General features: G+C 50.5%; 40 protein-coding genes, 2 tRNA genes and 1 other RNA gene (1 of these 43 only partly in view). 16 read left to right on the top strand and 27 right to left on the bottom strand.

Features of this window, described 5'->3' with window-relative positions:
* A protein-coding gene (locus tag B7988_RS15160) for a hypothetical protein (protein WP_212668293.1) crosses the window boundary here: on the top strand, positions 1 to 151 show its 3' end. It extends 938 nt beyond the left edge of the window; the window shows 151 of its 1,089 coding nt (coding positions 939–1,089); its start codon lies off the left edge, out of view; the stop codon is at positions 149 to 151.
* 113 nt (positions 152 to 264) lie between these two features.
* Here the strand turns inward: B7988_RS15160 and lexA are convergent, their stop codons facing one another.
* The 3 genes from lexA to ssrA all read right to left on the bottom strand — a co-directional run bounded on the left by lexA (position 265) and on the right by ssrA (position 3,786).
* Complete coding sequence (gene lexA / locus B7988_RS05965; RefSeq protein ID WP_088657203.1) at positions 265 to 915, bottom strand: transcriptional repressor LexA; 651 nt, start codon at positions 913 to 915, stop codon at positions 265 to 267.
* 321 nt (positions 916 to 1,236) lie between these two features.
* Positions 1,237 to 3,006, bottom strand: coding sequence for a PA14 domain-containing protein (locus B7988_RS05970; RefSeq protein ID WP_170930550.1), 1,770 nt, complete (start codon positions 3,004 to 3,006; stop codon positions 1,237 to 1,239).
* A 420-nt stretch (positions 3,007 to 3,426) separates the two neighbouring features.
* Positions 3,427 to 3,786, bottom strand: a transfer-messenger RNA (tmRNA) gene (gene ssrA, locus B7988_RS05975).
* Positions 3,787 to 4,164: 378 nt separating this feature from the next.
* Between ssrA and B7988_RS05980 the strand changes: the two genes are divergently transcribed.
* On the top strand, positions 4,165 to 7,275 hold the full coding sequence (locus B7988_RS05980) for an FISUMP domain-containing protein (RefSeq protein WP_088657205.1): 3,111 nt from the start codon (positions 4,165 to 4,167) through the stop codon (positions 7,273 to 7,275).
* 91 nt (positions 7,276 to 7,366) lie between these two features.
* Positions 7,367 to 10,744: a transcription-repair coupling factor gene (mfd, locus tag B7988_RS05985; protein WP_088657206.1), complete on the top strand. Its 3,378-nt coding sequence runs from the start codon at positions 7,367 to 7,369 to the stop codon at positions 10,742 to 10,744.
* Between the two features lie 4 nt (positions 10,745 to 10,748).
* On the opposite strand, the gene B7988_RS05990 is transcribed toward mfd, so the two are convergent.
* Positions 10,749 to 11,480: a TatD family hydrolase gene (locus B7988_RS05990; protein WP_088657207.1), complete on the bottom strand. Its 732-nt coding sequence runs from the start codon at positions 11,478 to 11,480 to the stop codon at positions 10,749 to 10,751.
* 124 nt (positions 11,481 to 11,604) lie between these two features.
* Here B7988_RS05990 and B7988_RS05995 point away from each other — a divergent pair, with 124 nt between their 5' ends.
* The gene (locus B7988_RS05995; RefSeq protein WP_073321998.1) at positions 11,605 to 11,802 is read left to right on the top strand and encodes a hypothetical protein; all 198 of its coding nucleotides are present in this window, start codon (positions 11,605 to 11,607) and stop codon (positions 11,800 to 11,802) included.
* 101 nt (positions 11,803 to 11,903) lie between these two features.
* Here the strand turns inward: B7988_RS05995 and B7988_RS06000 are convergent, their stop codons facing one another.
* Positions 11,904 to 13,457, bottom strand: coding sequence for a hypothetical protein (locus B7988_RS06000; RefSeq protein ID WP_073321995.1), 1,554 nt, complete (start codon positions 13,455 to 13,457; stop codon positions 11,904 to 11,906).
* A 169-nt stretch (positions 13,458 to 13,626) separates the two neighbouring features.
* Here B7988_RS06000 and B7988_RS06005 point away from each other — a divergent pair, with 169 nt between their 5' ends.
* Both B7988_RS06005 and B7988_RS06010 read left to right on the top strand, forming a co-directional pair.
* A complete protein-coding gene (locus tag B7988_RS06005) occupies positions 13,627 to 14,640 on the top strand; it encodes a hypothetical protein (protein WP_249268876.1) in 1,014 nt (337 codons plus the stop codon).
* Positions 14,633 to 15,067, top strand: coding sequence for a PIN domain-containing protein (locus B7988_RS06010; protein WP_073321990.1), 435 nt, complete (start codon positions 14,633 to 14,635; stop codon positions 15,065 to 15,067). Before B7988_RS06005 ends, B7988_RS06010 begins: the two co-directional genes overlap by 8 nt.
* Positions 15,068 to 15,128: 61 nt before the next feature.
* Here the strand turns inward: B7988_RS06010 and B7988_RS06015 are convergent, their stop codons facing one another.
* The 5 genes from B7988_RS06015 to B7988_RS06035 all read right to left on the bottom strand — a co-directional run bounded on the left by B7988_RS06015 (position 15,129) and on the right by B7988_RS06035 (position 22,999).
* Positions 15,129 to 15,542: a YraN family protein gene (locus B7988_RS06015; RefSeq protein ID WP_088657209.1), complete on the bottom strand. Its 414-nt coding sequence runs from the start codon at positions 15,540 to 15,542 to the stop codon at positions 15,129 to 15,131.
* 236 nt (positions 15,543 to 15,778) lie between these two features.
* Positions 15,779 to 17,281, bottom strand: a complete 1,503-nt coding sequence (locus B7988_RS06020; RefSeq protein WP_088657210.1) for a serine/threonine-protein kinase — start codon at positions 17,279 to 17,281, stop codon at positions 15,779 to 15,781.
* A complete protein-coding gene (locus B7988_RS06025) occupies positions 17,278 to 19,368 on the bottom strand; it encodes an ATP-binding cassette domain-containing protein (protein WP_088657211.1) in 2,091 nt (696 codons plus the stop codon). Before B7988_RS06025 ends, B7988_RS06020 begins: the two co-directional genes overlap by 4 nt.
* A 93-nt stretch (positions 19,369 to 19,461) precedes the next feature.
* On the bottom strand, positions 19,462 to 20,655 hold the full coding sequence (locus B7988_RS06030) for a pyridoxal phosphate-dependent aminotransferase (RefSeq protein WP_088657212.1): 1,194 nt from the start codon (positions 20,653 to 20,655) through the stop codon (positions 19,462 to 19,464).
* Positions 20,627 to 22,999: an MMPL family transporter gene (locus B7988_RS06035; protein WP_170930551.1), complete on the bottom strand. Its 2,373-nt coding sequence runs from the start codon at positions 22,997 to 22,999 to the stop codon at positions 20,627 to 20,629. Before B7988_RS06035 ends, B7988_RS06030 begins: the two co-directional genes overlap by 29 nt.
* A gap of 109 nt (positions 23,000 to 23,108) precedes the next feature.
* On the opposite strand from B7988_RS06035, the gene B7988_RS06040 reads away from it, so the two are divergent.
* The 3 genes from B7988_RS06040 (at position 23,109) to B7988_RS06050 (ending at position 26,897) form a co-directional block, all read left to right on the top strand.
* Positions 23,109 to 24,575, top strand: a complete 1,467-nt coding sequence (locus B7988_RS06040) for a BamA/TamA family outer membrane protein (protein WP_088657214.1) — start codon at positions 23,109 to 23,111, stop codon at positions 24,573 to 24,575.
* Between the two features lie 107 nt (positions 24,576 to 24,682).
* Positions 24,683 to 26,125 (top strand): adenylosuccinate lyase, encoded by a 1,443-nt coding sequence (gene purB, locus B7988_RS06045; RefSeq protein WP_073321971.1) that lies wholly within the window; start codon positions 24,683 to 24,685, stop codon positions 26,123 to 26,125.
* A gap of 223 nt (positions 26,126 to 26,348) precedes the next feature.
* Complete coding sequence (locus tag B7988_RS06050) at positions 26,349 to 26,897, top strand: fibrobacter succinogenes major paralogous domain-containing protein (RefSeq protein WP_170930552.1); 549 nt, start codon at positions 26,349 to 26,351, stop codon at positions 26,895 to 26,897.
* Between the two features lie 31 nt (positions 26,898 to 26,928).
* On the opposite strand, the gene B7988_RS06055 is transcribed toward B7988_RS06050, so the two are convergent.
* The 6 genes from B7988_RS06055 to B7988_RS06080 all read right to left on the bottom strand — a co-directional run bounded on the left by B7988_RS06055 (position 26,929) and on the right by B7988_RS06080 (position 33,755).
* Positions 26,929 to 27,561, bottom strand: coding sequence for a phosphatidylglycerophosphatase A (locus B7988_RS06055; protein WP_088657216.1), 633 nt, complete (start codon positions 27,559 to 27,561; stop codon positions 26,929 to 26,931).
* Positions 27,562 to 27,581: 20 nt separating this feature from the next.
* Positions 27,582 to 27,788, bottom strand: coding sequence for a hypothetical protein (locus tag B7988_RS06060; RefSeq protein WP_073054201.1), 207 nt, complete (start codon positions 27,786 to 27,788; stop codon positions 27,582 to 27,584).
* 169 nt (positions 27,789 to 27,957) lie between these two features.
* Positions 27,958 to 29,682 carry a GGDEF domain-containing phosphodiesterase gene (locus tag B7988_RS06065; protein WP_088657217.1) on the bottom strand — a complete coding sequence of 575 codons (1,725 nt, stop codon included), beginning with the start codon at positions 29,680 to 29,682 and terminating at the stop codon, positions 27,958 to 27,960.
* 145 nt (positions 29,683 to 29,827) lie between these two features.
* Positions 29,828 to 30,427, bottom strand: a complete 600-nt coding sequence (locus B7988_RS06070) for a TIGR01440 family protein (protein ID WP_073321963.1) — start codon at positions 30,425 to 30,427, stop codon at positions 29,828 to 29,830.
* Between the two features lie 5 nt (positions 30,428 to 30,432).
* Positions 30,433 to 32,268 (bottom strand): glutamine-hydrolyzing GMP synthase, encoded by a 1,836-nt coding sequence (guaA, locus tag B7988_RS06075; protein WP_088657218.1) that lies wholly within the window; start codon positions 32,266 to 32,268, stop codon positions 30,433 to 30,435.
* 20 nt (positions 32,269 to 32,288) lie between these two features.
* Complete coding sequence (locus B7988_RS06080) at positions 32,289 to 33,755, bottom strand: leucyl aminopeptidase family protein (protein ID WP_088657219.1); 1,467 nt, start codon at positions 33,753 to 33,755, stop codon at positions 32,289 to 32,291.
* 208 nt (positions 33,756 to 33,963) lie between these two features.
* On the opposite strand from B7988_RS06080, the gene B7988_RS06085 reads away from it, so the two are divergent.
* Together B7988_RS06085 and B7988_RS06090 are read left to right on the top strand one after the other, a co-directional pair.
* A complete protein-coding gene (locus tag B7988_RS06085) occupies positions 33,964 to 35,034 on the top strand; it encodes an outer membrane beta-barrel protein (protein ID WP_088657220.1) in 1,071 nt (356 codons plus the stop codon).
* 3 nt (positions 35,035 to 35,037) lie between these two features.
* Positions 35,038 to 36,009 (top strand): calcium/sodium antiporter, encoded by a 972-nt coding sequence (locus B7988_RS06090; RefSeq protein ID WP_073321955.1) that lies wholly within the window; start codon positions 35,038 to 35,040, stop codon positions 36,007 to 36,009.
* Between the two features lie 119 nt (positions 36,010 to 36,128).
* Here the strand turns inward: B7988_RS06090 and B7988_RS06095 are convergent, their stop codons facing one another.
* From B7988_RS06095 to serS, 4 genes are all read right to left on the bottom strand, one after another.
* A complete protein-coding gene (locus B7988_RS06095; protein WP_088657221.1) occupies positions 36,129 to 37,373 on the bottom strand; it encodes a nucleoside recognition domain-containing protein in 1,245 nt (414 codons plus the stop codon).
* Positions 37,374 to 37,450: 77 nt separating this feature from the next.
* Entirely contained in the window at positions 37,451 to 37,867 is a 417-nt protein-coding gene (locus B7988_RS06100) for a hypothetical protein (RefSeq protein ID WP_073321951.1), read from the bottom strand.
* A gap of 10 nt (positions 37,868 to 37,877) precedes the next feature.
* Positions 37,878 to 39,233, bottom strand: coding sequence for a hypothetical protein (locus tag B7988_RS06105; protein ID WP_073321948.1), 1,356 nt, complete (start codon positions 39,231 to 39,233; stop codon positions 37,878 to 37,880).
* A 245-nt stretch (positions 39,234 to 39,478) separates the two neighbouring features.
* The gene (serS, locus tag B7988_RS06110) at positions 39,479 to 40,765 is read right to left on the bottom strand and encodes a serine--tRNA ligase (protein ID WP_073321945.1); all 1,287 of its coding nucleotides are present in this window, start codon (positions 40,763 to 40,765) and stop codon (positions 39,479 to 39,481) included.
* Between the two features lie 211 nt (positions 40,766 to 40,976).
* On the opposite strand from serS, the gene B7988_RS06115 reads away from it, so the two are divergent.
* Together B7988_RS06115 and lptE are read left to right on the top strand one after the other, a co-directional pair.
* Positions 40,977 to 42,125, top strand: a complete 1,149-nt coding sequence (locus B7988_RS06115; RefSeq protein ID WP_088657222.1) for a PHB depolymerase family esterase — start codon at positions 40,977 to 40,979, stop codon at positions 42,123 to 42,125.
* 63 nt (positions 42,126 to 42,188) lie between these two features.
* The gene (lptE, locus tag B7988_RS06120; RefSeq protein ID WP_073321939.1) at positions 42,189 to 42,701 is read left to right on the top strand and encodes an LPS assembly lipoprotein LptE; all 513 of its coding nucleotides are present in this window, start codon (positions 42,189 to 42,191) and stop codon (positions 42,699 to 42,701) included.
* A gap of 169 nt (positions 42,702 to 42,870) precedes the next feature.
* Here the strand turns inward: lptE and B7988_RS06125 are convergent, their stop codons facing one another.
* Positions 42,871 to 43,374 carry an 8-oxo-dGTP diphosphatase gene (locus B7988_RS06125; RefSeq protein WP_073321936.1) on the bottom strand — a complete coding sequence of 168 codons (504 nt, stop codon included), beginning with the start codon at positions 43,372 to 43,374 and terminating at the stop codon, positions 42,871 to 42,873.
* A gap of 3 nt (positions 43,375 to 43,377) precedes the next feature.
* Positions 43,378 to 44,469, bottom strand: a complete 1,092-nt coding sequence (gene leuB, locus B7988_RS06130) for a 3-isopropylmalate dehydrogenase (protein WP_073321933.1) — start codon at positions 44,467 to 44,469, stop codon at positions 43,378 to 43,380.
* 79 nt (positions 44,470 to 44,548) lie between these two features.
* Here leuB and B7988_RS14870 point away from each other — a divergent pair, with 79 nt between their 5' ends.
* Positions 44,549 to 45,598: a hypothetical protein gene (locus B7988_RS14870; protein WP_141225578.1), complete on the top strand. Its 1,050-nt coding sequence runs from the start codon at positions 44,549 to 44,551 to the stop codon at positions 45,596 to 45,598.
* A gap of 2 nt (positions 45,599 to 45,600) precedes the next feature.
* Here B7988_RS14870 and B7988_RS06140 read toward each other — a convergent pair whose 3' ends face one another.
* From B7988_RS06140 to B7988_RS06150, 3 genes are all read right to left on the bottom strand, one after another.
* Complete coding sequence (locus B7988_RS06140) at positions 45,601 to 46,860, bottom strand: endo-1,4-beta-xylanase (protein WP_088657224.1); 1,260 nt, start codon at positions 46,858 to 46,860, stop codon at positions 45,601 to 45,603.
* 128 nt (positions 46,861 to 46,988) lie between these two features.
* Complete coding sequence (locus B7988_RS06145; RefSeq protein ID WP_088657225.1) at positions 46,989 to 48,680, bottom strand: hypothetical protein; 1,692 nt, start codon at positions 48,678 to 48,680, stop codon at positions 46,989 to 46,991.
* Between the two features lie 173 nt (positions 48,681 to 48,853).
* Positions 48,854 to 49,759, bottom strand: coding sequence for a tyrosine recombinase (locus tag B7988_RS06150; RefSeq protein WP_088657238.1), 906 nt, complete (start codon positions 49,757 to 49,759; stop codon positions 48,854 to 48,856).
* Between the two features lie 93 nt (positions 49,760 to 49,852).
* Between B7988_RS06150 and B7988_RS06155 the strand changes: the two genes are divergently transcribed.
* Both B7988_RS06155 and B7988_RS06160 read left to right on the top strand, forming a co-directional pair.
* Positions 49,853 to 49,925: transfer RNA gene (locus tag B7988_RS06155), tRNA-Lys, on the top strand.
* A 143-nt stretch (positions 49,926 to 50,068) separates the two neighbouring features.
* Positions 50,069 to 50,992, top strand: a complete 924-nt coding sequence (locus B7988_RS06160; RefSeq protein ID WP_088657226.1) for a sugar phosphate nucleotidyltransferase — start codon at positions 50,069 to 50,071, stop codon at positions 50,990 to 50,992.
* Positions 50,993 to 51,051: 59 nt separating this feature from the next.
* On the opposite strand, the gene B7988_RS06165 is transcribed toward B7988_RS06160, so the two are convergent.
* Together B7988_RS06165 and B7988_RS06170 are read right to left on the bottom strand one after the other, a co-directional pair.
* Positions 51,052 to 53,679 carry an FISUMP domain-containing protein gene (locus B7988_RS06165; protein WP_088657227.1) on the bottom strand — a complete coding sequence of 876 codons (2,628 nt, stop codon included), beginning with the start codon at positions 53,677 to 53,679 and terminating at the stop codon, positions 51,052 to 51,054.
* Positions 53,680 to 53,777: 98 nt separating this feature from the next.
* Positions 53,778 to 53,853: transfer RNA gene (locus B7988_RS06170), tRNA-Asp, on the bottom strand.
* Positions 53,854 to 54,203 lie beyond the last annotated feature (350 nt).

Here is a 54,203-nt window from a genome sequence, read left to right on the forward strand (position 1 = left end):
GCTCGGTCAGTCCAAGGAAGCCCGCAAGGTGGAATACCAGCTCGGTGCCATGGACGGCGACTCCCTGGATGAAGAAGATGACGATATTATCGGACCGGACGCAGACGACCTGAAGGAAGCTGAAGAAGATCTCGCCGAAATGGGTGAATAGTCAGTCTACGGAATATCGATTATTCGGAAATATGAAATCCGCTCCCGGTTCAAACGAGGGCGGATTTCTTTTATAAGCGAGTTTTTCGAACCCGGCGAGCGGGCTTGCTACGGCTAGTTCACCTTGCGCATGACGCCGATGAGCTTGCCGGCGATAGAGAAGTGCTTGTCCTTCTTGACGATAATCGGGCGGTAGCGCGGGTTGGCCGGGCGCAGTTCGATATGGTCTGCGGCGGGGTGGTAATACTTGACGGTCGCTTCGTTGTCGACCTGGGCCACGATGATTTCGCCGCGGTCGGCCGTCTTTTGCTGGCGCGCGAAAATGAGGTCGCCATCGAGGATGCCTGCGTTGATCATGGAGTCGCCCTTGACGCGGAGCGCAAAGACGTCAGAACGGCAAGCGAGAAAATCTCGGTCGATGGTGACGGTGCCTTCGAGGTTCTGCACGGCGAGAATCGGCGTACCGGCAGCGACGCGGCCCACGATAGGAATTTCAATGGTATTTGCCGGAGCTTCGGCACCTTCGTTGTTGCCGCTGTCGACGACTTCGATACCGCGGCTAAGTCTGGGGGAGCGGTTGATGTAGCCCTTCTTGATGAGGGCGGCGAGAATGGAACGGACGCCGTTCGTCGAAGAAATCTCGAAATGGTTGCCGATTTCGCGGACCGTAGGCGGCATGCGGTTTTCCTTGGAATACTTCTTGATGTATTCCAGGATTTCTTCTTGACGGGTGGTTAGCTCTTTGCGTTTGCTGTTGTTTTCCATGTATAAACCTCGCTTTAATAAATTACATACACAAATATAATGCACAATTGGGCAATTGTCAATAGGTTCACTGCACAAAATTTCATTATTTTACAAGACTCACTCATGCCATTTTATATGTCAACCCTGGGTTAGCAAAATTTTCCCAATCCGTCAGCCTTTCGAAACCAGCAAATTCACCCCGAAAATGCAGCTTTTAGGCTGTTTTGGCTATTCTGACCGCCGCAGCATAACCACAGCCAATTTACAGCGAATAAAAATTTTTAACGCTGCAATACGGAAAGGCTTGACAGAGCCGAAAATCTTTGTTTTATTGGTTGATTACTGGATGTTGAAAAAGCCTTTGATTCTTCCCAAAAGGTCGTACAGTTTGCCGTTTTTTTGTGGCATCCGTTGTGCTTTGACTTTATGGATGCGAATCGTTTTTTGTTCCGGCATTTCCAGTTTTTGCATCGGATCTCCGATAATCGATTCTCCATAGAACCAATCGTAAAGGTCTTCCTTGTGACTGTACTGGTTCCTTTTCACTCTTTCGTTTACCCATTCCCGGAACGATTCGCCAATGAACTTGTGCTCAAAGGCGTAGTACATGAAACCATCCATTTGGTCGCTTCCACTGGTTTTGGACGAACCGATACTTACAAAACCGCCGTTAATCGTGTTAAAGATATGCTCACTTCCAACAGAGGCACTATTGGCGTTGCCGTAGAAATCATAGCAGGTAAGTGGACCACAGCAGGCAAAGTGGAAGAATCTCGGTGAGACGCACATGTTCCTTTCCACTTGTGTTATATCCAGTCCGTTTCCAAGGCCTGTCTGGCCTCCGTGCCCACCATAAAGGGCCCAATCATACTTATCTGATTTTATGTTGTCTAGATATTCCTGTCCATCGGCGATAGACTTATCAAGGGAGTCTGGGGAATAAAGAAGGCTCAAACCATCAACGAATTTCTGGTCGAGAGGATTGTTTAGGCCTCCTTCCTCAGTTAGGAACATGGCACTACGCGTAGCTTTCTTGAACAAACCGAGATAGTAGTTGTGGATTTTCTCGAAATAGTTCAATAAAAGTGTTTTTGGGTTACCGTAGAAACCAGCCGTATTGGGGTCAATTCGAGAAACCCATATTTCAAAGGAATCAGAAACCGCGCCACTTTTGGAATAGTGCCCGTCAAAGACTCCATTGGATTTTCCAGAAATCCAAAGGTGCTTTATGTCTTCTTCGGGGAGCGAATCTATCATGAAAATATTTCCGTAAAAGGTTTGGTTGAGACCGCGTGTGCTCTTGTCATTTTGACGCCAAACGGAATCAGGGATTGGTATATAGGAGGCATTATTCCCGCATTTCCATTTTAGTGTCAGATAAGCGTCGCCAAATTCCTCTGCATAGTTTAGTTTGAATTTGTAGAGACTGTCTTTCTTGAATTGAAAAGCGCTGTAATAGGGAATGTCCCAGTTGTTGAACCATGCATCAATGAGCAGGGAATCGTTAATCCAAAGGCGCCTGTCGTTGTCCGTGGTAAGTTGCAGGGAACAAAGTGCGGTGACTGGAGATTTTATGTATCCGGAATATGCAATTGAAAAACTATCTGCCGGTACCTTCCCTGGTATCGGAGAACCGTTGATTACATTGAAGTTTAACGTTGTCGTGGTGGTGTCAAACAACTTTCCGCCATGGGCTTCGGGGCCTCCGGCAGCCGTGTCTTTCCAAACACCGTCAAGGTCCATGAAGTAAAGGTCTGTTACCCAGCGCTGGTACCGGAATCCTTCTTGTGTTTTCTGGTAGAATTCAAATTGAGCGCGCGGAATGTCTCCAACAAAGATGGCGCCCGTGATGGAATCCTTCTTGCTTACGAGTATTTCTTTTAGGTCGGTGGCTTTCCCGCCGTTCTTCTGGGATTTGAAAGACACGATAGTAGCGTTTACTTGATAAGTATTCCAGATGTCATCCGTATAGGTGTCTATGGCATTCTTGATTTCGTTGTCTTTTATCATTTCGTCGTCAACGACGATGAGGATATCAGATGCTTTGCTCCATGCGCAAACAGAAAATAGGAGAATTACCCCTAAAAAGTATTTAAGTGTATTTTTCATGAAAGCCCCCCTTGACTTCATTAAAGATAAAATGACTTTTTGAGGAAAATATATATTTTTTTTGTTCGAAAGGGCTGTTTTTAGGTTAAAATCCACTTTAAATGATGGGGAAAATGTTAATTTATTGAAGGTGAGGCTAGTATGTCAACGATAGCGTCGGGCTTTAAACTTATATACCATGGAGACAAACGATTGTCTATTAATGGTCAAAATGGGTATAGAAGAGGAATAAGAAAAAGAAAATGGATCAGAAAAAGGAATATGTCACTTCGAAAATGGATGTGCTCGAATACATGGTCCAAACATCTCTTTTGCAAGGGAGTCCGGATGCTCCTGAGCTCACTAATGGTGAATTCGACTAATCCATTCCATAAACCCGTATAAAAAAGAAAGGCTCACTTATCGTGAGTCTTTCTTTTGTTCTGGAGGTGAGGGGAGTCGAACCCCTGTCCAAAATCACGTCCATGCACGTTCCTACAAGCTTTCCCTTCGTATTTAAGGTCTCGTCTGATCTACGCCCAAGAAGGTCGGCGCGGACTTTGACCAGCCTAGTGAATCTCGGACTCTAGCCCCAGGCATGCAAGAATCCTATCCCATATTGCGTCCGGACGTACATCCCGATGGGAGCGGAATGAGGCCCGGCGTTGCCGTTAATTAGGCAGCGAGTGCGTAGTTTTCGTCAGCACTTATTTTTTTTCAGACTTTTTTACGAGTGCCCTCGTCTGAGACCTCGGCTTGCAACTAACACTTCGGTAACCCTGTCGAAACCAAAGCACCCCCGATGGTAATCGGGGGTCTTTGGGTTCGACTTGTCGACTAAATGCGAGCTAGCGAGCATTTAGGCCCTTAAGCTCACGAAGTGAGCGCAAGGCCCGTAGGGCGAGCTTAACGCGAATAGCGTTAGGCGAGGCAAACCAGAGCACCCCCGTTTGGAATAAAAACTAGGTTAAAACCTGGTTTTAACCCCGTAGGGATTATTAGTTGGTACAAATATACAAATATATCGCCCTTTTTCAAAGATTTGTCAAATTAGATAACATCAAAGCATACCCCTTTGTAAACTTTTTGACAAAGCGATTCTGTGTTTCTATCTTATTTTTACAGATAAAGGGCGGAAAAACGTTATTTAACGCTTTTCTAAATACGAACGAGGATAACATGAGAGCTATTCAAAAGACCACGGGTCTTTTTGCGCTTCTATTTGCGTGTACATGCGTTTTGGTTTCTGCTTGCGGCGGTGATTCCAGCAGCTCCGGTACACCTGAAGATCCCGAAGAAGATGTGCACCCGGCAAAAGAAGCCGGTGTCGACAACAAGGTCTCTGATTCGAAGGTTACCAAGGACAAAATTTACGATTCTAGCGTAGGAGCCTACTTGAATACGGTCCAGTTCGGCATGTACGTCTGGCTAGAAGACAATGCTACCGAAGGCTACTCTAGTAGCACCATGTGCTACAACGACGATCCCGATAACTGCTATGCGTACGGCCGTATGTACCACCCGGGTTACGCCCGTTGCCCGAGCGGATTCTCGGTTCCGACCAAGGATGACTGGTCGGGAACCATGGCTTACATTTCCAAGTACCCCGAAGTCGCTTCTTCGTTCGGATTTTCGATGGGTGGTTATTGCTATGAGGGTTTGCACGGGGTTGACTGCGCGGACTTGGACAAGGCGGGCTACTACTTGGCTGGCGACAATACGATTGCCATAGTCAAGGGACGCTCGGTTTCGTTCAGGCCGGCAGACGAAGAAAACTTTTACCAGCTACGTTGCCTAAAGTACACTTATCTTGTGGCGACTGTCGAAGACCTTCCGCATTGCGATTCTATTACCCGTAGCACGTTGCAGCCGTTCTATGTCATGAGCGAAAAGACCAATTATAAGTGCTCTGGTACGCGCTGGGTAGACGATTTCTCGAATAGCTGTGGCAGTTCCGAAAACGGCATGTCCGCAGTGTACAACGATACCATGTATATCTGCAAGTTCCGTGAATGGCAGGTTGCCGATATCTCGGATTCCAAGGACGCTTGTACCGACGAGAACGACCGCACCACTTATTTGTTCAACGGCAATCTGTACGCTTGCGAAGATGGAGCATGGCGTTCACTCAAGAATCTTGAATTGAAGTTGGGCTACTGCAGGCCCAGCATGATCGGGACACTCGATTCTCTTGAAACGACGACTTCGGCATCGCAGTCCAATTATTATTCGAACGAAGTCAGGCCTTACGATTCGTACGCATTTTATGCCTGCGATTCTACGGGATGGCGTACGGCGCTCCTGAGCGACTATATGGGCAAATGCGACAGCACCAGGGAATTCAAAGAAGGCGAACTGCATGAAGTTCGCTACGTTTGCCGAAAGGGCGTGTGGGATACCTTTACAAAGCTGGAAAGTGAAATCGGTGTTTGCTCTCCCAAGAAACAGGGCGTTATTGACACGACCGAAAGCGAGGTCGCGTACATTTGCGACGAAACGTCCTGGCGTACCGCGACCAAGTACGACTATTTGGGCGACTGTGTTCCGAAAGTCGAAAACAAGATTTTGCCTTACGGCGGCGACAAGTACATCTGTCTTGAAGACGGTTGGTACAAGATGAATAATCTTGAAGTCGACATGGGCCTTTGCACGGAGAAACGTGATGGCGAAATCGATTCGACGGAATCGGGTTACGCCTACATTTGTGATGGAGGATGGCGTGAGGTTAAGGCTGTAGATATCGGTGGCGTATGCGATAGTACCAAGAACCTCAAAATCGTCAATGTGAACTCGCGTAAGTATTATTGCTTCTCCTCATCTTGGAATACCCTTAATTCCCTGGACGAAGAAATTGGATTCTGCACCGCGAGTAATAAAGGAAAGAAAGCCTCCACCAAGAGTGGTTCGACTTATTACTGTGAAGAGAATGGCTGGAGAATAATGGACCGCTATGAAGTCTTATTGGGTATCTGCACAAGCTCAATGGAAGGATCGACCAAAAAGAATGTGGATGCAGTCTTTGTGTGTACGAGCGGAAGCTGGAAAAAGGCAGGTACTGATATCGTACTTGGTACATGCGACAGCAAGTCCTCGGGGGTGACTAAAACATATCTGGGTACCGTATATGGATGCCGCGAAAACAAGTGGGTTGTACCGGATTCCCTGGACAAACTCTTGGGATTCTGTGCAGGTAATAATTCCCGTGAGGTCGTTTTAAGTGGTGACACATATTATCGCTGCAACAGTCATAATTGGGTTGCCATCAGTGCGGTGATCGGAGCCCTGGGAACCTGTAACGAGGAAAACTACGATAAGTACAAGAAAGGCTCGGACGGAATCATGTACGCATGTCATAGTACTAGCATCTCATGGACACGAGTTGATAATATGTATTTGTTCTATGGCGAGTGCGGTGCTAGTAAAGATGGAGAAAGGGTCGTATTCAATAATGAGGAATATGTCTGTGACATCAAAACATCAAACGGATGGAAAAAACTGGATTCTCTAGATAAGGCTCATGGAACTTATTGTGGGTATTCGAGCGTTGGAGATACGGTTACTTATCATGGCGTACACTATGTCTGTAAGGCTCAATCGTACGCGTATAAATGGCAAAAGGCGACAGACCGTGAATATATGGGATACTGTACGGCCGCTCGCGAAGGACATACGATGTTCAACGGAGCAAATACCAGTAAGTGTACCGGCCAGAAGTGGGTTGGAGTTAAAAAGACATTTACCGATTCCAGAGATAGCAAGAAATACAATTACGTAACCATTGACGGGCTAGATTTCATGTCCCAGAACCTCAATTATGCCGGTGTGGATTCCACCATTTGTATTTCGAGCAGCACGGCGACAAATTGTGACGAGTGGGGACGACTCTATAGCCCTTCTACCGCGGCGAAGGCGTGTCCATCGGGTTGGCGCTTGCCTGATTCGACGGAGTTGCATGACATGCTTACAAACTTGTACAATCTCAATAAGTTCTATGCCTTCTATGGCGATGGATGGAACTTGATGCCCTATCCAACAGCTGCTTTCACCGATACAACGGGATGGCATGATGAAGACCTCTATGGCCTGAATATAACTCCGACCGGTTATGAGATTGCCTATCTTCAAAACGGGATGGATCCGATGAGGTCGAGAATGGCTGATAACATGTCGGTCTTTTACTGGACTGCGTCTGGGGATTATTGGGGACGTGGTAGACCGTTTGGATTCTATGAATCTACTCAGTATCAGAGTGTTCGTGTGATCGGTATGGCGATTCGCTGCGTCAGGTAATTGGATAAAAATCGAGGTCTCCGGTATATCCAGGAAACTGTGGACGATTCGCGCAGTTGGAGATGAGTAAAAAAAAGCTATCTTTGGTGCGATGGTAGAATCCCTTTCAGAGTTCATCACATTTGCCCGCAGTGAAACGCTAAACCTCTTCAGCAAGGCTGAAGGGGGCGCGCTTCACGTGAATGGCGCTACGGTTCCGGCGGCAGCCATGATGGTGGCCTCACGGTTCCTTAAAAAGCCGAACCCGATTCTGGTAGTGGCCAAGGATTACAAGAGCGCCGAGAATTGGGTCGAAAATCTGGAAGGGCTCTTGGGCGAAGAATTTGTCCGTTTTTTCCCGTCGATTGGCTTGAAACCTTACGAAAAGAAGGTGCCGTTCGAAGGCGTTGTCGAAGAACGCCTCAAGTTTTTCCGCGATGTAGAGGGCGCGAATCCTTTTGTAACGGTTTGTCCGCTGGATTCGTTCTTGATGCGGCTTCCGGCACCGCATACGGTGATGAAGGATTGCCTTGAACTCAAGGTGGGCGGTGTTGCCGAGCCTTCGTCGCTTCGCCCCTGGTTCCTGGATCACGGATTCGTGGAACAGCCTGTGGTTTCGGGGGTGGGGGAGTTCTCCATTCGCGGATGCATTGTCGACGTAAACTGCCTTCTGTACCCGCACCCGATCCGTATCGAATTCTTTGGCGACGAGATTGAATCGATCCGCAGCTTCGACATTTTCTCGCAGCGTTCCGTGGAGACCATGAAGTCGGTGAAACTTTTCCCGATGGGCGAATTTACGGTCAAGGAACACGAGGCGGCGTGCTACAACGGCGACCTTTCGGGGCTCTGGTGGCACCGCGGGCGTTACCAGACGCTCAATTCCAGCCTGCTCGACTACTTGCCGAAGGCTTCGTTGGTGTTTGAAGAACTTTCGCTTTTGTCTGAGAATGCGGCTAAGTATTATGTGAACTGCGAGAACACCTTCAGGGAAATCCGCGAAGTCGATACCGAGGCGGTGGACCCGGCGCATACCTGGTTCAAGATGGGCGAACTTTCGCGCCAGTTTGTGGGCCGTACCTCGATGGATGTTTCCCGCGTGCAGCTCAATGATGGCAATAGTCATGAGCTGAATTGCAAACCGCAGGATTTCTCGTCGAACGGGACCGATTCGGTCGCCAAGGAAATCGAGGAATTTGCCGCCCGCGGCGGAACCGTTTACGTGGTCGCCCCGACGGCGGGTGCGCTTGGGCGCATCAAGCAGATGCTCGAGGGCTTGCCGGTAGAAGACTACATTGTGGGCAACATGTCCGAAGGTTTCTGGCTCGAAGACGACGGAATCGCCTTCCTGACCGAAACCCGGATTTTCAATCGTCATTCGAACAAGACCCGCAAACGCAAAATCGCGGGCTCCGTTTCTAGCGCCCTGATGATAGAATCGCTGAACCGCGGCGATTTCGTTTCGCACGAAGATCACGGCGTGGGCAAGTACTTGGGGCTTGTGCGTGTGAACGTGAATGGCGGTATGGTGGACTGTGCCTTGCTGGAATACGCCGGCGGAGACAAACTCAAGTTCCCTGTGGCGGACTTGCAGAAGATTGAACGCCTCGACACGCAAGAAACCCCTCCCAAGTTGGATAAATTGGGCGGCAAGGCCTGGGAAAACCTCAAGGAACGCGTCAAGAAAAAGGTCATTCAGATTGCGCGCGAACTGGTGGAACTTTACGCCAAGCGCGAACTGGTGGAAGGCTTCGATTTCCCGCCCGATGGCAAGCTTCAGAAAGAATTTGAAGACGCCTTTGAATACGACCCGACACCCGACCAGGTGAAGGCTACCGAAGATATCAAGCGCGACATGGAATCGCGCCGCCCGATGGACCGCCTGATTTGTGGCGACGTGGGTTTTGGAAAGACCGAAGTCGCCATGCGTGCGGCGTTCAAGTGCGTGGTGAGCAAGAAGCAGGTGGTGCTCCTGGTGCCGACGACGATTTTGGCGGCCCAGCATTACGAAAACTTCATGGACCGCTTTGCAGGCTTTGGCGTGAATATCGCGCTAGTGAACCGCTACAAGAGCGCCAAGGAAAAGAAAGAAATCTTCAAGCAGGTGAGCGAAGGCAAGGTCGACATTTTGGTCGGTACGCACAGCCTGCTTTCCGAAAAGAACCAGTTCAAGGATTTGGGCCTTTTAATCATCGATGAAGAACAAAAGTTTGGCGTGAAGCAGAAGGAAAAATTGCGTGAAATGCGCCTCGCAGTCGATACGCTCAGCATGAGTGCTACACCGATTCCGCGCTCGCTGCACCTGAGCATGACGGGCGTTCGCGATATTTCACTGATTAATACGCCGCCCATGAACCGCTTGCCTGTAGAAACCAAGCTCATGAAGCGCGACGACATGGTCATCAAGCAGGCCATTGAAGATGAACTGGCTCGCGGTGGCCAGGTGTTCATTGTGAACGACCGCGTTCAAAGCATTTATGAACTGGCTGACGATATTGAACAGCTCGTGCCTGAAGCGCACATCGGTATTGCTCACGGGCAGATGAACGATCGCGATCTTGAAAATGCGATGGAAGCCTTTATTTCGCGCAAGTTCGATATCCTCGTCAGTACGAGCATTATTGAATCGGGCTTGGATGTTCCGAATGCGAATACCATTATCATCATGAACGCGCATCACTTTGGCATTAGCCAGCTTTACCAGATGCGCGGCCGCGTGGGCCGCAGTAGCGTGCTAGCGAAGGCGCTTTTGGTGATTCCCGCGAAGAACGAAATCTCGGCGGAATCCATGCGTCGCCTGAAGGCGCTGGAACAGTTTACCGACCTCGGTAGCGGTTATCAGCTGGCCATGCGCGACTTGGAAATCCGCGGGGCGGGCAACTTGCTCGGCCAGGAACAGCATGGCTTTATTGCCGAAGTCGGCTTTGAAACTTATGTTCGCCTAGTGCGCGAGGCGGTTGAACAGCTGCGCGGCGGCCCGTCCGAAAAGCCGATTCAACCCCGTGTGGAACTCGGCGTAGACGCTTACTTGCCCGAAGACTACATTCAGGATGGCCTCACTCGAATTTCGATGTACCAGCGGATTTCACGCGTAACGCATACTGACGAAATCGCGGGGCTTGCGCAGGAACTCGCGGATCGTTTCGGGCCCGTGCCCGAAGCCGCCAAGATGTTGTTGCTGGTGACCGAAATCGGGCTCTTGGCGGGGCGGCTCCGCATTCAAGGCCTGGTACAGCGCAAGGGAATGCTCGCGGCCACCTTCGTGGAATTCCCGCCGCCCGATCCGCGAATCATCAGCGAGATGTATGCGAATACGCAGTTCCCCATGCGCATCATGGGCGGCTCGCCGCTGCAAGTCGTGATTGAACTCGGTAAGGGAAATGCGGTGGAACTCGCCGAAAAGGCTCTCAAGGAGTTCCGCGCCTTTGCAGTGATCAAGGCCGATTCGACGGTCCTGAAGAGTACGAACTCGTCAGCCGCGAAAAACTAGCGGATTAGCGAACGAGTTGTTCCGTTTCTTTCAAATGCTCCATGAGGGCATCTGCAATTTTCGCGACAGATTCATTCTTCAAAAGGTTCGCCGTGCAGAAGGTTTCGTCGGCATCGGTTTCAAACCGGATTTGTTCTGCAGGAATCTGCGGAATGGCATCAAGGGTTGCCTTTTTGTGGAAGGAGTCCTGGTGCAATGAGAAAATCGGATTGAGTTCCTGGGCAGATTTTACGGTAGAAATATCGCCGCCAAAGCGGTGGAATACCGTATGCACCATGGGCTTGTTCGGATGCTTTCTGCCGGGGTAGTTGCAGTCTTTTAAAATCTTGACAATGCGGCCGTAGTCGCCGACACAGTGAATGTGCAAATCGCGATGGAGTCTTAGTGCAAGTTCCACGTGGCGCTTGAATGCGGCTTCTTGAAGCGAACTTTCTGTGGCTGAATAGCCGGGGTAGCGCTTGTCAAGACCGCATTCGCCGACGCCTGCATCGGGGTTGTCGACAAGAATCGTTTCGAGACGTTCCCAGTCGGCTTCCGTCACGTCGGCAATGGCCATCGGGTGAATGCCGTAATTGCGGGTACAGCCTTCAAAGAGCATGGCGCTCATCTTCTGGAGAATTTCCCATTCATAAGGCTCGCATGCGATTGCATTGAAGTGCACCCCCCGTTCCGTTAAGGTCCGGGCAAGCGTTGTCGGCTGCGGAAGCCGTGCCAAATGAAGGTGAAAGTCGTACATACCCTTAATATAATCCCGAAAAAGGACTTTTTATCAATGAAAAACAAAAAAAGTTCTTGTTTTTTTGTGCGAAAAAGCCTAATTTAAGAGTATTCATGTTTCTAGCGTTAAAAAGGAGTTTTTTATGCGCGATCTTTTGGAAAAAGCCTTAAACAAGGGTCTTGGCGTTTCATTTACCGTTGAAGGTGGCTTTGCTGTAATCCGTATTACTAAAGGCAACGATGTCGTTGCATCCTGCAGCCTTGGTTCGGGTGATTTCCGCACGAGCGTAGAAGATTCCTTGCAGTCTCTGTTGCTAGACCTTGACCGTAAGGGCTTGTAAAAATACAACTCCAGAATATTCCAACTTGTATTTTTTAAAAATGAAACATCCCGCGGAATTCCCGCGGGATGTTTTCATATGCGTTAGAGCCGAGCAGTCTTTTAGTTGATACGTCCAACCAAGTTACCCGAGATGGTGTAGTCCTTGGTGCAGCCGTAGCTGTGGAAACCTGCAGACAGGCTGAAGCGGCTAGTGAAGGCCTTTTCGAGATAGAGAGCAGCCAAGACATCCTTGATGTGATTGGGCTTCTTGCTCATGCCCCAGAAGTCGCGGTGTTCATGACGGTCGCCAACGTATTCGGCTTCGACAAGGATTCTGTCGACAACCGGAGTGTAGATTGCGATACCGCCGGTAACGGGAATCACGAGGTCGTCGGCCATGTCCATGAGGGCGGCTTCAGCGAAGATGTCCACCGTGTTGGAGACAATCGGCAAGTTAGCCTTCAAGGAAGCGTTGTGCTTGATGTCGGCCTTGCTGTCGTAAACGACATCGAACATGTTGCTGCGGTAAGCAAGCTGAACCTTGAGGGCGGAAATGCCGGCGAGGTTGTGGAAGTTGAATGCAGCACGCAGATCACCCTTGTTGAGGTTTTCGGACTTGCTGATCAAAGAAATGAAACCGGACATGTTGTCAGACGGAGTGAAACCGAACATCAACTGGTTTTCAGACGGCTGGGTAGAAAGGAATCCGGCCAGGTAACCGTCGATGTAACCACCGAAGTAGTCACCGCTCTTGTCGGTGTTGTCCCAACGACCGACCTTGAAGGTGAACAGGTCTGTTTCCTGCATGGCCCATGCTTCGTCCAGAGAGTAGTAGTCATCTCCATACTGGCGGGTGCCTTCGCGGAGTTCTGCCTTCTTGGTTGTCTTGTCGAGGTTGTCGTCAGACCTGAGGTCGGCGGGGTAGAAGGCTACGCCAATCTTGCCCTTGAAATCGTCTGCTTCGGCGAGTACGGCGAAGTTAGCTTCACCCTTCCAGGTTTCGAAGTTGTCGCCCATTTCGTCGTCTTCGCTAGACCAAAGAACCTTACCGGCTTCGAGTTCGAAGTCAGCGTTGATGTCGAAGTTAATCTGGTTCACCGACATCACGGCGTTCTGGATCATTTTTTTCTTTTTGCGCTTTTTCTTCTTGGCCGGTTTCTTTGCCGGTTCAGCGGCGGCGACTTCGGCTGCCGGAGCGGCTTCTTCTGCCTTTACTTCTTCGGCCTTGGCTTCTTCTTTCGGCTGTTCAGCCTTAGCTTCTGCCTTCGGGGCTTCGGCGGGCTTCACTTCTTCAGCCTTGGCTTCTTCTTTCGGTTGTTCAGCCTTAGCTTCTGCCTTCGGGGCTTCGGCGGCCTTCGTTTCTTCAGCCTTTGCATCGGCCTTCGGCTGTTCTGCCTTCGCTTCTGCAGCAGGCTTTGCTTCAGCCTTGGCGGGTTCGGCGGCCTTGGCGTCAGCCTTTGGCTGTTCTGCCTTGGCTTCGGTCTTAGCCGGAGCGGCGGCCTTGGCGTCAGCCTTCGGCTGTTCGGCCTTGGCTTCAGTCTTTGCCGGAGCGGCTGCAGGTTCAGCAGTTTTTGCCGGGGCTGCAGTGGCGGGGGCTGCTGCAGGGGCCTTTGCTGCCGGAGCAGCAAATACGGCTGCGGCCATAATGCAAGAGGCGATAAACATCTTCTTCATAAAAGGAACTCCTTTATATATTCCACATGTTAAATTTTAGCAAAATATTCCTTCTTTCAACAATAAAAAGTTAACTTTACTCCCACAAAGAGGTTAAGTTTTGAAAAAAATTCATTTTTTTACGGTTTTAATTTCGCTCTGTTGCACATTTTCGTTTGCTCAGGAAACTTTGACAGTTTATAAGAAATCCGCTAATGGCATTGATGAAAATTCTCCTGCAGGTTCGCTTGTCTTTACAGACCAAATTCGGGAACTTCCGCTTCCCATGGATTCTGTAAAAAAAGTCATGGTCGTTAGGGATACAATTCAAGTTAAAGACCGCAAGGGCAATGTCAAAAAAGACAAAAAGGGACGCCCCAAAATCAAGGTGAAAAAGCGTCGCGTTACGATTTGGGAAAAGGTCGAACCCAAGGAACCGCCCCGCTTTGTTCCTATCCAGTGCAAGCTGGGTGAAGTTTGGGTCAAACGCGCCGACCTCGCCCGGTTCCAACAGGCGTCCATGGACTTGAGCGGTGAATATGCATCCTCTACCGGTAGCGTGTTCCTCAAGAAGTCTCCGACCAATCCCCGCTACTTCTCGTTTGTCATTCAGAATGGTCCGTTCGGCTACCGTGCTGAACTCGAAGCCAGTAATTTGGAACTCCGCGAGGCAAACGGACATGCCCGCTTGACTTATTCCGAAGAAGGCTGTACGGTAGATATCGCCGTTGCAGACCGTAAGGTGAGGGTTGCCCAGCGTGGTTGCGCCGAATATAATTCCGGCAAGTACAAGCTGGAAGGCGAATACAGCAACTACAAGGGTAATCGCCGCACGGTAGAAACCTTCAATATGCCCGAACAGAGCTTCAAGTACAAGAAGTACCTGTGGTGCGGGAGCGGCTTCGACAGTTGCGAAAAAGTCAAGGACGACAACGGAGTCGTGACCATTACCTGGAGTAAGGGCGGCAATGGATTCATTGAACGCGTCGCCGGTGAAGATGTCCATACTTACCGCCCGTTCGAACACGTGATTCCGCACAAGCGCGATTTCTATAACGGCGAAAAGCCCATTGCCATCAAGACCAAGCGTACCGATATGGCGGGCGAGTGGATGATTTGGTACTTCTACCCGCAGGCAGAACGATTCAAGATGGTTCGTGCCGGCATGCGCGAAGATATCGCCTACATGGAAATCTATGAATAAGGCGCTAGAAAAGTCGAGAGTCCTCTTTCTGGATACAGGTGCCGTGGTGCGCTTGCTACAGATGCACCCGGATTATTATCCGGTGGTGTCTTCGGTTCTTGACTTTGCCTACGAAAATAACTTGACCATTTTGGTATCGAACGTTACTTTATTTGAACTTTCGAAGAAAGCCTTTGCCGCTGGCGAAGGTCTTCTGTCGCGTCAGTACCGCGAATTCTTTGAACATTCCCGCAATGTCAAGGCTTGCGAAGTCACGGGCGAGATTGCCGTGAAGGCGGCCGAACTTGCGGCGAAGAATCTTTCAACCGAAGAATCCATGCGTTTGGCAACCGCTTACGTTTGCGGTGCCGACTGCATTCTGACGGATTGTACAGCCTTCCGCGACATGACGGATATTCCTGTTGTGCTCCTCGACGAAGTAGAGTAGTGCAATGTGGAATGAGGAATGTGTGATGTGTAATTAAACATCTCACATCACACATCTCACATTATAACTGCGGGATTACCTGCGTGCCTTCAAAGGCGTTTTTGTAGTGCACGAACTGCAGGGGCTTTTGGTAGGCTCTTGCTGTCAGCACGTCAAAGCGAGAAGGCGTGTCAAAGCCTAAAGGTGCATGCTCTTTTTGTGTGGCTATAAAATGGCAGGCGGTCTTCCAGATTTTCTTTTGCTTTAGGGTGTTTACGCGGGCGGCCGGATTTCCTTGCTGGTTGTTCCACACGGACTTGACTTCAACAAAGACGAGTGTCTCTCCGTCGCGGGCGACAATGTCCAATTCTCCGCCCATGTAGGCGTAATTGCGGGCGAGAATCTGGTAGCCTTCGCGGCTTAGGTAGGCCGACGCGAGTGTTTCGATGTAGTTACCCTTGGGCCGATTGGATGCTTTAGACATGTTGTTAAACATAGAGTTCCTTTTTGAAGAGTGTCTCTATGTATATACGCCAGTTTTTAGAAAAATGTGAAAAATGAGCCCGATTTTATTCCGAATTATAATTCCAACTCCGAACTCTGAAATCTGAACTCCAAAATCTGAATTCCGAGTTCAAACTCCAACTCCGAACTCTGAAATCTGAACTCCGAAATCTGAATTCCGAGTTCAAACTCCAACTCCGAATTCCGAACTCCGAACTCTGAATTAAATTAGGGCAGTTCCATGCCCAACAGGCGAATTTCAGAAATGGCGAAGTCTTCGTTTTCTCCATCGTAGACTTCATCCAGGTAAACCTTGAGTTCGCTGGTTTCCATTGCCTGAATATTCGGGTACTGCATTCCGCGGATGTTTTCAAGCTTGATTTTCTGCTTGAATCCGTCCTTGGTTTCGAGCGTTACGATCTTCGGCTTCTTGAAAATGCGGAAACGGTCGCCGAAGGCGTCGTCTACGGATTTCTGGTAACCGATAGCGATGCCGAAATGCGTCACGATGGCGTTACCGTCGAAGTAGAGCGTGAGTACCGGATTCTGCGGCTTTTGCGGCATCGTGTGGAGCCATGCCGTCTTAAGGTCGTTGTCGTTCAAGTTCTTGAGCGGGTAGCCGTTGCTTTCGTCAATTTCGAGAGCCTTGGTTTCGTAGTTGCCAAGAGCTTCGCTCCATTCCAGTTCACGCAAGGTACTTTCGGGCTTGTGCGTCAGCATCAGCAAAATTAGGAGCATGATGATGAGCGGGAAAATGAAGATGGCAAGAGCCGTGAGCTTCTTTTGGAGCATGCGGGCGCGCGGCGTGATGATGTTTGCCATTTCGGCAATCGATGCCGTGCGGCGGCGGAGCGGCGTGTGGCCCATGGTGGGGCGCTGTACCGTCTTTTCGGTAGGGAACACCTGGTCGCAGGCGTCCAGGAATTCCTGCATGTCATGGAAACGTTCGTTCAGCTTTTTCCTTAAGCACTTGAGGATCAACTTCGAAAGTCCGGGGGGCATGTCCTTGCGGAAAAGTTCTGGTGCTGGCGGCTGTTCCTGAACGTGCTTCAAGGCGATTTCTACCGGGCGATTGCCTTCGAAGGGGAGGCGGCCGCAGGTCATTTCGAAAAGGATCACGCCCATGCTGTAAATGTCAGACTGAATGGTCACGTTGTCGCCGTGGCACTGTTCAGGGCTCATGTATTCGGGGGTACCCATGGTCATGCCCGTGCGCGTGAGTCTGTCCTTTTCCATTTCCTGGATGTAGGAAATGCCGAAGTCCATGATGTAGACTCGGTTGTCGCGGGTAAGCATGATGTTCGAGGGTTTTACGTCGCGATGAACGATGCCCTTGCTATGAGCGTAAAGAAGTCCGCGTGCAATCTGGCGGATAATGACTTCGATTGCTTCGAACGAAAGCTGTTCCTTCTTGTGCAGAATGTCGGCAAGGTTAATGCCTTCCACATAAGTCATGGCAATAAAGAGCTGGTTCTTTTCTTGACCGAAGTCGAATACGTGAACGATATTCTGGTGGTCCAGTTCCTTCATTGCCTGCGCTTCCATATAGAAACGCTTGATCGCTTCTTCATCGGAAGATGCGTCCAAAATCTTGAATGCGACTTCGCGTCCGAGCCTTTTGTCTAGGGCTTTGTAAACATTTCCCATGCCCCCCTTACCGAGGGTGCCAATGAGGTCGTAGTTTTCGTTAAAAGGACGCGGAAATACTTCAGACTTTTGCGGGGCGATCATTTTGCTTTCTTAGACCAGTTTAGTTTTATTGCAACCACAATATAAAAACATAATGTGATGCCGAGGGCAAGGATTGTGTTTTCGATAGCGTCTTTGCGCTCTAGGAGCAGGTTTAAAAGGCTTGCCTGGTTGTAGCGGGACCAAATAATGGTCGAAAGAATGCGCCCGATAGCTTGCATTTGGTCCAAGGGCACCAGGGCTCCGGCCAAGGCGACCTGCGGAATAATCAAGAGCGGGAGCATGGCGTTTGCTTGCCCGGCGTTTTTAGAAAGCGAGCTTACGGCAAGGCCTACGGCAACAGGCGGCAGAACCATCAGCAAAATCACGGCCAAAAGCGGTAGGGGAGAGGGCCAGATATGCGTACGGAATCCGACAAAGGCAAAAACGATAAAGGTCTGGATGAAGGCGACCGCTGTGGGGAGAATCGCTTTGGCCAAAATGGTCGGAAGAATCGGGACTCCCTTGCGGAATTCTGCCTGCAAGATTTCTTTTTCCTGTACGATTTCCCGGATCGAGAGTGAAAGCGAAAGCCAGTTCGCCGAGAGTATGATTGCAAACGCGACAATCCAAAGCGATGTGGCGTCCGAGAATATTTGCGAGAACAGGAATCCGATAATGAGCGGCTGCAAGAGAAGCGTGAGGAATTTGCCTTTGTCCCGGAACCATTGCCTTGCGGTGATTGCAATCTTGTACAGGAAAACGGGGGACAGTTTGGTCTTCGGGAAAAAACTGGGGACCAACGCTTCGAGAGCCGAGGTGTTTCTTACGGGACCGACACGGTTCTGTAGAATGGTTTGCCAGTTAGAAGCCGTGTCGTCGTTCAAGTTCGTGAGAATCGTTTCGGGATCTTCGCTGTCAAAATAGCGGTAAGCTTCTTTGGGGGTGCCATAGAAAGCCTGTTTGCCTTGGTGCAGCACAAGAACCTTGTCGGCGATTTCAAGCGCTTCGTAGCTGTGCGTGGTCAAGATAATTGTGTGCCCGAGAAAGGCGAGCTGCTTCAAGTGCGTGCAAAGAATCTTGGAGTTGTAAGGATCGAGGCCAGAAAGCGGTTCGTCGAGTACAATCAGGCCCGGATTTCCCATGAGTTCTTTAGCAAGGGCGACTCGGCGGCATTCGCCGCCGCTGAGCGTGCGAATGGGGTTGTCAAGCCTTGCGCTCAGCCCGAAAAGTTCGCCGAACTTTTCGAGTCGCCCAGTCGCATTGCGCTTGAAATCGATCTTGGACATTCCGACCCGCGCTCCGTCCAAGAGCGTTTCTTTAACGGTCAAGTCGCGGCGCAGTTCTGGATCTTGCTCCAAGAAGGCGATATGCTTGCGGATTTCTTCGTTGCGGTAATCGAGCTTTCCGATGCTTACAAAGGAATCGTTACCGCTCTTATGCTTGCCCTGCAGCAAGCGCAAAAGGGTCGACTTGCCTTGGCCCGAACGTCCGATGATGGCGAGGATTTCTCCTGCATGCAGCTTAAAGTCAATGCCCGAAAGCAGTTGTTTTTTTCCGGCAAAGACATCCAGGTTTTCGATTTCGACATCGAATCCGAGCGGCAAGTTCTTGCAAGTGAGTTCGCCCTGCGCGTAGCTCATGGTGCAGCCCGGCAGGCGAATCATTCGGCCTTCTTCCAACTGAATCAATCGGGTGGATTTCCCTTGCGTATTGACAATTTTGTCATTAAAGCTGATTTCGGCTTTTCCGGCATGGAGTCTTGCGCTAGTGCCTTCAGGAATATCCATGTGCAGGCTGTCGAGAGATTCCCAAGCGCTATTCAGACTCTTGGTTTGCACCAAGTCGCGCTCGACCGATTCCATCAGCAAAAGCTGCAAGTGCCCGCGTTTGAGGGTCGCACGGAGCTGCATCGGGCCAATCTGAATGGTATCACCATCTTCAAGTTCTGCCGATTCGACATCGTTTCCGTTGACTTGTGTCACGCTGTTCTGCGTGAGGTTCTTTAGGTTCCAATGCTTGCCTTCGAATTCCAGCACCGCATGGTAGCGCGAAACCATCGGGTTGTCCAGTACCAGAGAGTTATCTGGCTTGCGACCGATGGTAAACGGCTCGCCAATTTGCGGAGTGACTATTCTAAACGACTGCATTTGGTTAATGAGGAATGAGAAATGTTGAATGAGAGATGTTTGATGGATTTTTAATTACACATCACACATTTCACATTTCACATTTCACGATAGTTATTTTAGATTGCTCAGTCCCCTTATAAATCGGTCGCATGCCTTCTGCAAGGTCTCGTCGCTTGCGGCATAAGAGAATCGCACGCAGCTGTCGTCACCGAAGGCGGCTCCCGGCACAATGGCGAGACCCTGGGATTGCAACAGGTATTCGCAAAGATCGATGGATCCGTCAATTACCTTGCCTGCGGGCGTTTTTTTGCCGTAGAAACTCTTGACGGGCGCAAACAGGTAGAAGGCTCCTTCGGGGGCGCGGCACGGTTCCGGCAAAATTTCGGCGGTGCGCTTGAGCATGTAGTCGCGGCGCTTGCGGAAGGCGGCCTGCATAGCGAGAACATTGCTCTTGTCCATCTGCAAGGCACCGAGGGCGGCATACTGCGCCACATTGCTCGGGTGGTGCGTGGCCTGTCCCTGGATTTTTCCGATAATCTTTGCGATTTCTGCAGGAGCGGCGTCGTAACCGATACGCCAACCTGTCATGCAGTGCGACTTGGAGAATCCGTTAATCACAATGGTGCGCTCGGCCATGCCGGGCAGTGCTGCTGCAGAGCAGAATTCCGTGTCGTAGGTGAAGTATTCGTACACTTCGTCCGAAATGCAGTAAATGTCGCTTTCGACAATTACTTTTGAAAGGGCTTCCAGCTCGGCTTTGCTGTAAACAGCTCCTGTCGGGTTGCAGGGATTGTTCAAGAGAATCGCCTTGGTCTTTGCAGTAATGGCCGCTTTCAAGGCTTCGGGCTTGATTTTGAATCCGTCTTCAATCTTGGTGTTCACAATCACCGGCTTTCCGCCAAGCCATTTCACCAGTTCCGGGTATGTCACCCAGTACGGGGCCGGGATAATCACTTCGTCGCCTTCGTTTACGAGCGCTGCGAGGGAATTGAATACGGCATGCTTTGCGCCGCTTGTCATAATGATCTGTTCGGGCTTGTAGTCCAGACCGTTTTCAACCTTCAGCTTTTCGGCAACGGCCTTGCGGACTTCCAGAATGCCCACGGGGGCGGTGTAGCGAGTCTTGCCTTCACGAATGGCCTTGCAGGCGGCATCTTGAATCGGGGTCGGAGTCGGAAAATCGGGTTCGCCGGCGCCGAGGCTTACGACGTCCTTGCCGTCGGCAATCATCTGTTTTGCCAAGGTGTCGATGGCGACGGTTAAAGAAGCGGCGATATTAAGAGTTCTTGTGGATAAGTCTTTCATGTCTGAGTTTAGCCTTTTTCAAAATGCGGTAGGCGTCCAAGGTGCTGGCCACCAAGGGGTAAATGGTAAAATGCGAAATAAAGATGCAAATAAGTCCGAGCGCTGCAATGAGGCCCATGCCGTTAATTCCCGGGTGTGACGAGAACAGCATGGCGATTGCACCGATAAACGAAGCGCCCTGCGCAATCATGACAGAAATCAATTTCGTTTGCAAAACACTCCAAGCATTTCCGCCTTGCTTTTCGTAGTACGAAGACCAAAGTTGCAATGATCCGTCAACACTGGCGCCAATCAAGAGGACAAACGCGATAGAACTGTATGCCGAAATCTGGATGTTGAACACGTGAACCAGAATGGTTACCCAGCTCATGGCAAATAGCGACGGCAGCAAGGTAAAGAACGCGCGGCTCAATTTGTTGTAGAACATCAAGAGAATGATCCAGAGCAGTACGGTGCCCAAGAGTATGGACTTGTTGATGTTTCCGAGAATGGTGTCCAGGAGCGAGGCTCTCAAAATCGGTGTGCCGCAAATCTTGAAGGTCTTGTCGTGGATTCCGTCAAGCTGCAGCAACTGCTTTGCAATGTGGCGGCAGGTGAGTCCGTTGTTCGGGTCGGAACTGGGAATAATGAAGGCGAATACGCCCGGATTGTCTTTTTTGTCTGCAAACTTGCGACGTATGTTTTCGGACAAAACAAAGTCTTTGACTTCGTTTTCGTAATTATCGAACATCTCGACAATGGAGGCGCTATCCTTGGGGCTAAGCCTAGAAAGAACATCTTCCGAAATCAGTTTTTTCAGCGTTTCGATTTTATGTTTTTTCTCGACACTGACCTTGGGCATGAACTGGTATTGCGTGTAGATTTTGCCAAGGTCCTTGAGGCGACCTTTCTTTTGCAAGTGCTCAAAGTTTTCAACCAGGTCATCGTTGTAAGACGAATCGGGGAGCATGACGATAATCGGATCGTAGGTGGAAAAGCCCGTTTCTGCAATCAAGGCTCTCGCTTCGCGTTCTTCCAATTGCATTTCGGTCTTCTTGAAATCGTAGAGGAAGGTCAGGTTCGTGCCGCTGTAAAGCCATGCGACCGCACTTACAATACTGATAACGACAATGATAATCCAGTTAGTCTTGAACGAAAACAGGCGCTTACGGTGATTGGGGGTGATGCTGCTGAAACTGATGTCAAAGGGCTTCTTTTGTTGCAGGAGCAGCAAGAGCGAAGCGGTCAACAGCGGGCAGACCATCAGGTTGAGTAGGCTTCCGATGGCACCGAGAATTCCGAATTCGCGAAGTCCGGGCAGAGGAACTAGAATAAAGGCGCTAAACAGGCTTGCCATGACAAGCGAAGAGGCTGCAACCACAGGACCAATTCCCAACAGGGCGCTTTCGATACAGAGGGCGGGACTCAGCTTCTGTTCGCGTTCATGGAAGTACCTGGTGTAGACATGCGTTAGAACCTGGCAGGCATGCCCCGGTAGCAAAAGCCCAAGCGAAAGCGTGAACAGGTTGATTCGTCCGAACAGCAGGTACGCACAGGCGAGCGTAAAAATAGTCGGAATGGCAAGCGGAATCGCTGAAATAAAAATCAGCTGCGGTTGCCTGTAAAAGTTGATAATCAATAAAACGAGGATGATGAGAGCGGCCATTCCGCCGGCAAACTTTGCTTCGGGCAGCAACGCCTTTCCGGCTTTAATGGAATCGTAGACTTTCCCGGTATAGTAGACGTTAATGCCCTTTCCGTTGTCTTCGACAAATTTTTCGACCTTTCGCAAAAGTTCACGGTTAGCCTGCAAGTCCGAAACCGATGTGGTGGGGTAGACGTCGACTACGCGGATAGACCCTTGCTGGTTTGAAAAATCCTGTTGCAGACTTTTGAAATATTTGGACTCGATTTGCGAAATGATTTCGATTGTGTCGCGTGCAGGCGCGTCAGCCGGAGCCTGGTTGCTATCGGTCAGGTCGACCAGGAGGGGATTGTGCTTGTTGATTTCGGCGGACCTTAGACTGTCCAGTTTTTCGATGACCTGGTCCAGATCGTTTTCGCTTGCGTATAAAAGCTTGTTTTTCTTGAAAAAATCCAGATCGGTCGCATATTCGGCGTAATGAACCTGCGGGTCGTCTTCAAGGTATTTCGCGAGATTTTGGGCAAACTTGAAATTGGCGGTACTGTCCTTGGACTGAATGACAATCGTCAGACTTCCGAGTCCGCCGAATGCATTTTCGATTGACTGGTAATCGGCTTCGACTTCATGTCCTTTCAGAGTGTCTTGCAATTGGATTTCCCAACGGAGATTTTCGATGGGGTAAATACATGCAAGTGTAACGACAAGAAACAACCCGATCATCGCTTTAGGATAATGGGCAATCTTTCGAATCAATTTGGCGAAAGCCGAAAACATATAAATAATATAACTATTATATTCTTTGTTCAAATTATTAAACTAAATTGTAGGCATGATAAAAAGGGAGTCGCAAAGTCTCTTTGTTTGGGTTGTTGTTGCGCTATGCTTATTTGGCGCGGTATATGCCTATGCAGAAGACGAAACTCCTTCGGATTCTACCGAGCAAGCGCCAGAAAAATCGGCCATGTCGTGGCCGCTTGAATATATAATCCAGCCTTTCCTGAACGGCCTGATTTACCCGGTGGCAAAGCCCGTGGACTACGCCATCAAGAACGGTATTATTGAGAAGTCTGTAGAATTGATTTCTTTTGGCGAAGATTACAAAATCATGATTTACCCGAGCTTCAATTTCAAGCCGGGTTCGCGAACTATGGTCGGTGCGAATTACCGCCATCGTAGTGTATTTTTCAATCGAGACTACTTGGTGCTGCAAGGGGAGTACTACGCCAACGGCGATGCAAGCTTCACGGCTCGCTATAACAAGCAATCCCTGTTTGGAACACGCTTCTTTGGCGGTTTCCGTTACGACATCGATTTAGACCGAGACAGCCGTTTTACCATTCCCGAAACAAAGAGTAATTACCTGCAGCCCGATTCCAGCTTCCAGTTTAGCTGGCGCTTGGGGGCTCCGATTGCATATACCTCGAACTGGAATGCGGAACTTTCTACTTCGCTGTATTTTAGTCGCGCCAGTCATCCCGATGTTCAAGATTCAATCTTGGTTAGCGACGAATACAAAATAGAAGACAGAGGTCTTTATCAGAATGTAATGCAAATTCCGATTGGTCTTTCGTTTGTCTATGACAATCTGGATTGCCCGTATGCGCCCTCGCGCGGCTCCCGTATTGTGCTGAACGGCAATTATACAATCGTAGGTGAATATTCCGGTGTCCGCTACGAAGATTTGGGAATCACGCCTGAAGAAGACCAGGATAAAGTCCTCAAGGACGGTGGCTTGAACCACGATTTCATTATCACGGAATTTATTTTCCAGCATTACTTTTATTTGGGAAATGCGAAAAAATACGTGCTTTCGGCAAAAGAAGGGCGCGAAAACCGCAGGTTCTATACGGACTTTTCGTGGGACGAGGCGGTTCGCGTGTGGCGTCCGGAACAGGTGCGCAATACGCTTTTTGAACGCCGCGTCATAGCGGTTCAATACCGCATGATGAACCTTTGGGAAGTCGAAGAGGGCGGTGCCCCGCACAATGCGTTTATCACGTTGAACGCAAGGTCTCCTTTGCGCGGTTACGGCGATAAGTGGACAACCCATAACCTGATGACTTTGAGCATGGAATACCGCTGGCCGGTAGACCGCTTGGTCGATGGCGTACTCTTTGATGAATATGCCCTGATTGCTCCGAAAATAGACAAGTGGAGCCTGGACCATTATTACAATTCCTGGGGCTTCGGTATTCGCGTCCGTATGCCCAATATGTACCTGTTCCGTGTCCAATTCGGTTTCCACGGTCTGCATGGCGTGAACCTGATTTTGACTATCGCTCCCGAGTTCAAGTAAATGAGAAATGTGAAATGGCTAATTGTTCATTTCACATCACACATTACACATTACACATCACACATTTTTTTATCTTTAGCGTGTAAAACTAAAAAAAGGATAAAATCATGCGTGATCAATTCGAAAGCCCGCTTATCAAGCGTTATGCTAGCAAGGAAATGAGTTTCATCTTCAGCCCGCAGTACAAGTTCCAGACTTGGCGGAGGCTCTGGATTTACCTCGCCGAATCCGAAATGGAACTCGGCCTCCCGATTACGCAGGAGCAGGTGGACGAACTGAAGGCCCACGAAAAGGACATCAACTTCGAAGTCGCCGAAGAAGAAGAAAAGCGCCGCCGTCACGACGTGATGAGCCACGTTTACGCTTACGGCGTGCAGTGCCCGAAGGCTAAGGGCATCATCCACCTCGGTGCAACGTCTGCATTCGTGGGCGACAACACCGACCTTATCCAGATGCAGCAGGCTATGATTCTCGTGCGCAAGCGTCTTTGCCGCGTGATGGACAAGCTTTCCAAGTTTGCGATGGAATATAAGGACATGGCCCAGCTCGGTGCAACGCACTTCCAGGCCGCCCAGCTCACGACCGTGGGTAAGCGCGCCTGCCTCTGGCTCCAGGACATGCTCATCGACCTCGAAGAATTGAACTTCCTCATCGAAGTGCTTCCGTTCCGCGGCGTGAAGGGTACGACCGGTACGCAGGCTAGCTTCATGGACCTGTTCAACGGCGACGAAGAAAAGATTATGGAACTGGACCGCCGCGTGACCGCCAAGGCCGGTTTCAAGCGGGTGCTCACAATCACCGGCCAGACTTACACCCGCAAGTGGGACAACCGTGTGAACCAGGTGCTCAGCTCCATCGCTCAGAGCTTGCACAAGTTCGCGACCGACATGCGCCTTATGCAGGGTGTGAAGGAAGTGGAAGAACCGTTCGAAAAGACCCAGATCGGTTCCAGCGCCATGGCTTACAAGCGTAACCCGATGCGCAGCGAACGCATTTGCTCCCTGGCCCGTTTCGTGATGGCCCAGGTGAACAGCACCGCCTTCACCCAGGCAACCCAGTGGTTCGAACGTACCCTCGACGATAGCGCCAACAAGCGCCTCGCCATTCCGGAAGCATTCCTCGCTATGGATGCCATGCTCATCATCGCCGAGAACGTCACCAACGGCCTCGTCGTTTATCCGAAGGTTATCGAAAAGCGCATCATGGCCGAACTCCCGTTCATGGCTACCGAAAACATCATCATGGAAGGTGTGAAGAATGGCGGCGACCGTCAGGAACTCCACGAAGAAATCCGCGTGATGAGTATGGAAGCGGGCAAGGTCGTCAAGGAACAGGGCAAGGACAACGACTTGCTCGAACGCGTGCTGAAGAACGAAAAGTTCCAGAAGCTCGGCATCACCGAAGCGAAGCTCAAGGAAATCCTCGACCTCCGCAAGTTCGTGGGGCGCGCTCCGGGACAGGTTGTGAAGTTCGTGACCGAAGAAGTCCGCCCGGCGATTGAAGCGATCCCGGCATGGGATTCTATCGACGCCGGCGAATTAAAAGTGTAAAATCGCTTTATAACACATCGCAATACTTTGTCACGCGAGCTCTCGCTGTATGTTTTATACAGCTTCGGCTCGCGTTTCGCGTTTTGCTCGGTTCTAAAGCGATTTTTTTGCTCGTTACTGGGCGAATTTTGTTCTAAAGCGATTTTTAATTTTATAATGCAAAAACGAGTGGCATTTTTTCTATTTTCGTCTTATGCTTTTTTCGAAGAAATTTTTTGCTTTCTTGTCCCTTGCTCTGGCGACGCTTTCTTTTGCGCTTCCGCAGACGGGAACATTCCACGATGCGCGCGACGGACACACCTACAGGACGGTTGTTATTGGGACCCGCGTCTGGATGGCCGAAAATCTTGCGTTCAATGTGAAAGGGAGCGCCTGCTACGACAACAATTCAGAGAATTGCGCAAAGTACGGCCGTCTCTATAATTTTGAGATGGCAAAGAAGGCATGTCCTACGGGTTGGCACCTCCCCGAAAACGACGAATGGAAACGATTCCGCACGGTCATCGAAGACAGTGACGGCAAGGAGGCCGCTTGGGTGAGCCTCAAGTCGCGGGACAAGTGGGACGGCTCCGACCGCTACGGCTTCGATGTGGTGCCTGCGGGCAAGGCTACCGATACATTCATGGATTTAGGCAAATCGGCCCATTTCTGGAGCGCCACCAGCGAAGAGGGGGACGCCTACGGCTGGCATTTGGCCCCTCCGGGCGACTTCACGATGGATTTTGATATTAGCAGCAACATGTATTCCGTGCGCTGCCTCAAGAATTACTAAAGGCTTGTAGAAACAAGTCGTCGGCCTTTTACTAGCTTGGGGTGCCACCAAATGCGGCGAATGCGATTATTAAGCCTACTATCCCTGCTATATATGCCATGAATAGCAGAATGCCTGCGTAAATTCCGCCGAGAAGGTCGTCCGCCATCACTCCCCATGCCCCGGGAAATTTTTCGAAGCGGTGGATTCCAAGTGGCTTAAGAATATCGAAAAAGCGGAATAATGCGAATCCAAGAGGCAATATAATATAAGGAAAACCAATAATCCATTGTGGATTAACGAAGGCGAACGTCATAAAAATACCGCAGACTTCGTCAATCACAATCCAGCCCGGATCTTCGGTGCTGGTATCCTTCATTGCCTTGTTTACGAAGGGAATAGCCCCAAAAAAGACAACGATGGCTGCAATTAAAAAGAACGGATTAAAGGATAAAAAGTAGGGCTCAATCGACTGGCTCGTTAGTGGGGTAAATGTTTTTACCGCTAAAAAGGCCATGGGGTAGGCGACAATAGTAGCAGCCAAACTTCCCATGGTGCCTGGGGCTTTGGGCGACATGCCCGAGCCAAAGAAGGTTGTTACGAGAGTAGACAAGAAATCGGTGCCCCGCCACTCGTGGGGCACTCGTTTTTTGCCGTATTTCTCTTTAAGTTCCTCGCGGTTCACGAGAAATTAGTTGTCCTCGCTTAATTATCCTCATATTCGGAGCTGCCCCAGCCGTCGAGGTCGCCCGCGGCGCGGCCAAGAGTTGCACCGCCGAGGATTTCGTCAATGCCCTTGTCTTCGGAATCGTCGTCCTCTTCTTCGAAGATGGAAGCTTCTTCCATTTCGAGGTCGTCGTTCGGAATGATCGGATCGTCATCCAGCGCGTTCTTGCTCTTCTTTCCAGCCATATTTTCTCCTTGGTGAAGGCGTTTTCGTATTCTTTACCGCTATATTATAAATTTTTTTGTAAAAAGGGAGATTTTTTTTGAAAAAAGTTAAAAATATTGCATATTTTGGGGGCGAAAATGAAAAAGTCCCCCGTTTTGGGAGACTTTTGTCGTTAAAAACCTCAAAAAGTCACTTTTTTTCGTGGGCAGAAATGTTTTTCGCCATGAACGCGTAAACGGCTTTTGTGCCCATACGCGACAAAAAGCGGACCTTCGTTTTCACCACGGAATTGTTCAATATCAGGTTATATTCAACGGTTTCGTTATATTCTTCGGAGTAAACGAGTCGCTTGAAACAATATAGGGCACTTTCGGGAGTAAGCAAGCTGAGCACTTCATTGATGTCGTTTGCACCAAAGGATCTGATTTCCTGGTAGAACGCCTTGTTGGCAAATATCGTGCGGTAAACTCGGTTTTCGCCTTCGATAAGTGCAATGGGAATTTCGTTTGTGACATCCATGCGCTTTCTTGTGAGCGGAGAGTTATCCAGGAAATTGATTCTGCCCATGTCGTCATAGTAGCGACGTTCTGCAGGCGTTTCGTTTGTTTCAAAACCGCACAGCTCTGCCCGTTTATTGTGGAAGTCGTCAATGGGCATGGGTTTGGCAAAATAGTAACCTTGAATCAGCTCGCAACCTATTCTCTTCAGGTATTCGTACTGGTCTTCGGTTTCGACACCCTCGGCCAGAGTGTGAATGCCGAGCTTTTTCGCCAAGTCAACGATAGAGGCGATAATCACCTTGGACTTCGGGGTCTTGTCGAAGTTCCTGAGGAAGTTCATGTCTATCTTGAGGAAGTCGAAATCGTAAGTTTGCAGGTTATTGAAAGAACTGTATCCCGAACCGAAGTCGTCAATCCAGACTTGGTAGCCGTCCTCTCTAAAACAGTGGATTATATCTCCAAGGCTCTCCTGATCCGACGCGAAAGCGCTTTCGGTGACTTCCAATACAATGTATTCCTTGGGAACATTATATTTGGCGACGGCGTTATCAACGACTTTCTTGATATCGCTCAGTTCAAAGTCGAGTCTCGAAAGGTTGACCGAAATGGGTTGGTAGGCGTATCCGCCATCGATGTCGTCGCGAAGGTTCTTGCAAACCTGGTCTATAATGTAGGCATCCAGTTTGTGAATCAGGTGGACCTTTTCAAGAACTTCGATAAAGATGAGGGGTGAAATCATGCCCCGATTGGGATCGATCCATCGGGCAAGGGCCTCGTAGCCGCAGACTTTCTTGTTCAGTGTTCGATAAATCGGTTGGTAATACACCTTGAAAAATCCTTTTTCGAAGGCTTCGTCAAAGTGTTCCAACACATATTGTTTCTGTTCGTGTTTTTTGTTGAGTTCCTCGTCAAAGACGGCGTATTCCCTGTTAAAAATGCCATGGACTTCTCGACAGGCGAGGGAGGCTCGGTCCATCATGACAATGGGTTGTTGTGGGGTGCCGTCGGCGATATAGATGCCTGCCTTGATTTGGTTGCGGAGCCCTTTTTCGTAACTCGTCATCGCTTTGTTCAAAAGCTTGATTCGTAGGGCGATTTCTTCGACAGAGAGATTGAGACTGATGACCACCAGGTGGTCAGCCCCTGCACGTAAAACTTTTTCACCTTCAAAAAGCTTTTGGAGTTCGTCCCTGAACCTGCAGAGGTATTCGTTTCCGCCTTGGTATGAGAATCTTTGGTTAATCGTCTTGAAATTCATCACGTTAAAGAACGTGATGGTCGATCTTTCAAGAGGGTAAAAGTTGGGGTCTTTTTGGGTTTGGGCAAAGAACCATGCCACAAAATTAAGGCCTGTAATCGAGTCTTCTTTCTCGAAAATTGAAGTGCTTGGGCCCGCTCCCATGGGTTGCATCATTTTTGGTTCGCTATGCTCCACGACCTTTTTCTCCTGTTGTCTTATGTTCAATTTAACTAAAGAAAACAGGAAAAGGGACTTTCCCTTGAAAATAGTCCCTATTTATTACGATTTTCTTACTCCAATTTGGAATATTCGTTTTTTTTTAGAATTTCGGGTAGCCGTCCTTGAGACTTTCGTCATAGTGGGCGCGTTCTCCGCCGATGAATTTCGGGCGCGTGCGCGCCGCAATCAAAATAGCTTTGCCGATATGCGTCTGCTGCATGTGTACAGGAACCGCGACTTCCTTCAGGTGCATGCCGATGAGCGTTCCGCCGATATCGAGCCCGGCATCTGCCTTGATATGTTCGATGGCGACCGGATGCTCGAAGGCGCTGTAGCAGGCTGTCGCAAAAGAACCGCCCGCCTTGGGCTGCGGAACCACGTTCACGATTTCGGCAAATGGGACAGCCGCGCGCTCGATGATGATGGCTCGGTTCAGGTGCTCGCAGCACTGCGCCGCGATGAAGATGCCCTGCGGCTTGAACACGGACGAGAGCCCTTCGAAAATCGCCTTGCCGACTTCGGGCACGGAATGGCTCCCGATGTCGTTTCCGAGCGTGGAACTCGTGCTGCAACCGATAACTACAGTCTGGCCCGCCGTGAGGTGAGCTTTTTCCACAAGTTCTTTAGCGGCGTTTATCGCGTCGTTACGAATCTGTTCAACAATTGCTTTGTCGTCTATTTCGTATGTAATGCCTGCCATGACAACTATTCCCACTCAATTGTTCCAGGGGGCTTGTGCGTCACGTCGTACCACAGCGAGCCGGCACCTTCTGCTTCGAACTTGCGCCAGAGTCCGGCCAGCATTCCCTGGTCGATTTCGGCGAAGTTTGCGGTCATGGCTTCGGTACTGTTCACCGGGCGCATCACGATGCAGGGCTTGCCTGCCGTGCGGAGCGGAACAAGCACCACCGGCATCTGCCAAATCTTTTCGTACAGGTCGTTTGCCTGCAGGAATTCGGTGCAGATGTTGTCGAACTTGCGGAGTGTATCGAAGTTTTCGCGAGTGGCGAACTGCTCGACGAGCTTCGGATCTTCGTCAGCGACGCTACCGATCTGGTAAATCACGCGGTTGATGGCCTTGAAGCGGTTGGCAAGTTCGGTCGAGAACTTTTCGCAATCTTTCCAGCTAAGGCCCGGTGTGGTGATGAGGAACGGCTGCGCGTAGGTACGGCCGTCGCCCTGCACGCCCACGCTCTTGATGGGGAGCAGGCGGCCAGCGATGTTGTTCGCCTTCAGGTAGTCGGCGAGGGACTGACCGGCGGTGTCCTTCACATCTTCGAACTTCACCATATCGTCGGTGAGCTTACCGTCGCTGCAGAGCAGGCGAACGCCGAGACCCGGACCCGGGAACGGGTGGCGCCATACGAGGTTGTGCGGAATGCCGAGTTCTTCGCCGAGGGCGCGGACTTCGTCCTTGTACAGGTCGGCGAGCGGTTCGAGCACGAGGCCCTTTTCCATGAGGTCCAGGACTTCCTGTACGCGGTTGTGGTGCGTCTTGATTTTGTCGGCGTTCTTGGTGCCGCCGCTTTCGATGGTGTCGGGGTAGATAGTGCCCTGTGCCATCATCCACTGGTTCGGATCGAGGTTGAGCTTCGCCATTTCCTCGTCCTTCACCGTCAGGAATTCCTTGCCGATAATTCCGCGCTTGGTTTCGGGCGCAGTCACGCCCTTGAGCTTCGCGAGGAAGTGTTCGCTGGCGTCGCGGACCTTGAGGTTGTTCATTCCCTCGGCCTTCAAGAATTCCATAATCTTCTGGGATTCGCCGAGGCGCATCATGCCGTTGTCCACGTGCAGACCCAGGACCTTTTCCGGTCCGAGCACGCGGTTCAGGAGCACGAAAGCCACGGTGGAGTCCACGCCGCCACTCACGAGCAAGAAAACCTTGCGGTCCTTGACCTGGTCCTTGATGCGCTGCGTGATGAGCGGCAAGTAGCTCTTCATGTTCCAGGTCTTCTTGGCACCCGTGAAGTCCACGAAGTTTTCGAGCAACTTCATGCCGAACTTGCTGTGCGTGACTTCGGGGTGGAACTGGATGCCGAAAATCTGGCGTTCAGGCTTGTCGCTATCGAATGCGACGGCGGCGATTTCGCAGTCCTTGGTGCTGGCCACGATCTTGTAGCCGACCGGGAGCTTCGTGACCTGGTCGCCGTGGCTCATCCACATGGGGCTCGCTTTCGGGAGGCCCTTCAAAAGCGGGCACTTTTCGTCGCCCACAATGAGGTCGGCAATTCCGTATTCCTTCACCTTGCCCGGTTCCACATGCCCGCCCAACTGCTGGGCAATGAGCTGGTGACCGTAGCAGATGCCGAGCTTCGGCACCGGCAGATCCAAAATTTCGGGATTGTATTCCGGTGCGTCTGCCGCGTACACGCTACAGGGGCCGCCACTGTAAATGATTCCCTTCACGCCTTCGAGCTCAGAGACCGGGGCAGCGGGGGAGTGGATTTCGGTAAACACGCCCAGACGGCGCACGCGGTTAGCAATCAGGTGGGCGTACTGCCCGCCAAAGTCCAAAACTGCAATAGTATCGACGTTCTTCATACGGTCTCAAAGATAGAAATTTACTCGGCTGCGCTAAATTCGCGGGCAAGTTGAATCAGTGTCTGCACGCCGAATCCGGTAGCGCCGTATTCGGTGTATTTCCACTTCTTGTCGACGAATGCGGTGCCTGCAATATCCCAGTGCGTCCAGGCGGTGTTTTCGGGCACGAATTCCTGGAGGAAGAGGGCCGCAGAAATGGCACCTGCGTCGCTGCCTGTATTCTTGAGGTCGGCGAAGTGATCCTTGAGCGCGTCGGCGTATTCTTCTTCGAGCGGCATGCTCCAGAACTTTTCGCAGCAGGCTTCGCCGCAGTTGATCACCTTGAGGCCAAGGTCGTCATCGTTGCTGAAGAATCCCGTGACGGCGTAGCCGAGGGCGCGGACCATGGCGCCCGTAAGGGTGGCGAGGTCCACGATGTGCGTTGCCCCGATAAGGCCCGCTTCGGCAAGTCCGTCGCTTAAGACCAAGCGGCCTTCGGCGTCGGTGTTGTCGACCATGACTGTCTTGCCGTTCTTGGCGGTAAAGATGTCTCCCGGCAGCACCGACTTATTGCCAATAGCATTTTCGGCGAGGCAGCAGACGGCGCTCACGCGAATCGGGAGCTTGAGTGTTGCGATGGCCTGGATGGCGGCGAGCGCGGTCGCGGCACCACTCATGTCGCTAATCATTTCGGGCATGGATTTAGGCGGTTTCAGGCAGAGGCCGCCGGTATCGAAGGTGAGGCCCTTACCGACAATCACCAAGTGGTCCTTGGAGGTGCGCTTGCTGGGCTTGTATTCGAGCGTAATCATGTGCGGCTCGTGCGAGCTGCCCTTGCCGACGGTCACGTGGCCCATGAAGCCTTCCTTTTCGAGCTGCTTCATGTTACGAACCTTGATGCTTAAGCCTTCGGTGTACTTGGCGACGGTCTTTGCGCGTTCCACGAATTCGGCGGGGTAGAGGTCAGATGCGCTTGTGTTGATCAGGTTCTTGGCAAGCGTAATGGCCTTCTGTTCTACGGCCACGTCTTCGGCAATTTTCTTGAATTCTTTGACATGTTCGCCGGCGACGATTTCGTAGGTCACCTGGAAGTTCGGCTTTTGCTTGCTCTTGTAGGCATCGAACTTGTAGTCGGCGTAATGCAGGCCGTGCAAAATGGCCTTGAACTGTTCATCGGCCGCGTCGGCGAGGAACAGGCTCACGCAGGGAATCTGCTTCTTCATCGCCTTTTTGGCGAGGCGGTAGGCGGCCATTCGTAGGTGGTCGAGGGCGGAAAGTCCGCGCTCCTTGGCGGCGTCAACAAAGATGGTATTGCAACCGTCGATTTCTAAGTATTCGAGGTCTTCGAAGGGGCCTTCCTTCATGCCCTTCAGAATGGTTTCGACCTGTTCTTCGCCTTCGGGGGAGAGAACGGTGGAAAATTGAACAGATTCTTTGACATAAAACAGGGCGTATGCCTTGCTGTCAGTGTTTTTGAGATTTTCGGAAGAAACGATATTCAGATTCATGCCTTAAATGTAGTAAATATAGGCAGTTGGCAGTAGGAAGTAGACAGTAGGAAGTAGGCGGTAGGAAGTCGGAAGTAGGTTGGCTTATGCTTCGGGTTCTTGGTGACGCTTGATACCTTTTTATTGTCACCTCGTCACTTTTTTGGGGTGTCCTTTTGCAATTTACTTCAAAAAATGCTATAATGAAGTTGTAAAAATGGAGGTTCAAATGAATCGTAAACTTACTGGTATTCTTAGCGTTCTTGCCCTTTCGGCGATGTCTTTTGCCCAGGCTCCCGCAGCCGCCCCTGCTGCAACTGCTGCTCCTGCTGAACAGGCTCCTGCCGCAGTTCCTGCTGAAGAATCTGCTCCTGTTGCCGTTCGTGGCGCAGATGCCGCCGCTCCCGTTGCCGCTGAACAAACTGCAGCCCCTGCTGAACAGGCCGCTCCCGCTGCTGTAGCTGTCGCGCCTGCCGCCCCTGCGGAAGAACCGGTCGCTGAACCTGCCGTGGTTGTAGCCCCGAAGGCTGTTCGTGGTGCAGACGATGCCGATAAAACAGCAGCATCTGCTAGAGCGGTTGAACAATTCCGCGATGCAAGAAATACGGTCCTTTACGAAACTGTTTATACCCGTGAAGATGGCGTTCCCGTTCGTACAGTCTATGTTGCCGAACGCGAAGGCAAAGACACTGTCTCCTTCGACGAACTCAGGGGGCTTTATCCGATGAAGTTCAAGATTGGTGCCCGCGGTTCTGTGGGAGCTTACCAATTGGCCGGTAACGATTGGGACAGCGACCAGTACAATGGCATTAGCTGGAGAGCCGGTCTTGTCTCGATCATTCCGCTGAATTCTTACACCATGGGTATCAAGCTCGGTGTTCTTTATGAACAGAGCAAGGCTAGCGAATCGTACTACATTAATGATGTGCCGACAAACTTCAGATTCTCCCAGAAGAAGATCGATGTGCCGGTTCTCTTTACCTTCAAGGCCGCTACTTCTAGAATCTTCTTTGATCTCGGTGTAGAAATGTCTGTCCCGCTGGCAGACGATCTTCGCATTTCCTATACTGATTCCAAGGATGTCAAGCATTCTAACAAGATTGACTTGATGGACGATTACCGTTCTAGCCTGGATTGCGCATTTGTCTTTGGTTTCTCTGTGATGGCGAACGATTACCTTTCGCTCGATATCGCGGCTAACCTTGGTGTGTCCGACCTGTACGATGGTCATCTCAAATACATGAACATGAACCTGGATGCTTCTTCGCTGAATCTGGGAATTACTGTCTATCCGTTCTAATATATGATTCTTGCAATTATTGCTGTAGTTATTGGCCTTGCCGTTCTCGTCTGGAGTGCGGACAAATTTGTGGATGGTGCCGTAGGTGTTGCTGAATTCTGCGGCATGTCCACGCTCCTTATTGGTATGGTAATCGTAGGCTTTGGAACGTCGGCTCCGGAGCTTACGGTTTCTGCTATATCGGCTTCTCAAGGGAATCCTGCACTGGCACTGGGTAATGCCTACGGCAGTAACATTGCAAATATCGCTTTGATCCTTGGTGCGACTGCGCTTATTTCTCCGATTCTAATGCAGCGCTCCGTGATTCGCGGTGATTTGCCGATTCTGATCGCTGTGTCGTTGCTTTCTATTGCATTAGTGTGGGATGGTAGCGTGGTGCGCTGGAATGGCGTACTTTTGCTGGTTGTCTTTGCGCTGGTCATGGCTTACAGCATTTGGCGTGAATTGAAAAAGGCTAGGGTCGAGGCATCAAATTCTGTTGAAGAAGAATCCGCCGGAAAACAGACTTCCTTAGGCAAATCCATTTTCTGGCTTGTCTTGGGGCTTGCCTTGCTGGTGGCTAGTTCTCGAGCTCTCGTTTGGGGGGCTGTCGAAATTGCCCGTACGCTTGGCGTGAGCGACCTTCTGATTGGCTTGACGATTGTCGCTATTGGAACATCTCTCCCGGAATTGGCTAGCTCTATTGCCGCTGCCCGTAAAGGCGAAAACGACATTGCTCTGGGCAACATCATCGGTTCGAACTTGTTCAATACGCTTGCGGTGGTGGGCCTAGCGGCAACTATTTCTCCGATGGATGAAATTGAAAAGGCGGTCACTTATCGCGACATGCCTTTAATGACTGCATTGACGGTCGCCTTGATTGTACTCGGCTTTAGGCGTAAAGGCGATGGTCGTTTGAACCGCATTGCCGGCGCTATTCTCTTAGCCGTCTATATCGGTTACCTAGCTCTGCTTATCGTGCAAGCAACAAAATAATTGTGAATAAAAAATGTCATCCTGAACTAGATGTTTCGCTCAGGGTGACTTATGATTCTATTAGAAATAATTCTGAAATCCGAATTCCGAAATCTGAATTCCGAATTCCGAATTCCGAATTAGTTAGGCGGGAAGAACAGGTAGGCGATTGCGATGGCTGCAATTACGCCTGCCGCATCTGCAATTAAAGCGCAGGTAACAGCGTGGCGGGTCTTCTTTACTCCTACGGAACCGAAGTACACGGCGATGATGTAGAAAGTCGTGTCGGCGGCTCCCTGGAACATGCAGCTCAGGCGGCCTGCGAAACTGTCAGGGCCTAGAGTCTTCATGGCGTCGATCATCATGCCGCGGGCACCGCTACCGCTCAAGGGTTTCATAATGGCGGTGGGGAGGGCGGGAACGATATCGTTACCCACGCCGCAGAGCCCGAGAATCCACGAAACACCGTTCAGCAACAGGTCCATGGCGCCACTGGCGCGGAATACGGCTACGCCAACAAGAATGGCGACCAGGTTCGGAATGATCATCACGGCGGTATGGAAGCCGTCTTTCGCTCCTTCGACAAAGGCTTCGTAGGCCTGCACCTTCTTGTATACGGCGAGTCCGAGGAAGGCTACGATGATGCCGAACAGGGCGATGCCGCTAATCAAGAGACTGGTCGTGCCGATGGCTTCTGCCGTCAGGTGGCTGAAGTAGACCATGATAGAAATAACGCAAGCCGAAAGTCCGCCGAGCCAGGCGACCGTTACCGGGTCCTTGAGCTTGACCTTCTGGAAGAAGCTGAGGGCGACAATGCCTGCAATAGTGCTGAAGAATGTCGAAAGCAAAAGCGGCAAGAACACGTCGCTCGGGTTTGCGGCCCCAAGCTGAGCGCGGTAAGTCATAATGCTTACGGGAATCAGCGTAAGGCCGCTGGCGTTAAGCACCAGGAACATAATTTGGGAATTGCTCGCGACGGATTTGTCTTCGTTCGGGTTGATTTCTTGCAGCTGCTTCATGGCCTGCAGACCCATGGGGGTGGCGGCGTTGTCGAGCCCGAGCATGTTGGCGCTGATGTTCATGAGCATAGTACCAATCACCGGGTGGTTCTTCGGAATTTCGGGGAAGAGCCTGCTGAACAGCGGCGAGACAATCTTTGCGAGAATCTGGACCGCACCAGCTTTTTCGCCAATCTTCATGATGCCAAGCCAGAGCGAAAGGATGCCGGTAAGACCGAGGGCAATTTCAAATGCGGTCTTGGACATGTCGAAGGCACCGAGAATAGCCTTGTTGAAGATTCCGGAGTCGCCGAAGGCAATCCACTGGACCATGCAGGCGACAAAAGCGCCAAAGAAGAATACGAGCCAAATAATATTCAGAACCATGTCCGAAAAATAAAAAAAAGGCGAACCTTTGAAATATCAAAAGTCCGTCTTGAATGTTTAAGAGCTTGTTTAGACGATTATTCCCAATCGGCGTTCATGAACGCTTCGAGGGTCTTGCAATCCACAAGTCCATTGTAGACGTAGAAGGTAACGTCGGGAATATCGAGATTACACTTCGTACCGCCAGAGGGGCACTTGTCCAAGAGCATTTCGCCGTCTTCCTCATCACATTCGCTCTTCAGCGACATGTCAGTCGTTTCGGCGCAGTAAGCTCCAGACATGTCTCTGCATGCAAAGACATTGCCCTTCGGGCCATCTTCGCCAGACGGAGTTTCAGAAGGAATAACTTCTTCGTCGTCGATGACCTGCGGAGCCGGATTTTCGTCTTCGTCAGATGGAATGCTATGAATGCGGGAATCGCCAGAACCCTTGCCGGAACAAGCCGCAAGAGTAATCAGGCTAGATGCCAAAATAATCTTTGCAAGGGTCTTCATAAAGCCTCTCTTAGAACATCAGGAAAATGCCGAGGTTGCCAACGAGGCCGCTCCATGCGGCAGAACCAAGCTGGTCGGCAACAGAAGCTTCGATGACCAAGTGGTCATAGCTGAAGCGGAGGCCGGCGTTGGCGTTGGTTGCGTTGGTACGCATAGAAATGATGGAGGTGTCGTCAGATGCCGGACCGGCTTCAACACTTTCGGTCTTGTAGTCGATGACCTTCCAAGTGAAGGCTGCGCCACCGAAGAGGATCCAGTGTTCGTTGAGGGACATTTCGGCGAGAACGTTCGGGGTAGAGAACAGGCCGAAGTCGTAGGTGTTGGTGGTCTGGTTGCCGTTTTCGATTTCATCGAAGATGAAGATCGGCAAGCGGGTATTGAGGCCGAGGAACACCTGAGCGTTTTCAGCAGTGAATACCGGCATAGCGAAGTTGAATCGCGGCTGGATAAAGATGAATGCGTCGTTGTTGGTGGTTTCGGTCGTGGTGTTAGCAACCTTCACGCGGCTGTCGCTCTTCTGGCGCAAGAAGTCGAGGCCGAGTGCCCAGGCGAGGTTCTTGGCGGAAGGACTGTTGGAAAGAGTCAGGCTTGCGCCGATATCCCAGAAGTCCGGATCGGTTTCGGTCTTGGCACCGTTGTCGTCGGTTTCGACGTCCACTTCCTGACGGAAGGTCAGCCAGTAGACGTTAGCGGTAATGTCGAAAGCACCGAGCGGAGCACCGAACTTCACGTTGATGTAGTCACCGGCTTCGGTCGTAGAACGATCTTCAGTTTCCTTGTTGTTCGGGCCCTTTTCTTCATCGGACTGCCATGCCTTGTCAATAGCTACATCGACAGCGACACCGAATGCCGGAGTTGCGATACCGGCGGTCAACAGACCCATGTTGACGTAGTCACCGCGGTGGTTTACGCCGGCCGGGGTCACGTTGGTCTTGTGAGTGGTGTTGTTGTCAAAAGCGAGGAGGTAGGTCATAGAGCCAGAACCGAGAGCGAGAACGCCTTCTTCGCCAGACGGTTCGACGTAGAACAATTTACGACCGCTCATCTTGTAGACAGCTTCCATATCGCCATCGATGGTGGAGGCACCGAACTGGTTGCCGACCATATTGTAGGCGTTGCCATGAAGAACGTTGAACGTGCCGGTTGCAGCCGGAGTCGGAACGTTTTCAGATGCAGCAGGAGCTTCGAAGCTGGAAGAAGTGGAAGATTCGGCAACAGGTGCCGGTTCCGGTGCCGGAGCGGCAGGAGCTTCTTCCTGAGCGCTTTCGGTAGAGGAGGTGGATTCTTCATATTCGTCGTCATAGTCCTGAGCGACAGCAGCAGACACTGCGAGTGCAGAGACGACAGAAATAAGCTTGATATTCATTCGTATCTCCTTAAGAGAGAGGATTTGGGGGTTGATTTTAAGAGAAAGATAATAAAATGGTTATGACTATGCAAGTCATAACCATATACTTTGTACTCAGCCTTCAATACGTCTGTATTGAAAAAAGTTTACTTATGAGACCGCTCGTGCTAGAGTCAAATGAAAAAAAATGATAAGCACTCGCTCTCGCCACCACGACTGATTTGAATCAGTCGCTTGTGGCTCACGTAAAACTACTTTTTCGATTACTTCTTCGGTTCGATGACTTCCATGCCACCCATGTACGGACGCAGCACTTCAGGAATCTTGAGAGAGCCGTCCTTCTGCTGGTAGTTGTCACAGATGCCCACCATCACGCGCGGAGTGGCGAGGCCGGAACCGTTCAGCGTGTGGACGTAGACGTTCTTGCCGTTAATCTTCGTCTTGATGTTGGCGCGGCGGGCCTGGTAGTCTTCGAAGTTGCTGCAGGAGCTGACTTCGAGCCACTTCTTTTCCACCGGGGCGTAAACTTCGAGGTCGTAGCACTTGGCGGCACCGAAACCGAGGTCGCCCTTGCAGAGTGCCAGACGGTGGTAGGGCAGTCCCAGCTTTTCGAGGAGCATTTCGCCGAAGCGGGTGAGTTCTTCGTGGTCTTCGTAGCTGTGTTCGGGGTGAGCGAAGTAGACCATTTCGACCTTGTTGAACTGGTGCAGACGCAAGAGTCCGCGGGTGTCCTTGCCGTAGCTACCGGCTTCGCGGCGGAAGCAGGCGGAGTAGGCGCAGATGCGCTTCGGAAGTTCGGATTCCGGAATCACTTCGCCGGCATAAAGGTTCGTGAGCGGCACTTCTGCGGTCGGGATGAGGAACAGGTCGTCGTCCTTGTCGCAGCGGTACATGTCTTCTTCGAACTTCGGGAGCTGGCCCGTGCCGCGCATGGTATTGCGGGTCACGAGGTACGGAGGCGTGAATTCTTCGAAGCCGTTCTTCATGTGTTCGTCGAGGAAGAACTGGATGAGGGCGCGTTCAAGGCGAGAGCCCCAACCGCGGTAAACCGGGAAGCCGGAACCGGAAATCTTGGCGCCACGTTCAAAGTCAAAAATGCCGAGGCGTTCGCCCAAAGTCTTGTGGTCCACGCGGGCGAAGTCGTCGTTCTTGGTGTAGTAGTCGGCGGGAATCGGGCCATCTTTTTCGACCACGTTGTCGCTAGAGTCCTTGCCTTCCGGAGAACGCGGGGCGATGTTCGGAACATGCATGAGCATTTCGGTCTGCTTGTAGTCGAGTTCCTTGAGCTTCTTGTCGAGCTCGTCGATCTTGTTGCCGAGTTCGCGTGTGGCGGCCTGAGCTTCGTCTGCGTTTTCGCCCTTCTTCTTGAGTTCGCCAATGCGCTTGGACTGGGCGTTGCGTTCGCTCTTGAGGCGTTCGACTTCAGTGAGGAGCGGGCGGCGTTCATTATCGACGGCGAGCACGTCACGAAGGCTTACGGTCGTATATTTCTTTTCGGTTTCAGCAATGTAGTATTCCGGATTTTCGCGGATTTTCTTGATGTCAAGCATTTTATGCCTCGGATGATAAAAATTTTACGCGGAAAAGATAGTTAATTCGGGATTCGGATTTTGAAATTCGGATTTCAAAATGCAGAAAAAAGGAGTGCAAATTAATTTTCTGTGTTGTCTTTTGCAACAACACAATTGGATTGTGGAATGTTTTAATCCTATTTTTTCGGTATATATTATCCCTAGGTATCATATACATAGGGAGTGAAAAATGAAATACTTGTTACCAATTTTGGCAGCAGCGTCGATGTCTTTTGCCCAATGGGGCGGCTGGGGCGGAGGCGGTGGAGGAAAATCTCTTAACGACTACAAAAAGATGTCCGTTTCGGGTCGAGAAATCCATGTCTATGCCCCGTCGGATCTTAAGGAAAATAGCCCGTTGCTCATTTCATGTCACGGTATGGACCAGGATCCCAACTACCAGCAGTCTAATACTCATTGGGAAGCGGTTGCCGATACGGCGGGCTTTGTGGTTGTTTACCCGAGAGGTGGTACGGGCATGAGCACCTGGGATATCCAGGGCGATCAGGATACCAAATGGATGGTCCAAATCATTGACCAGATGTACACCGACTACAAGATCGATAAGAAGCGCGTGTATCTTTCTGGCTTCTCGATGGGAGGCATGTTCACCTACCATTCTATGAGCAAGATTGCCGACAAGATCGCCGCCTTTGCGCCTACTTCTGGTACGAACGTGTTCGGTGCGTCCAAGGCTATGCGTCCGGTGCCTATCATCCATCCGCATGGAACTAACGACGATGTTTTGCAGTACAACCAGGTTGAAGGCTTCATCAAGAATTACCGAGACCAGTTCCACTGCCCGTCTCAGGCGAAAGAAGAAACGAATTATCCCAATGCCGAAAATAATGGTGCTACGATGTACACTTGGGGCCCTTGCGACAAGGGTGTCTATATCAAGCACTTGAAGCTCCCTGGCCGTGGTCACAGCCCCTCCAAGGCAGATGTCTCCGATATCTGGAACTTCATCAAGCAGTGGGATGTAAACGGCCTTATTAGCGAAAAGCCTGAACCGGAATCCTCTTCAAGCGAAGTGGCGTCTTCTTCTTCTGAAGCTCCGAAGTCCTCTAGCAGTGTAAAGCCCGCAGAATCTTCTAGCTCGGGTAATCCTCAGACTTTGCTCGAAGATCTTAGCTTGGCCTCGGTCTCTGTCTATAAGTCTTTTGACAACAGCATCATGGTTGCTAACGCTCAGGGCAAGTCCATCACCGTGTTCAATAGCCTTGGCAACGTCGTTAGCACGACCCGTGGCATTGCAGGCGCCCAGAAGGTTTACACTGGAGCCCAGGGCGTGTACATTGTGAAGGTCGGTTCTAGAACGTTCAAGACTTCGCTTTAAGAATTAACCAAATTCTTGCCTTAAAGACACTCCCTTTGGGAGTGTTTTTTTTAAATTTGTGTTATGTTTTCAAAAAAGACGTCGTGTTTACTTTGTTTTGTAGCGATAGCCCTGTTTGCGGGGCTCCTGAGCGGTTGTTATAGCTTTACGGCGTCGACGCTCCCGAGCCATATCAAGACGGTCAGGATTCATGAAGTCGAAGACAAAACCCTGGATCCGGTGCTCGCCAACAACATTCGCGAAGGCGTAGTCGAAATGTTCCGCAAGAATGCTGGCGGCGTGCGTCTTGTAACCGGTGACGCCACGGCAGACTTCGAGATGACTCTCTTGAGCTATACGAATAAGCCCGAAAACTACAACAGCAACAGCGATGTCGAAACTTACCGTGTGACGATTCGCGTGAGTGTCAAGTTTTATGACAACGTGAAAGATAAGGTGATTTATGAATCCAAGTCGCTGAGTGCCGAAGGTACTTATGACGTTCAGGCGAACGAGACCGAAGACCGCCATGGTCAGGCTCGCGCCATTGAAAAACTCCAAGACCTGATTATCACAAATGCATTGGCAAAGTGGTAAAAAAATACACCGCCTTTGAACGAGTCGCTGGCGGTGCTAGGGGTTGGTTTGGAGTATTAATAAAATAGAACTTTTTATGTTAATAGTTCTAAACTATAACGTAAAATATTTTTTCACAAGGACTTACGGACTTTATTTACCTTAAATCGGGGCGTTTAGACCCAATTTTTTAAGAAAGTCGTTTCCCTTGTGTGACGTCGCTCACCGTGACGGGGACTTCATTCAACAACGCTTCGGTCAGGGAGCTCCCCTTGTAGGTGAGCTTGAGCGAAAAGAATGGCGCGCCCCGTTCAAGGAGTGCCAAGAAAATGAGGTCGCCGTCCCAGTGGGGGAGCTTGGCCACGTCTTCCTTGGCGACCCATTCGAGCGTGCCTTCGTCGCATTCCTTGAGGGTGCCAGTGAATTCAGTCGCCGTGAACAGGTGCATGAATTCGGTCTGGTCCATGCCGTCGCTAATGAAGGTGACGATCCCTCTGTACTTGGGGCGAATCAGCGTGAGGCCCGTTTCTTCGAGAGCCTCGCGCTTGATACAGTCCTCGGGAGATTCCCATTCCTCGAACTTGCCGCCAATGCCAATCCACTTGTCCTTGTTGATATCATTCTTTTTCTTGACGCGGTGGAGCAGCAAGTACTTGCCGTCTTGTTCGATGTAGCAGAGGGTTGTGTTTAGCATCGATTAGCCGAGTGCCTTGATAATCGCGTCACCCATGCCGGTCGTGCCGACCTTGGTGCAGCCTTCCTGGTAGATGTCGCCAGTGCGGAAGCCCTGGGCGATCACCTTTTCGCAAGCCGCTTCGATAGCCTTGGCCGCTTCTTCTTCCTTGAAGGTGTAGCGAAGCATCAAAGCCACGGAGAGAATCTGTGCGAGCGGGTTTGCGATACCCTTGCCTGCGATATCCGGAGCGGAACCACCTGCCGGTTCGTAGAGGCCGAAGGAACCTTCGGCGATAGAAGCGGACGGGAGGAGGCCCATGGAACCGGTGAGCATGGCGCATTCGTCGGTGAGGATGTCGCCGAAGAGGTTCGGGCAGAGGAGCACATCGAATTCACGCGGGCGCTTCAGGAGCTGCATGGCGGCGTTATCGACGTAGAGGTGTTCGAGAGTCAGTTCCGGGTAGTCCTTGATGACTTCGTTCACGACTTCGCGCCAGAGCACGCTCGTGGTGAGCACGTTGGCCTTGTCGATGCTGGCAACCTTCTTGTTGCGGAGCATGGCGGCGTCAAAGGCGAAGCGGGCAATGCGTTCGACTTCGTAGCGGCTGTACTTCATGGTGTCGAAACCGATTTCTTCCTTGGAGCCCGGAACGCCTTCGCGGCCCTTCGGCTGGCCAAAGTAAACGTCACCCGTCAGTTCGCGGACGGTGAGGATGTTGAAGCCGTCACCCACGATGTCGGCACGGAGCGGGCAAGCGCCTGCGAGTTCCTTGTAAACGCGGGCCGGGCGGAGGTTGCAGAAAAGCTTGAAGTGCTTACGGAGCGGGAGGAGAGCACCGCGTTCCGGCTGCAGGTTCGGGGGGAGGTGTTCCCACTTCGGGCCACCCACGGAACCGAAAAGAATACAGTCAGAAGCTTCGCCCAGCTTGAGGGTGCTTTCCGGCAGCGGAGAACCGCTTTCGTCATAGGCGGCACCACCGACGTTTGCCCATTCGGCGTTCACGTCGAAACCGAACTTCTTGGAAACTACGTCCAGTACGCGGACAGCTTCTTTCATGACTTCGGGGCCGATACCATCGCCCGGAAGCACTGCAATCTTGTAATTCTTGCTCATTGTTAATCCTTGGTTTTGTATTTGAACGGCTCAAATTTAGTAAAATTATGGGTGAAGGGCACTTTTTTGCGGGTGATGTATGCTTTATAGAGTTCTGATTCTTTTGATTTTGGCGGTTTTGGCAGGGTGTCACCCAAAGCCAAAGTGCTCTCCTTCAGGATGGTGCCCTAATGAAGTGAGTCCCGGAATCTCGGTACAACAGTATCACAACAGTTTGGAATATTGCTCTTCTTGGATTAATTCGCACTCTAACAGAGCCGATTTTATTGACACTATACCCCGTAAAGCGTTACTGTACAAGGCGTGTTCGACGAGTGTAGAAGGAGAGAACCTGTGGTATCCCTGCGATTTAGACACCTCATTACTTGTTCGAATTCTTAAAAATTTTAATTCTCGTGATTCTGTAAAAGATTTGGAAACAAGGGTGAATCATATTTCATATGCAAATATGGTGCTTAACTCTGGTGCTGCAGGCTTTTCTCATCTTTATCAGAATGAAGATGGATCCTATGATGCAATTTGTGCTTCTAAAGATAGCGTGAAGTGCGATTTTTTGTATGCTAATGTTGTTGTCTCTAAAAAGATGAAGCCATCTGCTAAATATTGGCCAAGGAAATATGATTTCTTGATTGGCGAAGATTTTGGTGCAAAAGATGAACTTTCTGCATTGCTTGATTCAGTGTATGAAAAAGAAATCTATGTGAAAGAAAGTGTGCGAGATTCCTTAATAGCCTTTGACATGTGTTACAAGGACGGATTTGCAGAACCTTGCGTCATGGACTCTGCTGTCGTGGAACATGTTCGTAAAGTTATAGAAAAAAGACTAGATACTTTGGTTTCTTTTACCTATCAGTATGGAAGTTGGAGCGCGGAACAATTCTTTGCTGGGAGCGTTTCCCGCAAACATCAATGTTATTCTAAAGATGGAATTCATTGCTCGGAGTTAATCGCTTTAGTTCGTTGGAACATAAAGAATTGGCAGATTGATACGTATTCTCTAGGTACATGTCGCTTTGATTTAGAAAATTTGAGTTATTCATGTCAGGATGTATTGGGAAGTGATGTGATAAGGCATGACGGATTGTCCATCTATAAGAAAGATGGAACATTTGTGAGAAACGTGCCATAATTCTACCGTGCAATCCGCACTTGCTTTACTGTGCCGTTCTTCACGGAGCGGAGCATGTAGACGCCCTGGACCTTGATGTCGCTTGTATTCTGGAGCACTGAAACGGCGTCGTCGATGGTGTAGGCGCGCAGGCGGCCGAGTCGGACGCCGTTCAGGTCAAACACGTCGTATGCCTGGAGGGTATTCGCCTGCAGGTGGAGGCTGCTGCCGATTGCAATCGTGGAATCGGTAATAGTCGTGTCCCTCGCAGTGGTATCTTCCTGAAAATTGAAATATTCCTTGAGCCAGGTCATTGCCGGGCGGTCTATGCCATCCCTGATAATGCCGGAACAGTTAATCCCTGGGTTTGTGATGCATTGCATTAAGGATTGCCCATAGAGATAGCCCCATAGGGTGACTCCTACTACATATTCGGTTTCCATGAAAACAGGAATATGTTCCGCGAAGCAGTTTTTTTGAATACTGTCTATTTCATTGCTGATGTTGTATTCAGAAATGAGTAGAGGCGTTTCTGTTTTCTCGTAAATCTCCTGAAGGGCGTTCTTGAGCAAGTCTGGATTGTAGCATTTCATGGGGCCGGTTCCCATCACAATCAAATCGTTGCCTTCAAGTCCGTAGGCGTCAACTGGGGCCCCGTTGTTCTTGATCGTATTGATTAGGTCGATCCCTTCATTTCTTTCCCACTGGATTGTGTTGTAGTCGTTGTAAATGAGGATTGCTTGGGGCCAGCGTTCGCGGGCCATCTTGAATGCGGTGGTTATGAATTTATAGTCTTCGTTGTCGCCGCCAAGGGCTTCGATAATTTTGTTGTTGCTGCCTATTTGTGAATGGATTCGCCTGGCTTCACTGACCACGTTGATGTATTCTAGATCCGGATAACGCTCCGCAACGGCATCGAACCACGCGGTAATGGCTTCTTTTGTTTCGTCCGCACTAAGGTCTCTAAGCCAAGAAGGGTTTCCCGAAGCCCATAATAGGGCATGAAATTTGAATGTAGCCTTGTTCTCTTTTGCCCAGTTGTAGGGGATGTCGCATTCGGAAAAATCGAAGGTACCGCGAGTTTGTTCGACGGTTCGCCAAGTGCATTGCCTTTCTGGGGTAATCTGATTCCAATAAGTCCCGAAGTCAGAAGGGACAGGCCCTTCGACAGTTGTACTGCTGAGGAACTTTGCCGCACCGTCGGCAAGGCCAAGGGCGAAAACGCTACTCACGGCCACGCACAAAAGGGCCACAGGCGCAATTTTTAAAATTCTAGAAGTCATAGCTATCCATTATAAACATATATTCCCTTTAGGGATAAATTCCCAGGGTTGCGCTGTTTGTCGTGGATAATATGTCAATATGCAGAAAGGAACCTTGCGGTTCCTTTCTGCCTGAAATGTCGATGAAATTAATCGTCGTTTTCGTTGCCCGAGGGCTTAGCGCAGCGGTCTCTCGACCAGTTGGTCTGCTTGAAGCAGGCGCTTCTGGTGTAGCAACATCCGTTGGCGTTGCTAGCTGTTTTTTCGCATTCGCAAGCAATACCGTCGTTGTTACCATCAGCGTCGACAAGTTCGCCGCTAGCGCAGACCACCATAAATCCCTCACCATGGTAAACATTGTTGATGCAGGTCTGGAGGGTGTTGTGGCATAAGCCGAAGTAGGTTCCCAGGGCGTTGCACGATACGCGGCGCGTCTCGTTAGTAAGGTCGAATTCAAAATCTTCCACGCGTTCTTCAGGAGCGGAGACTGGTTTGTGATTCGTCCAGTTGTAGCCGTGAACTTCTTTCGCTGCCATCTTTTTACTAGGAATCAGGTCCTTCCATTTCTGTTTCGTCTCGAAACTCCTGAACGGCGGGTAGTCGGGGTCTTCGTCCTTGAGAATTTGTTTGCAACGTTCCTCGTTGTAGCAGGGGTTTGGATTGGAAGGCGCTCCGCCCATTGGCTCACCCCAGCAGGGATCACAATTCGAACATTGATCCGTGTCGCATTCGTTCTCCATCTTCTGTGGATCGGTGCCTTCTCTACAAGCGACGGGGCATTGGTAATACTCCTTGTCGAGCGGGTCGAACTTGTTATGGAGCCTTTCCCATTGCCCGTCGACGCACCTGTACATGATGGCGTTGTTGTTGATGTCGTTGTCGCACCTCAGTTCTCCGTTAAGGCATTCGCCGCAGATGGCCTTGTCGGTACGGCACGACTTGTTGCCGCATATGGAAACGGCCTTCTTGGCTTCGCCGGCGACGCATTCGTAGACGGTTCCCTTTCCTTCGTCATCGTTGGTGCATGTGTGTTCGTAGTTCGTGCACTCGCCGCAACCGTTGTCGCGCGGGTCGCAGGATTTCCCGTTACAGCTCTCGGTTACTTTCTTGCCCTTTTCGCAGTGGGTGACGGTCGCCTTGAAGTTCTTGTCTTCGGTACAGGTCTGTACGTCATTGAGGCATTCGCCGCAGTCCGTGCCCTCTTCGTTACAAGATACTGTGCCGCACGAGCGGTTCACGACGATTCCCTTCACGCATTCCTTGACAATGCCGATGCTTGCAGGGCTGTCGGAGCATGTACTCTTGTAGCTGTCGTCGCACTCGATTTCAACAGCGTCCTTGTTCGCACATTCCTTGCTCTTGGTGTTGCAGAGAACGCCTTCGTCGCAAGTGGTTTCTTTACAGACGCAAGCCCCGTCTTTTGCCGTACCGCCAGATGCCTTGCACAAGTCGGCGAATGTGGTCGCGGTCGAGGAAGAACTGGCGGTGGAGTCTATGTCAGTTGGTTTGCTCTGGTTGCCGCAGATGCCCGTGATGGTGTTGCAGACCGCACCGACGTCGCAGAGTTCGTTTTTGCAGGAGCAGGCACCGTCTTTTACCTTGCCACCGGAAGCCTTGCACAATTCGGTAAATTTATCGAGTTCCGCCTTGGTCATGGACGAGGAACTTGCTTTTTGGCTAGACGAACTTGAGGAACCTGTCGATTCCTTGGTGGCAACGGGAACCCAGTTCGCGTCGTCGCAGTAATACTGGGCGTCTTCTTTTTTGGCGTAGACGGTATCGCCTTGGTTGTCTTCTCCGCAAATTCCGAGTTCGTAAATCGAGTTGACTTCGGTAATCACCTTGCGGCTAGAGAGTCGTCGTCGCTACAGGCAACGAAAAAAGCGGCTGCAGTGAGTGCAGGAAACAAAAGGAATGAAATTTTTTTCATTTTAGCCTCTGCTTTTATCTTTTGTTCAAATATATCTAGAATTTAGGGAGGTGTCAAATCAGGGTATGGGCCGATGGGAAGAATTCACTTATTTGCAGCCCGTGCGGTCTGTTCTCTAGGATGGTGCGCACGGTGTTCCTGCTTTATAAATTCCTTGTCGATGTGCGTGTAAATCTGGGTTGTGCTGATATCGGCGTGGCCCAGTAGTTCCTGCAGTACGCGCAGGTCCATGCCCGCTTCAAGGCAGTGGGTGGCAAAACTGTGCCGGAAGGTATGCGGCGAAACTTGCTTGCTCAAGTGCATCGTATGCAATTGTACGATTTTCCAGGCTCCCATGCGGCTCATGGGCTTGCCTCGGGAATTGAGAATTATGTTGTCTGTAGCCGGGTGGGTGAGTGGGCGGCCAAGCTCGATCCAGGCTTTCAGATTTTCTTTGGCTTTGCTGCCGAGCGGCACCAGGCGCTGTTTGTTGCCTTTCCCGATGGGGGTAAGCCATTCATTATCGAGATCGAGTTGCGAAAGCTTGATGCCGAGGGCTTCTGAGATGCGTAGCCCCGCGCTGTACATGAGTTCGAACAGCGCCGTGTCGCGCAGCGGGTTCTTGCCGTTTGCCGCACTCTCGAATACGCTGTCGACCTCCTCGCGGGTCAGATATTGGGGCAAATAATGCCCGAGTTTCGGGCGATCCAGCATCGATTCAGTGCTGTAGTCGTATTCGCCCTGGTTCTGCATGTACTTGAGGAACCCGCGCAGGCTCGAAAAGTGCCTCGCGATGGACGTGGGGGAGTATTCCTCCTGTCCGGCGGTGAGCGTCAGGAAGTCATCCAACTTTTCAGGCGTTAAGTCCTTGAGATCAATGCCGTTTTCGTCGAGCCATACTACAAAATGCCGCAGGTCCTCCTGGTAGCTCTGGATTGTGGCGGGCGAAAGGTTGCGTTCCACCCCCAAAAACGCCAAATAGGCATCCATGCGGTTCGAATTGAGGCTCATGAAAAAAATATAGTTTTTTTTGAAAAATTGCGTTTTCACCCCTTGACAGCGGCCCATTTTAATTCTATAATTGTGCGCGTCCTAAGCGACTATGGATGATTAGCTCAGTTGGTAGAGCAGCTGACTCTTAATCAGCGGGTCGCAGGTTCGACCCCTGCATCATCCACGAAGACCTCTCCTCACGGAGAGGTTTTTCTTTTTTGGTATTATGGACTAGTTTACAACATTATTATTATTTTCCCATAACCTTGTTCCATATAAAATGCTATATTGCGAGTGAAAAGTTTTGTTTTTGAGGAATTGGATTTAATGAAGATTGTTCTGCCCGTCGCCGGTAACGGACTGCGTCTGCGTCCTTACACCGAAAATGTGCCGAAATGCCTGCTTCCTGTAGCGGGCAAGACGATTTTGGATTGGATTGTTGAAGATTCTTTGAGCTTAAAGCCCGCTGAAACGATTTTTATTACCGGCTACAAGGCCGAGGCTGTAGACTCCTTTTTGGAAAAACGTCCTGCTTGGGGTAAGACCCGTGCCGTGGTCCAGTCCAACCCGCAGGGCTTGGGCGAAGCGGTCAGCCTCGCACTGCCTTACGTGGATGATGACGAACCGGTCCTGATTATTCTGGGCGACACCCTTTTTGAAGCGGACCTTTCCATTCTCCATAATGTGGACGAAAATATTCTTTATACCTACAAGGTCGAGGACCCGCGTCGTTTTGGCGTGGCCGTGACCGACAGTACCGGTCGTATTACCCGCCTGGTCGAAAAGCCGCAGGAATTCGTGAGTGACGAAGCCATTGTGGGTATATACTACATTAAGGATACCAAGGTGCTCAAGCAGAGTCTCAAGTACCTGATGGATAACAATATCCGCACCAAGAACGAATTCCAGTTGACAGACGCTCTCCAGATGATGCTCGAAAAGGGCTGCCATTTCCGTACGGCTCCGGTGCAAAAGTGGCTGGACTGCGGCCTAGCAGAAACCTTGCTCGAAACCAACGCCCATGTGCTCAAGCGCATCGACAATTCCGCTTCGGTAAATCTCCCTGGCGTGAAGGTGATCGCTCCGTGCTACATCGGCAAGGGTGTGAAGATTGCGAACAGCACCATCGGTCCGAACGTGTCGGTAGGCGACGACTGCGTCATCGAGAACAGCACGATCAGCAACGCCGTGCTATGGGATTCCGTCAAGGTGAGCGGCCAGACGCTTGACAACGTGATTCTGCACGAGTAATTTTACTAAATCATTTAAGAAGCCGCCCCGGTTCACGGAGCGGCTTTTCATTTGTGTGACTATTCGTCTTTTACGCAGCGGACGTTTAGGCCGGTTCCCTTTGTAAAACGGTACCCTGCTGGGGATCCTGCTACAACTGTATTTCCGCTTATTTCAAAGTGGTGGTAGTAGCTGGAGGAGTAATACTCATATGGAACCGCCGATGTAACTACGTTGATATAGCCGTAAGCGGTGTCTGCGTTCGTAAGCGAAGAGTCTTTGTACCAGAGTCCCGCCATGCGGCGATCGTAATCGAATGAACCGTTGTCCGTGCGTATGCCTGTGCCCCTGAGTTTGAATAAACTGGTTTCGCCCCGATAGCCGTATGAATTTTCTTGCCAGTACTTGGAGTCTCTTATTTCGGTGGATTTTAAGCTTTTCAGCATGTCGCGATACTCGTAGGCATCGGGAAGGTGCCAGCCTGTAGGACACGCCGTTTGTGCCGCATTCCATGTATAGAGTTTTCCGTAAGTATCGCAATTGCGGTCTATATTCTGGAAACACCAACTGTTCGTTGTTTTGTAGTTCAGGTTTTCGACCATCCAGGTTTGTTCGCCCAGCTGGAGGGCTTTGTAGCTTTGCCCGTCTCGGGAATCCTTTACCGTTTCGTAGACTGGAGTCCATTCATCACCGGAACAGGTGAATTTTATGTGATTATATATGAATGTTTCGCTACAGGATGTCGCTTGAGCGATTTCGTCTAATGACGCTATTGACCACCAATTTGTTTTGCATATGTAATAGGTGCTGTCCAAAAGCGCTACTTTGCCTTGGTTTTGGGCTCTGCATAGACCTTCTTGGATTGCGATATCTCCAATATATCGCCAGGCGTAATTTCCATTAGCAGGATCTCCATCAGCAGGAGTGCATTGATGAATTCTGTTCTTGTAAGATACCAGCCATCCGGCTACCGCACTAGGACATGTGGCAATGTTGTTTTCTTCATTTGGCGTAATCCATTTTTGGTTTGCGCAAAGGTATTGGACGTTCTTGTAAACGGCAATAGCGCTGTCGTTTTCTGTAGTGCATTCGCCGAGGCTGTATTGTTCTTCGGTAATGGCTTTCCAACTACCAGAAGAGCATTCGTAGTAACTTGTTCCTGACTTTTTTCTTTCACCGTTGTTTTTAGTGGTGCATAGGCCGATGCTTTTTTCAAGTGTGGTCTGTAGGCGCCAAGTGCCGTTGTCGCAAACGTAACCCTTCAATAAACTGTCTTGAGTTGCCGCGGTGCAGGTGGCATAGTCGTTAATCGAAAGCCTTGTCCAGCTGTATCCGGCAGCGGTTTCTTTGCATTCGTATCCGAGAGAATCTTTGTGCGGGATTTTTCTGACTCCGAGGCTATCCTTGCTGCACATCCCGTATGTGTAAGAGAGCGAATCTATTTTTTGCCATACGTAGTCTTGGCAATGGTAGTAGGCCCTGGGGGTAGTGGTGGTCCTATACATGGAGCCGGCATTTTTCTTGGTGCAGATTGACATGCTGCTGACCGGAGGGGCTGGAAGTTCAATCCATTTTAGGTTGAAACAGGCGTAGGTCTTGGAATTGTAGGTGTAGAGGACGTCTTTGAGAGAATCGGTGCAGGCGCCGTAGTATTCTTCGGCGGTAGGTGTACGCCATTCTCCTTTGTCGCAAATGTACGTGCTTTTCAGTGTCCCTTGCATTTTGTTGTTGCAAAGCCCGTAGCTGTTTTCGATGCTGGTCGTTTTACGCCAGGCCTTGTTTTCGCATACGTAAGAATAGCCTGCCACCTTGTAAATGCTGTCTGTCTTGGACGTGTCGCATGCGCCGACGATGTATTCAGGATCGGTGGTGGCTGTCCAGGAGTAATCGTTGCAAATGTAATACGTGGTGTCGTAGTAAGATGATCTGGGCTTTATGCGTAGAATTTCGCCAAAACGGTCCTTGCTGCACACGCCCGAGTCAAGTTCGATTTGAACCATCTTTTGCCAAGTCGTGCCACGGCAAATGTAGCTCGTGTCGCCGTAAGATGCAGTCTTGCCGTTGTTTGCGGAGGAGCATTCGCCCGTAGCTTCAGAAAGGGTCAGAACATGCCAAAGAGTGCTGTCGCACTTGTAGGTCTTGTTGTCGGTGACCTTTGTCTTACCGGCAAGAGCCTTGGTGCAAACACCGAGCTTGGCTTCGATTGCGGTCAGCTCGCGCCAGTTCTCGTTCAGGCAGACGTAAGCGGCGTTCTTATAGAAGGTTTCGTTTTCGTTCTTCTTGGTGCATTCGGGAACGTTCTTGACTTCTTTGAACCAAACCCCGAATGTGCAGCGGTACAAGCTGGAGTCCTTCAATACGGTTTTCTTTTCGCCGTCGGTACAAGTGGAATCCAGATCGGCAATCGTTTTCACCATGGTGGTGGAGTCGAAGTAGCTGCTGCTCGAGGGGAGGATTACCTCGAATTCGCTGCTGCTGTAGCGGGCGGAGGAACTGGAGTACCTGTTGTTTGAGGAACTATACCTGTCATAACTGGAGGAGGAATAGTAGTCGTCAAATAGGTCGGAATAATCTTTTTCGGCGTTGTACTCTGAACCGTAGCCGCTGCATGACGAAATCAGGCTTATTCCAGAAAAAAAAGCGGCACAAACAAGGGCTGTCTTTATGTAAAAAAATAGGGAACTTTTTTTGCGTATAATTTTGCGCATAAATCCTCCGTAACTGAATAAATAATAGAATATTTACATTACTTTTGGGAGGGAGAACAAAAACGAAAAAGACCTTCCGGAAAGAAGGTCTTTTTTCGCGGGATAGACGAGGCTTGAACTCGCAACCTCCGGCGTGACAGGCCGGTGCTCTAACCAAAATTGAGCTACCACCCCAGTGGTTTTGTTTAGCTAGTTTCCTAACCGAACGAGCCAAATATAAAAAGAACGTTCAGCATTGTCAAGGGATGTGGGCGAAAAAAGACGAAAAAATGCAAAAAAAGACGAGAGCCAAGATTTCTCTTGACTCTCGTCTTTAATTTTTCGTATCCGGTAGGGAAGTGCAGGACTGGATTGGACGAACCCTGTCTACTGCCTACTTCCTACTGTCTACTCGCCGAAGGCGGCTTACAGGCTGATCAATCCTTCGGTATCCTTGCTCATGGCATCGTAGAATGCGTAGCGGGCGTCAACTTCCTTCTGGAGGTCGTCGGCGAGCTTCTTGGCCACTTCCGGATTGCTACGGG

Source organism: Fibrobacter sp. UWB1 (assembly GCF_002210325.1).
In the GTDB taxonomy this organism is placed as follows: Bacteria; Fibrobacterota; Fibrobacteria; order Fibrobacterales; family Fibrobacteraceae; genus Fibrobacter.

Bases quoted from the DNA above. Each gene is read 5' to 3' on its own strand.
- B7988_RS06160 (WP_088657226.1), top strand. From the start codon at position 50,069: ATGAAGATTGTTCTGCCCGTCGCCGGTAACGGACTGCGTCTGCGTCCT.
- B7988_RS06085 (WP_088657220.1), top strand. From the start codon at position 33,964: ATGAATCGTAAACTTACTGGTATTCTTAGCGTTCTTGCCCTTTCGGCG.
- B7988_RS06100 (WP_073321951.1), bottom strand. From the start codon at position 37,867: ATGAAGACCCTTGCAAAGATTATTTTGGCATCTAGCCTGATTACTCTT.
- B7988_RS06070 (WP_073321963.1), bottom strand. From the start codon at position 30,427: ATGGCAGGCATTACATACGAAATAGACGACAAAGCAATTGTTGAACAG.
- B7988_RS05980 (WP_088657205.1), top strand. From the start codon at position 4,165: ATGAGAGCTATTCAAAAGACCACGGGTCTTTTTGCGCTTCTATTTGCG.
- B7988_RS06105 (WP_073321948.1), bottom strand. From the start codon at position 39,233: ATGAATATCAAGCTTATTTCTGTCGTCTCTGCACTCGCAGTGTCTGCT.
- B7988_RS06165 (WP_088657227.1), bottom strand. From the start codon at position 53,679: ATGCGCAAAATTATACGCAAAAAAAGTTCCCTATTTTTTTACATAAAG.
- B7988_RS06000 (WP_073321995.1), bottom strand. From the start codon at position 13,457: ATGAAGAAGATGTTTATCGCCTCTTGCATTATGGCCGCAGCCGTATTT.
- B7988_RS06035 (WP_170930551.1), bottom strand. From the start codon at position 22,999: ATGATCGGGTTGTTTCTTGTCGTTACACTTGCATGTATTTACCCCATC.
- B7988_RS06065 (WP_088657217.1), bottom strand. From the start codon at position 29,682: ATGATGCAACCCATGGGAGCGGGCCCAAGCACTTCAATTTTCGAGAAA.
- serS (WP_073321945.1), bottom strand. From the start codon at position 40,765: ATGCTTGACATCAAGAAAATCCGCGAAAATCCGGAATACTACATTGCT.
- B7988_RS06020 (WP_088657210.1), bottom strand. From the start codon at position 17,281: ATGATCGCCCCGCAAAAGTCTGAAGTATTTCCGCGTCCTTTTAACGAA.
- mfd (WP_088657206.1), top strand. From the start codon at position 7,367: ATGGTAGAATCCCTTTCAGAGTTCATCACATTTGCCCGCAGTGAAACG.
- lexA (WP_088657203.1), bottom strand. From the start codon at position 915: ATGGAAAACAACAGCAAACGCAAAGAGCTAACCACCCGTCAAGAAGAA.
- leuB (WP_073321933.1), bottom strand. From the start codon at position 44,469: ATGAGCAAGAATTACAAGATTGCAGTGCTTCCGGGCGATGGTATCGGC.
- B7988_RS05995 (WP_073321998.1), top strand. From the start codon at position 11,605: ATGCGCGATCTTTTGGAAAAAGCCTTAAACAAGGGTCTTGGCGTTTCA.
- B7988_RS06060 (WP_073054201.1), bottom strand. From the start codon at position 27,788: ATGGCTGGAAAGAAGAGCAAGAACGCGCTGGATGACGATCCGATCATT.
- B7988_RS06080 (WP_088657219.1), bottom strand. From the start codon at position 33,755: ATGAATCTGAATATCGTTTCTTCCGAAAATCTCAAAAACACTGACAGC.
- purB (WP_073321971.1), top strand. From the start codon at position 24,683: ATGCGTGATCAATTCGAAAGCCCGCTTATCAAGCGTTATGCTAGCAAG.
- B7988_RS06090 (WP_073321955.1), top strand. From the start codon at position 35,038: ATGATTCTTGCAATTATTGCTGTAGTTATTGGCCTTGCCGTTCTCGTC.
- B7988_RS05970 (WP_170930550.1), bottom strand. From the start codon at position 3,006: ATGAAAAATACACTTAAATACTTTTTAGGGGTAATTCTCCTATTTTCT.
- guaA (WP_088657218.1), bottom strand. From the start codon at position 32,268: ATGAAGAACGTCGATACTATTGCAGTTTTGGACTTTGGCGGGCAGTAC.
- B7988_RS06115 (WP_088657222.1), top strand. From the start codon at position 40,977: ATGAAATACTTGTTACCAATTTTGGCAGCAGCGTCGATGTCTTTTGCC.
- B7988_RS06030 (WP_088657212.1), bottom strand. From the start codon at position 20,655: ATGAAAGACTTATCCACAAGAACTCTTAATATCGCCGCTTCTTTAACC.
- B7988_RS06010 (WP_073321990.1), top strand. From the start codon at position 14,633: ATGAATAAGGCGCTAGAAAAGTCGAGAGTCCTCTTTCTGGATACAGGT.
- B7988_RS06150 (WP_088657238.1), bottom strand. From the start codon at position 49,759: ATGAGCCTCAATTCGAACCGCATGGATGCCTATTTGGCGTTTTTGGGG.
- B7988_RS06040 (WP_088657214.1), top strand. From the start codon at position 23,109: ATGATAAAAAGGGAGTCGCAAAGTCTCTTTGTTTGGGTTGTTGTTGCG.
- B7988_RS06140 (WP_088657224.1), bottom strand. From the start codon at position 46,860: ATGACTTCTAGAATTTTAAAAATTGCGCCTGTGGCCCTTTTGTGCGTG.
- B7988_RS06025 (WP_088657211.1), bottom strand. From the start codon at position 19,368: ATGCAGTCGTTTAGAATAGTCACTCCGCAAATTGGCGAGCCGTTTACC.
- B7988_RS06125 (WP_073321936.1), bottom strand. From the start codon at position 43,374: ATGCTAAACACAACCCTCTGCTACATCGAACAAGACGGCAAGTACTTG.
- B7988_RS06095 (WP_088657221.1), bottom strand. From the start codon at position 37,373: ATGGTTCTGAATATTATTTGGCTCGTATTCTTCTTTGGCGCTTTTGTC.
- B7988_RS06015 (WP_088657209.1), bottom strand. From the start codon at position 15,542: ATGTTTAACAACATGTCTAAAGCATCCAATCGGCCCAAGGGTAACTAC.
- B7988_RS14870 (WP_141225578.1), top strand. From the start codon at position 44,549: ATGCTTTATAGAGTTCTGATTCTTTTGATTTTGGCGGTTTTGGCAGGG.
- B7988_RS05990 (WP_088657207.1), bottom strand. From the start codon at position 11,480: ATGTACGACTTTCACCTTCATTTGGCACGGCTTCCGCAGCCGACAACG.
- lptE (WP_073321939.1), top strand. From the start codon at position 42,189: ATGTTTTCAAAAAAGACGTCGTGTTTACTTTGTTTTGTAGCGATAGCC.